We start from the raw sequence: 57671 nt of genomic DNA on the forward strand, positions 1-57671 counted from the left end.
CACGAACCGGTCGATCGAGCGCAGCAGATGGTCCGCCGGCACGTGCCGCTCCAGGCTGAAGCTGTAGAACAGCGCCTCCTGCGCGACCGTCCGCTCGCCCATCATCGGCCCGTCTCCGCTTACTTGCCGAAGATTGAATCAAACCATCAGCGCGACTGCAAGCGAGCCTTTTTCAACACAATCGGGCGTTTTCCCAACCACCCCCGTTATCGGCGCGCACCCTCATCCGCCCGCCCCATCGCGAAGGTATGCGACAGGCCGTGGTATAGCTTCTCGCGGCAGACGAACTGGCTCACCCCGTCGGCGATGAAGGCCGCCGCGAACATCGGCAGCATCAGGCCACGGCTGGCGGTCGTCTCCGACAGGATGATGACGGCGGTCAGCGGCGCGCGGACGACGCCTGCAAAGTAACCGACCATGCCCAGGATCACGACCGCCGAGGCGGGCGAATCGACGAAGATCGACCGGAGTAGATTGCCGATCCCCGCCCCGACCGACAGTGACGGCGCGAAGATGCCGCCGGGAAGGCCCGCCACGGCGGTGGCCAGCGTCGCCAGGAACTTGGCCGGTCCGTACCAGAGCGGCGCATCGACCCCGACGATCATCGCCCGTGCCGCGCCGTAGCCGGTACCCCAGGTCAGCCCGGTACCCACACCCAGCCCCGCGACGACCAGCCCGCACAGCCCGGCGAACAGGACGGGCCGCGCCTTGCTCCACTGGGTCACGCGATTGGTGCCCGTCGCCATCATCAGCATCAGCCGGGCAAAGCCGCCGCCCGCCAACCCGCCGACGATGCCTGCGACCGGCGCGACGATCAGCGCGGTCACGATCGGCATATGCGCACCGATCAGCCCGAAATAGACATAATCGCCCTGCGCCGACTGCGCGACCATGCCCGCGATCGCGATGGCGGCGATGACCAGCAGCGTGACCTTCTGCTCATAGGCCGAGGCCAGTTCCTCGATGGCGAAGAGCAGCCCGGCCAGCGGCGTGTTGAACGCCGCCGCGACCCCCGCCGCGCCGCCCGCGATCAGCACCGCGCCGCGCAAGGGCACGCCCAGGATACGATGGGTCAGCCCCATGATCGCAGCCGCGATCTGCACCGTCGGCCCCTCGCGCCCGACCGACGCGCCACCCAGCACCGCCGCCAGCGTCAGCCCGGCCTTGGCGGCCACGGTGCGGATCGACACCAGCCCGCCGGTAGCACGTTCGGGATCGGCCTGCGCCGCCATCACCTGCGGAATGCCCGAGCCACGCGCGAGCGGCGCGAATCGCCGCGTGAACCAGACCAGGCCTGCGAACAGCAGCGGGGTCACGACCAGCGGCGCCCAATGATAGCGGACGGAGAAATGGTGGAACATCTCGCCCGCCATATCCGACGCCTCGGCAAAGACCGTCGCGGCCAGCCCGATCGCCACCGCGCCGATCAGGATCGCCAGCCTGGTGCGGAACTTGACCGATCCCGGCCCTTGCGCACGGAGCAGCGCGCGGTAGCGCGCAGGCGTCCATTTCCGGAATGCCTGTAGGGGCGGACTCTGATCGGCCATATCCCGCCCCTACACCGTTATCGCACCCGAAAACCAGCCGGACCCGGACCATCGCCGCATAGCCGATCAGGGCAGCGGCACCGTGTCCTTCGCCGGCGCCTTGCCTGCCCCGGTTTTCGCCGACCCTCCCCTGTCCGGCACGACGATCCGCCCGATCATCCGCGCGCCCTTTTCATCGCGCTTCAGTTCGATATCGACGCTTTCCACCGTCTCGTCCCGCCGTCCGAAATTGCGGAACAGATGCGCGGTCAGGATGGTCGCGCCATTGGGGTCGATCCGGTCCGGGGCGTAGACATTGGCCTGCACGGTGTAGGTGCCCGGCGGCGCGGCGCGGATCATATATTCCTCCGGCCCGTAACCGCGCGTCATGTCCTGCGACAGCCGCCCGCCGATCGCGGTGCGATTGTTGCTGTAGATCGCCCGTTCGCGCGTCGGTTCGTCGACCCACAAATCCATGTCCGACGCATCGGTGGTCCAGTCGATGACGACGCGCACATCGACGTCGAGCAGCATGACCAAGCGGGGGTCCATCTCCACCTTCCCGCCCAGCTTATGCAGGCGCGGCAGCAAGGCATTGGCCTCGTTGAGCGCGATCAGGTCGATACCCCCCCACTGGTCCGCCTTGGGACTGGTGGCGATGCCATAGAGCAGGGTGATCGCGCGGGTCAGATCGGCCTTCGCCTGCCCGGGACGTGCGGCGGCCCGGCGCGCGAGCGTCAGCGCGAGCAGGCGGCGCGGCTGCGGCCGATCGGGGTCGAGCACCGCCTGCCGCTCGCGCAACTCCACCGCGCGGTCCCAGTCGCCATACCGCTCCAGCCGATCGGCGACCATGCCCAAAGTCGTGTCGTCGGCGGTGGGCAGGTCCAGCGCCGACAAGACCATCTCGCGCGCCTCCGCCAGCCGGTCCCGCTTGGCGAGCCAGGCGGCGGTGTCGAGATAGAAGATCGGCAAGGCCCCATGCCGCGCCTCCACCTCGCGGAAGCGCTCGGCGAAGTCGGCTGGCTTGCCGTCATATAGCTCCAGATAGGGGCGATCGGGCTGCCAGGCGTCGATCTGCACCGAGGGGACAGTGGGGTTCGCGGACTGACGGCTTCCCGTCACCGAGATGTCGCCGGTCGCCGGGTTGACGCGCGGCGCCGGGGGTGCAGGGGAAGCCACAGGTGCCGACACGACCGGGGGCGGAGTCACGACCGTCGTCGGAGGAGGTGGTGGCGGCGGCGGAGGAGGAGGTGGTGGTGCCATCATCGCGGCAGGCGCAGTGGGTGCGCCCGGCGCGGTCGTCCGGTCGAAGCTACGCGAAGTTGCAATCCGCTTGGGCCGGGCGGTGGGGGCGAACTTCGTCTTCCACCACGCAACCTCGTCCTGCCATTCCAGGAGCAGCGTGTTGAAATGGCGCTGCGCGATACGGGCGTCGTTCGCCTCCATCGCCTTGCGCGCCCGAGCATAGTCGTCGCGCCATTCGGCGGGCAGGGTCGCGGGTGGATCGACCTTGGCGGTCAGGTAATCGCCGACGCTCTCCAGCACGAGGAAGGACAGGCTGGGGCTGGCGATGCCATAGCGGCGGCTGAGCGCCACATAGGCGTCACGCTGCTCGGTCGCCCCCAGCGTCGCCAGCGCGTCTTGCGCCAGAAGCGCGCCGGGGCCGTCAAAGGCGGCAGCTTCGCCATCTATCGCGCGGACCACTTCCTGTCCCGCACCCAGCCGGATCTTTACCGGACCGAAGCCAGGCGCGCGGACCAGCACCGTCCAGCGCCCTTGCGGCGCCGCCAGGGACACGAAGGGCAAGGGTCGGTCGTCGCGGTCGGTGACGGCGATCACCCCCGGCGCGTCCGCCTGCAACTGCGCCAGCGCCGCCGCCGGATCGTCGCCCAGCGAAATCAGCCGCCCGCCATGCCCCCGCGCCAGATGGCCTAGCCAGGCGCGATCATCGCTGCCTGCGCTGCTGACCACATCGAGCGGGCAGTGCGGCGTGATCGCAGCGTCGCGGTCGATCGTTGCGCGCCCATCGGTGAAGATCAGGCAACGATCGGCGGGGCCGCCCTGCGACAGCGGCGCAAAGCTCGTCGCGCCGCGATAGTCGAGCGCGCCCAGCCAAGCGGCGGCCTCATCGGCCGTGGCGGCGATCTTGGTCTGGGCGCCGCTGCTGTTGAAGGCGACCAATTCGACTTTGGCGGGATGCCAGCGATCGATGACCGCGCGGACCAGAGCGATCTCGCGGAGCCTGTCCGCCCCCAGATGTGAGCGCGAACGGTCCCAATAGATGCGCAGATGCGACGGAAGCGCCCGTCCGCCCGTACCGGCCGGCAGTTCGCCGCCGAGTTCCACGTCACGCTCGCCATTATGGTGGGTGCTGGCGATCAGATCGGCGACGCGGCCGGGTGTGATCGCCAGCGCCCCCGAAAGGGGCGTGTTCTTGGCACTCGCCGCGCCCTGCCAGCCATGGCCGTCCGCCGTCATCGCCAATGGCGTCTTGCCCAGCGTTATCATGGGCGGGGCGGCGGTCCCGCTCGCATGGACACGGATCGACCAGTCCGCGACCGCCGCGTCGAAGCCGAGCGGCAGGCGCCAACCTCCCGCGCCGACCGGCGCTACGAAGCGAACCCGGATCGTCCGCCCGCCGCCCGGCCAGATCGGAAAGACGCGGGTTGAAAAGACATTGTCCGCGCTGACCTCGGCCAAACCGGGATCGACCCGCCGGCGAACGCGTGCTTCATAGACCGCCTTGGCGCGCGGGCGATCGACCAGCACGCCGTCGACCATCTGCCCGCCGACATCCAGTGCATAGCCGGTGACGACCGCGCCCTCGGGCAGGGTCAGGCGGAAATCGCCCTCCAACTGCTCGGCCTCGGGATTGGCGAAGGCGGCGGTGGCAGTCGTTTCGACGACGCTGCCACGCTGTTCGACCGACAGGTCCAGCCGCCGGAGCGACAGGTTGCGCTCATGCGCCGCATCGCGGATGCCGCCCGCATGGGCGCTCAGAACGGGATTGGCGGTCTGCGCCAACGCCCCCTGCCCTATGAAGAGGGCCAGCCCCAGCGCCACGAGTCCACGCCACCGTGCCAGCATCTTGCCCCCTCCCGATTGCACGGAGGCTAGCCTGCCGCCCGGCCCCGGACAAGCTAATCCAGCGAATAGTCGGTGATGGCAGGGACGAAGCGGGCATTGTGCAGCTGCCGCAACCGCTCGACCTGCGCCAGCGAGGCGGTCAGGACCGCGGCCAGGGCGAGGCGATCGGCACGGTGAAGCGCGATCAGCTCGGCATCGGGCAGCGCCTGCACCGCGGCCTCGTCGATGGTGTAGAGCCCGGCCAAGTCATGCCGGCCGCCATCTGCCTTCGACAGCGAAAGCGGCAGCGGGCGGATCAGCCTATGCCTCGCCCAGCTATCGGCCATTTCCTGAGCCGCCGCGACATCCGCCACCAGCCGCTCCAGCGCAGGGGCGATGTCGCCTGACAGAGCGGCGGGCCGGTCCTCGTCGAACAATGGCTCTCCCACTCCGCCCAAACTGGGATCGGCCGGATCGATGGCGAGGCCCGCCGCCCCGGTTGGATCGAGACGGAACCCGCCGAGCAGCACCGCGCGCGGCACATAGGTGGCCTGAAACCCACCCCCGAACACGAACAGATTGGCGGGCTCGACCAAGCTCATCAGCGCGACGAGGTCGAACCGCCCGGTCTGGCCGTCCTTGACGAGACACAAGGGCATGTCGGCTGCGGCGACGGCGATTTCCGACAGGCCCAATCGTGTGAAACGGCGCGCGGCTCCGGCGGCATGGCGATTGTAGCGCAGGTCGCGATGCGCGGTCGGGGAGAGCGGAGTGATGCCGGTCATACCCGTTGCAGACCATGTTCGCGGATCGCGTGCAACAGGTCGCGGTGGCGCGGCGCGCGGGTGCGCAGCTCGTCTTTCGCCCGCTGCATCCGGGTGACGAAACGCTGCGCCAGTCCCGCCTCGGGGGCGGACGGGTCGATACGCGGCTGACGGCTGTCGAACCCCATGCCGTGCAGGATGTATTGATAGCTGGGCCAGGAAAAGACCTCGCGCGCATGGTCGAAATCCTGCGGGCCGGGCGAATGGTACCGCCACATTGCCAGCCGCTCCGCAAGGCCATCGGGGATCGAGGATGCCGCGACATTGTCGCGCCAGAAATCCGTGTCGGTCCTCTTGGTCAGCACATAATGCAGCTTCAGAAACTCGATGATCCGCATCCAGTGATGGGTGAAGGTCGCGTTGAACTGCCGCGCCATCACGTCCATCGCCGCCCGGTTGCGCGGCAGGCGGTCGGCGATCGCGTCCATGGACGCCTCGATCAGCATCAGCGCGGAGGCCTCCAGCGGTTCGAGGAACCCGGCGGACAGGCCGACCGCGACGCAGTTGTTCTGCCAGAAGCGCGCGCGATGCCCTGCCTCGATGCTGATGCGGCGCGCGGACAGCCCCTGGGCGGCGGTGCCGACATGGCGGCGCAGCGCCGCCTCGGCTGCATCGTCGCTGATATGCGCGCTGCTATAGACATGCCCCACGCCGCGCCGGCTCCACAGCCCGATGTCCCAGATCCAGCCCGAACCTTGCGCGGTCGACACGGTATGGCAGGTGATCGGCGCGTCCTCGTCGTCATAGGGCACCTGGAGGGCGATCGCCCGGTCCGCGAACAGCACGTCGCCGCAGCGGCGAAACGGCACATCATAGATGCCACCGATCAACCGCGCGGCAAAGCCGGTGCAGTCGACGAACAGGTCGCCGGCCACGCTGCGGCCATCGGCTAGCTCCAGATGCACGATGTCGCCATGATCGGTCATCCGCGGACGCAGCACATCGCCCAGGACATGTTCGATCCCCAGCGTGCCGACACCATGGTCGCGCAGCATCGTCGCGAACTTGCCCGCGTCCAGATGATAGGCGTAATTCGCATGGCCCGCATATTCGGGCATCACGATGGTCTTGGGACCCAACCCCGCATCGCACAGCATCGCCTGGTAATCGACCCAGTCGGCGAAAGCGGCGTCGCCTTCGCCCCGGTGCAGCCAATATGGCGCCAGATCAATCTCGGTCGCGCCCGCAGGGGGATTGAGCGGATGGTAATAGCCGTCCTGTGGCGTCCCGTCGGTCCAACCGACGAAACGCGCGCCCTGTTTGAACGCCGCGTCGCACGACCGGATGAAGTCGGTCTCGGCGATACCGATCTTGGCCAGCGTGTTGCGCATCGTCGGCCAGGTCCCCTCGCCGACCCCGACCGTCGGCACGTTGCGCGATTCGATCAGCGTGACCCGCACGCCGGCCCCGGTGCGCCGCACCTGCGCGGCCAGACGACAAGCCGCGATCCAGCCCGCCGAACCGCCGCCGACCACGACCACGCGCTTCTCTTCCGTGTCGGCCACCCCCGTCTCGACCACCTGATCCTCTCCCGCTCGCTTGCCCCCTTCTATACCGAAAGTTCCGGCGCAGAGGAGAATTTGCCCGCCCTTGTACTTGTCAGACATAGGATATAACAAGGCGTCATAAGTGCCGACCAAGAAGCACGCAGCACAGGTTTCATAGGGGAGAGCTATGTCACAAACGACCAGAAATCCGAAAATTAATGTTCGCTACGCCGCTCAGGGGCTAGCCAGCGCACTTGTCGCACTTATCGCGGCAACGCCTGCACTGGCGCAGAGCCAGACGCCGCCGGCCGACCAGACCGCGACGCTTCCCAGCCAGAGCGAGGCCGATGGCACCTCCGCCGATATCGTCGTCACCGGCATCCGTCGCAGCATCGAATCGGCCGCCGCGATCAAGCGCGACGCGGCCGGGATCCTCGATGCCATTTCGTCCGAAGATCTGGGCAAGTTCCCCGACGCCAATGTCGCGGAGTCGCTGCAACGCATTCCGGGCGTCGCGATCGATCGCAGCAACGGCGAAGGCGCGTCGGTCAGCGTGCGCGGCCTGGGTCCCGCGTTCAACACGGTGCTGTTCAACGGACGCAGCTTTGCCTCGGACAATTACAACCGCGCCTTTTCCTTCGACCTGATCCCGGCCGAACTCATCAGCGGCGCGCAGGTCTATAAGAGCTCGCAGGCCTCGCTTCAGGGCGGCGGCATCGGCGCGACGATCAACGTCCAGACGCCCCGCCCGCTGGCGTTGAAGGAGTTCAAGGGCGTCTTCACCGGCAAGGCGCTGTACGAGGGTAACAGCAAGAAGGTCACACCGCAGCTGTTCGGCCTGCTCAGCGACACCTTCGCCGACGGCAAGCTGGGGCTGCTCGCCTCGATCTCCTACCAGAAACGTATCGCCTCGATCCGCGCGATCAACACCGATGGCTATATTCCGGGCACCTCGGTCGGACCCAATAACGCGCCCCTCTATACCAACGTCTATTCGCCCCGGAACCAGGACGTGAACCAGACGCGCGACGACCGCACCCGCCTGGGCGCCACGCTGGTCGCGCAATATGCGCCGACCGACGAACTGACCTTCACCGTCGACGGCCTGTACAACCGCTTCAAGAGCGACACGACGACGCGCGGGCTGGGCAGCTGGTTCGAACCGACGAGCTTTACCGCGGCAGGTATCGACGCGAACCGCACCGTGACGTCGCTGACCACCAACGGCAATGCCGACTTCATCGCCTCGGGCGGCGTGCGCGAGACGACGACCTATGAGGCCGGGTTCAACGCCGAATGGCGGCCCGCCGACAATGTCCGCATGGTCTTCGACGCCACCTATTCGCAGGCCAAGAATGCGGGCGGCGGCAAGTCCTATTTCACCGTCATCGGCGTGCCGACCCAATATTCCTTCAACGCCGCGCAAGGCGACGGCATCCCGTCGACCTCGGGCTATGCGGGCGGCGTGCTGACCAATCCGGCGCTGGGTCGCACCCATATCGCCGGGCGCAGCGGCAACGACGTGACCGAAAAGGTCCAGGAATATCGCTGGAATACCGAGTGGAAACCGGGCTGGGACATCGTCTCGGCGTTGCGCTTCGGCCTGACCGGCACCTCGCGCGATAAGCGCAACGTTCCCTTCTCGTCCGATCCCAATATCGGCTGCCTCTATTGCGGCTATCCGACGCTGGCCGATCCGTCGCTGCTCTCGCCCTTTACCCTGGGATCGCTGGGGCAAAAGGGCGGCAGCGTCCCGACCACCTTCCTGACCTATGACCCGCAGGCCTATTTCAACTTCCTGACCAGCACGGCCGCGACCACGGCGCTCGACCGCGCGCGGGGCCAGCCGGTGGGAACGACGGCGGCGATCTTCGCCCGCACCAACGGCTATGCCGTGACCGAGCAACCCTCGGCCCAGGTCCGTGAAAAAGTCTTTGCCAGCTATGCCGATGTCGATCTGGAGGGCACGGTCGCCGGGCTCCCCTGGTTCATCAATGTCGGTGGCCGGTACGAATATACCGAACTGGTCTCGGCCGGTCAGCAATTGCAGCTGACCGATCTGTTGCCGGTGCCCGGCGACCCGACGACCTATACCGGCGTCTTCGCCAACAACCGCGCCGCGGTATCGGTCAACCGGCGTTCGTCCTACAGCAATTTCCTGCCCAATCTGAACGCCAAGCTCAACCTGACGCCCAAGCTTCAGGCGCGCTTCGCCGCCTACAAGACGCTGACACGGCCGGCGATCGGTGATCTGGCGCCCAGCCTCGACATCGGCACGCTGCGCCCCGCCACGCTGACCGCCAGCGGTGGCAACCCGGCGCTCAAGCCCTATCGCGCGACCAATTTCGACCTGTCGCTCGAATGGTATCCGACCGCAACCACCACATTGTCGGCGGCGGTGTTCCACAAAAAGGTCGACGACTTCATCGTCCAGAGCTTTGGCGAGGAGCTGTTCACCATCGCCAATGCGGGCAATCTGCCCGTCGGTGGGCTGATCGTCGGGCCGAATACCGCGAAGTTCAGCGTCCGACGCCCGCGCAATGCCCAGTCGCTGACGATCAAGGGGCTGGAGCTCAACCTCGTCCATACGCTCGACTGGCTGCCGGGCGTGCTCAGCGGCTTCGGCGTGCAGGCGAACGCGACCTTCGTGACCACCAACCGCGAATTCGACGTCAGCCAGGTCGGCCAGTCCTTCGCGGCCGAGGGCATCGGCAATTCGCAGAACGCGACCCTGTTCTACGAGAAGTTCGGCGTATCGGCGCGCATCGCCTATAATCGGCGCGAACGCTTCCTTCAGCAATTGGCGGGCGGCCCCGGCAACGAACCCGTGTTCGTGCGCGATTATGGCCAGTTCGACGGCAGCGTGGCGGTCAACGTCACCCCCTTCGCCCAGGTCTTTGTCGAGGGCACCAACCTGTTCAACGCGAAATATTTCGCAACCGGACGGTTCGACAACCAGTTGCTCCGCTACCAGAATTTCGGGCCGCGCTATGATGCGGGCGTCCGTTTCTCGTTCTGATGACGGCAAGCGGTGCGGGAGGGCCTTGGCGTTCCTGCACCGCAACCCATCCAGCCCTGCCAAACGCAAACGATAATTCCCTTTCTTCGAGCCCTTGGATCGGCCACCATCATCGACGAATACCGAATCTCATATAGGAAACTGGAGGGCGGATGGCGGTCGATCTGACGCGGCGAGGCGTATTGGGTGCGGGGGCATTTGCCGTGGCGGCGGGAGGGCTGGGCGCCCTGCCCCTGCGGGCGCAAGCCATGACAGCCGACGACTCCCACCGCCTCTGGTTCGATACGCCCGCGACGCGCTGGGTCGACGGATTGCCGGTCGGCAACGGGCGGCTGGGCGCGATGGTGCGGGGTGGCACCGACCGCGAGATCCTATCACTGAACGAAGACAGTTTGTGGTCGGGCTATCCCGTCGCCGACACCAAACCGGATGCCCAAGGCGAACTGGCAGGCGTGCGGCAGGCTGCGCTGGCGGGCGATTATCACACCGCCGATGAGCGGGCGAAGCACCTGCAAGGCCCCTTTTCCAACAGCTATGCGCCGATCGGCGACCTGGTGATCGCGCTGCCGGGCAATGGCGCGGTGAGCGACTATCGCCGCGAACTCGATCTCGACCAGGCGATGGCCAGCGTCTCCTACACCGTGGGGGCGACCCGCTACCGCCGCGAGGTTTTCGTGTCGCATCCCGCGCAACTGGTCGTGGTCCGGCTGACCGCGCAAGGCGGGGCGATCGACGCCGACCTGTCGCTGGCGACGCTGTTGCGCGGATCGGCGCGGGCGGAGGGCAACCGGCTGATCCTGCACGGCAAGGCGCCGGCCTATGCCGCGCCCAACTATCATTCGGTCGCCGATCCAATCCGCTATGACGAGGCAGCCGGGCGCGGCATGATGTTCGCCGCCGTCGCGGAGGTGACGAACGACGGGGGGCGCATCGCCGTGTCGGGCGACCGGATCACGATTCGCGGCGCGCGGAGCATCGAAGTCCGCCTCAACGCCGCCACCGGCTTTCGCGGCTTCGACCAGTCCCCCGATCTGCCGATCGACGCGATCGAGGCCAAGGCGATGACCGCCCTCTCGGCAGCGCGGGGGACGGGCTATGCGACCTTGCGCGCGGCCCATGTCGCGGACCACCAGAAGCTCTATCGCCGTGCCGCGCTGAAACTCGCGGGCGGCGCGGCCGGTACGACGGCCGAACGCCGCGCGGGCAATGAACGGGCGAGCGATCCAGGGCTGGCCGCGCTGCTGTTCCATTTCGGCCGATACCTGCTGATCGCCAGTTCGCGTGCGGGGACTCAGCCCGCCAATCTCCAGGGCATCTGGAACGCCGAGGTGCGCCCGCCCTGGAGCAGCAACCACACCACCAACATCAATACCGAGATGAACTATTGGCCCGCCGAGGTCGCCAATCTCGCCGACTGCCACACCCCGCTGTTCGACTGGGTCGAGCGGGTGGCGGTACGCGGGGCACGGGTTGCGCAAAGCTATTACGGGATGCCGGGTTGGTGCCTGCATCACAATAGCGACCTCTGGGCGATGGCCAATCCGGTCGGCGAAGGCAGCGCCGCGCCGATCTGGGCCAACTGGCCGATGGGCGGACCTTGGCTGATGCAGCATCTCTGGCAGCATTATGCGTTCAGCGGCGACCTGAATTTCCTGCGCGAACGGGCTTGGCCGCTGATGCGCGGGGCCGCCGAGTTCTGCGCGGCGTGGCTGGTCGCGGGGCCGGACGGACGTCTGACCACCGCGCCGTCCATCTCGCCCGAGAACGAGTTTCTCGCCCCCGACGGCAAGCCTGCGTCCATCAGCGCCGGCTGCACCATGGACCTGGCGCTGATCCGCGAGCTGTTCGCCAACTGCATTGCCGCCAGTGCGCTGCTGAAGACCGATGCGGCTTTCGCAGTCAAGTTGCACGGACTGGTCGAGCGGCTGGAACCCTATCGCATCGGCCGCCATGGCCAGTTGCAGGAATGGTCGCGCGACTTTGTCGAGGCCGAGCCGGGCCACCGCCACATCTCGCATCTCTATCCCCTTTATCCCGGCGACGAGTTTACGCCCCGCCGCACGCCCAAATGGGCCAGGGCGGTGGCGACATCGATGCAGCGGCGCGAGGATAATGGCGGCGCGCAGACCGGATGGAGCCGCGCCTGGGCCACATGCATCTGGGCGCGCATGGGGGATGCGGAGCGCTCCGGCCGATCGATCGACGCCTTTTTCAAGGGCAGCACGCTCGACAATCTGTTCGACACCCATCCGTCGAACAAGGGGCCGATCTTTCAGATCGACGGCAATTTCGGGATCACCGCCGCCATCGCCGAGATGCTGCTGCAAAGCCATGACGGCGCGATCGCTCTGCTGCCCGCCCTCCCCCCGGCCTGGCGCGATGGCAGCGTCCACGGCCTGCGCGCGCGCGGCGGCGTGACCGTCGATCTGCGCTGGGCGGCGGGGCAGCTCGAACAGGCCGAGCTGTTATCGGCGCTGGGCGGCGAGGTGATCGTCCGGCTCCCGGCCGGTCGCCGGGTCCGCGCGGCAAGCCGCAGCGGCCAGGCCGTGGCGATCCGCGCGACGGCGGACGGAATCCGGATCGCCACCCGCACGGGGGACCGGATCAGGCTGACCATCGGGGCCGCCTGACCGCGCCCCCCTATTGGCGGCGGAACTGCCAGCGGTCGAAGTCGAACAGTCCGTCGCCATCGCCGTGGAAGACCAGGAACAGGTCGTGCACGCCGGTCGCGCCGGTGACGGCAGTCGTCTGCGTCACCCAGTCCTGGCCTTCGCCGCCGGTCAGGGCCAGCGTGCCGATCTGCGGCCCGTCGACCCGGTCGAGATGGAGTGCGATCGTCGGACGACCGCGCACCCGCGCCACGCTGGCGGCAAAGCTGGCGGCCCCGCGTCCGAAGTCGACGCCACCGATCTTGATGTAACTGCGATCGGCGACGCGGGTGACATGCACGCCGCCGTCCGCCGCGCTCGCGGTCGTGACGCCCGGCGCCCAGCGATAGGGCCGATCACGGTCGCGACCGATGCGCGAGGTCCAGGCGATCGTCTCCGCCTCCACCCAGCGATAGGGATCGAGCGGGGCGATCTGCGCCACACCCTCGTCATTCCACCAGGACAAGCGCGGAATGGTGCCGTCCGGATTGTAGCGGAACTCGCGCAACGTCACCGAGCGCCGCTCGTGATGGATGGGGGTCAGCGCGAAGTTGAGTTCATAGTGGAAGCCGAACACATAGGAATGACCCTTATAGTCGATGATGCCGGGATGGTTGCCGGTCGACGCGGCATTGGGGTCCATGACCGGTCCCTTGTGCACCCAGGGTCCGGTGGCCCGGTCGCTCATCGCATAGCCGATCCCCTCCGGGCAGCAGCTGGAGGCATAGGCCATGTAGTAATGGGGGCCGCGCTTATAGAACCAGGGGCCTTCCTGATAGTCGATCGGCTTGGCGACCTTGACGATCTCGCCCGAGAAGCTGGTCATGTCGCGGTTCAGCCTGACGTACCACAGGTCGGGATTGCCCCAGTAGAGATAGGCCTGGCCGTCGTCGTCGATCGCGACCGTGGGATCGATCGCACCGAACCGCGCGGGGATCAGCGGCTTGCCGATCGGATCGCGGAACGGCCCCTCCGGCCGATCGGCGACCGCGACCCCGATTACCGTATCGGGCTTCCCCGCCACGCGGACGGGCGCGTAGAGATAGAATTTGCCGTCGCGCGCGATCACCTGCGGTGCCCAGGCGCCATTGTCCTGCTCGGCCCAGGCGAAGGTCTTGAGCGAGGCGGGCGAGCCCCGGTCCGTCCAGTTGACCATGTCGGTCGAGCTGTAGAGCCGCCAGTCCCGCATGTCGAACCCGCCCGCGTCGTCCTCGTCATGGCCGGTATAGAGATAGACGACACCGTCATGGACCAGCGGCGCGGGGTCGGCGGTGAAGCGCGTCTGGATGATCGGATTGTCCGCGCCCGCGCTCATGGGCATCAGGGTCGTGGTCAGTCCGACCACCACGCCCCATATCGATCGCCATTTTCCCAGCATATCCCCCTTACCCCTGAATACCGGGCGGGGCGCATCGTTACGTCCCGCCCGCCGGTCGCTCAGAACCGGAAGCGCACGCCCGCCGACAACAGGCTCGCCTCCCAACGGATGTCACGCGGATAGCGCGGGTCCTTCACATAGCTGTGATAGGGCGTCTGCAGCAAATTGGTCGCATCCACGGTCAGCGTGACATTGCTGTTCAGATTATAGCTGGCCGACAGGTCGAGCCGCCCCACCGCGCCGGAATAGACGGTGGTGAACACGCCCGGCGCACCGAAGCCGTCCACATTGGCGCTGCGGTAATTATAGGCCAGGCGCACGCTCGCTGGCCCCAGTTCGTACAGGCCGATCAGGTTGAAGCTGTACTTCGACACGCCGGGCAAGGTGTTGCGCCCGCCGGTGAAATTGGCGGCCGAGGGCAATACCTGCTCGCCATCGATATACGTGAAGTTCGCCTGTGCTCCCAAGCCGCGCAGCGCGCCGGGCAGGAAGTCGAAGAAGGTGGTGCCGGCCACCTCGATGCCCTTGATCGTGCCCGACCCGGCATTGGACGGGCGATAGACCAGGATGTCGCCGAATGGCTGGACATTGACGATCTGCGGCAGCGAATTGATGAAGCCGTTGATCTTGCGATAGAAACCAGCGACCGACACCGACCCGGTGCGCGAGAAATAATATTCCAGCGACGCGTCGTAATTGTCCGACCGGATCGGTTGCAGGTTCGGATTGCCGCCATTGCCGGTGTAGGAAATGTTACCCCCGACGGTCCCCTGCGACACGGTCAGCGTCGGATTGATCTGGTTGAAACCGGGCCGCGACAACGCCTGGGTCCGCGACAGGCGCAGCTTCAGCCGGTCGGTAAAGTGCAGCTGCGCGCTGATATTGGGCAGGATGTCGGTATATTGGGTCGAGGAGTCGATCGGGACCAGCACGGTGCCGTTCGCGGTCGGCAGCTGGTTGGTGCCGTTCAGCTTGTTGCGGGTCAGGATCACCCGCGCGCCGATCACGCCATCGACGGGAATGCCGATGTTGAAGGCGTAATTGACCTGCGCATAGGCGGTATAGACCTGCTCGCGCGCCTGGAAGGCGTTGAGCGGGTTGAGATTGGGCTGCTCCGGCGCCCAGGCGGCCTGGGTCGCGGCATCCGCGCCCGAGCGGACCAGCGCCTGGCGGATATAGTCGCGCACGCTGTTGAGCTGTTGGTTGAACAGGAAAGCGTTGGGCGCGAACCAGCTGCGGAACTGCTGCACGTCGTCACCCCGGAAGCCCGGTTGGACCATGCCGCCCTGGGATACCGTCGGCACCTTGTCGATCGTGTCCTTCAGGCTGGCGAGCGAGGCATAACGGTCGCCGTAGACCGAGCTGGCGCTGCGATCACCGTAGCGCAGCCCGAACTGGAATTTCGGGAACAGCGATGAATCCGTGTCCAGTACGACATTGCCCTGCCACTGCCACTGGTCGCCCGCCGACCGGCTGCGATTCTCCAGCAAACCGCGCATGTAGAAGCTGTTCGGATTGGTGAAATCGACGCCGCTCGGCACGAAGTTGACGCTGCCCTGATCGTTCAGCTTGACCGCCAGCGACAGCGGCGTGGCCACCTGGGTCTGGAACTGGCCCCAATTCCCGCTGGCGATCGACTTGGTATAGGCCAGGTCGGTGGTGAAGACCGCGTTGCCCGTCTCCCATTTCGCGCCGAGCGCACCCTGGAAAGTGTCGGTGCGGCTGGTGCCGAACTCCTTGGACGGTCCGTTGACCAGCCCCAGATCGACGTCGAACGACTGGAGCGTGGTGCCGTCCTGGGTCAGCACCGCGTTGCGGATCGTCGGCGGGTTGCCGCCATTGGGATTGGACTGAATCGGGATGCCGAAAAAGTCATTGGCGACGCGGTCGCGATAGCCCTGATACAGGCCGTCGAGATAGATCATCAGATTGTCGGCGGGCTTCCACTGGATCGATCCGTTGACCGAGGGACGCTGGCGGTTGCCGCGCCGGTAATAGAGGCCGATATCCTGCGGGAAGGTGAAGTCGCGGCCGACCGAGGCGGGCAGGATCTGCTGGTTGGCGGGGACATTGTCCTGAAAGCCCTGATAGCGGATCGAGTTCAGATAACGGGTCTGGGTGAAGGAGGCGTTGATGAGCGCGCCGATCTCACCGATCCCGGTCTGCCAGCGGTCGCTGACCAGCAGGCTGCCGATCGGATCCGCTTTCCGCGATTCCGTATTATAGACGCCGCGCGCCGCGCCCGCGATCTGGAAGCCCTTGAAGTCGAACGGGCGACGCAGGCCGACGTCGATCAGGCCCGCAATGCCGCCCTCTAGATTCTCGGCGGTCGTCGCCTTATAGACCTCGACCCGCGACAGCGCCTGGGCGGGGAAGTCCTGAATCTGGACCGAGCGGCCATCGGCGGTGAAGATTTCGCGGCCTTGCACGGTCGTCTGGACATTGGGCAGGCCACGGATCAGCACGCCGTTCGCTTCGTCGGCATAGCGCGTCACCTGCACACCGGTGACGCGCGCGATCGCCTCGGCGGCGTTGTTGTCGGGGAATTTGCCGATATCCTCGGCGACCAGCGCATCGACGATCGCGTCGGAATTGCGCTTGATGTTCTGCGCGCTGCTCAGGCTCTGGCGGATGCCGGTGACGACGATATCGGAGGTGCTCGTTGCGCTTGGATCGGCGGGCGCGGGCGTGGTTCCGGCCTGCGCCTGATCCTGGGGCGGCGTCGTGTCCTGCGCCTGGGCGGGCGCAGCCAGCGCGACCGCCATCAACGTCGAAACCGAAGCGAGCAGCGTGCCGATCTTATGCTGTTTCATGGAAACCCCTCCTTTTTTGAAAACGTTTACGGTCGATGGTTGCAAAATGCCTGAAGCAGCCCGTCTTTACGGGTCTGCGCTCAGGGCAAGGGTGTGATGGCGATCCGGTCGATATTGGGTGCGTAGCGCGAGCGGAGCTGGACGCCCGGCCAGGTTTGCGACGCATAGGTGCGGCCGTCCCAGTTGGGCTGCTCCTCCCCTGCGATGCGGATGGTGTTGGCGCCTGCCTTCAGGACCACCGGCACGGTGATTTCCCACCAGTTGTTGGCGTTGAAGCTGTGCGGCGCGCTGACCAGCATCGGCGCGGCCCCGTTGACAGAGATACGCGCGATCCGGGCGAGCGGATCGGGGTTGTAGTGCGTGGCCTTGGCCTGTTCCTCGTTCGAGAAGCGCAGGGTCAGCGCATAGGTCCCGGCGCGCGGCACCGTCACCTTGGGGAAGGTCAGCGTGTTGCCGTTGCCCGGCGCGCCGCCGATGTCGAACACCGCCCGACCGCCGCTCGCCCGCGAGGCCGCACCGATCCGCGCGGTCCCGGCAACCTGGGCATCCTCTGCCTCGTAGAGATAAGGCGCTGGGCCGTTCTCGCGCGCGACCGACAGACCGCTCAGGCGCGGTGAACCGGCCGAAGGGGTCAGCACCACCTTGTTGATCCCGCCCAGCAGGAACGCCCGGCCCGCCGTCGCGTCGCGGCCATTGACCGTCATCCGCACCGAACCGCCCGTCACTCCGGGCGTCAGGCGCGCCACGCCGTCCTGCGAGCCATAGACCCAGAAGGTCGCGCGGCTTCCGCGTGGCAGGGTCATCGCCCCACCGCTAGGCGCAGCTCCCTTCACCACCGCATCCTGCACGTCATAGTGCGTGGCGGTCGCGGCGGGATCAGCGGCGGTCAGGGTGATCCGGTCAACCATCGCATTGCCCTGCGTCCGCCCTTTGCCGTCGAGGCTGCGGGTCGCCAGCGTCAGGACATGGCGGCCACGCGTCAGATGGACGACCGTATCGACATGATCGAGCACGGCGGGCTTATAGCCCAGCGGCAGCAACAGCTCGCCCGCCGCCTTGCCGTCGATCCGCAGGAAGACGTTGGTCGCGCCCTGTGGCTCGACCAGCGGGTCCTTGTTGAAGCTGTTGGCCAGCACGCTCAGGTCGTAGCGGCCGTCGCGCGGCACATCGACCGCGAAGTCCAGCGCGGCGTCGGCTCCGGTCTTGAACCCCTCGACCAGATAGCCGTTCGAGACGTGGAAGCGGTCGACATGGTCGGGCGAACCCTCCGGCCCGCGTACGGCCAGCCCCTGGCCCTGACGGGTCGCCTTCTCCGCTTCGTAATCCTGCCGCCAGCGCGGCGTGACGGCGGCGGGACGCACACCCTGGCCCGGGGATAGGACCAGCTCATAGGCCGCTTCCTCGCGCAGCGCGGGCCAGCCGTCGCGGCCGAAGGTCAGGTTGACCTGGCCTTCCTTCACCGGCACCACGCGGTCGCCGATCACCTCTGGCGGCGCGGAGTCGCCCAACTGCCCGGTCCAACCGATCTGGCGTACCCGAACGCGCACCGTCGGCCCGAAATCGGCGGGGATATGGGTCAGGGCGACGGTCGCATCGCCCGACTTGCCACCGAACAGCAGCCGCATCTGATCGCGCGCCGGGTCAAGCGTCGCCACGCCCTGCAAGGTATAGCTCTGGTCGGGATGCGGCGGGGTGACGGCCAGCGTATGGCCGCTCATCGTGGCATAGGCGTTGAGCAGCCACCATTGCCCGTTGCCACGATTGGCCTGGACGGCGGAGTCGCTGAGATTGCCGTCGATATTCCAATAGGCGATGTCCGCATCGACCTTGGAATCCTCGATCGCCGCGACCCACTGCACCATCTGGCCGGGGACCGAGGTGTGGTAGTTATAGGCATATTCGTTGATGTTGACCGGCAGGTGGCGGCCCTGCCACTTGGTCCCGGCGAACAGCTTATCCTCCCATTCGCGGTATTTGCGCACGCTGGTCCGCACCGCCGCCGGGTTGCTGAGTTCGTGCCAGGTCACCACGTCGGGCATGGTGTCGGCGGCGATGGCGTGGCGCAGGAAGCCCTCGACCTCCGGGTAGAGGATGCTGGTGTTCGGCCCCGCAATCCGCGCGCCGGGCAGTTCCTGGCGGATCATCCGCACCGCGCGGTCCCAGGCGTCGTTGAACGCGGTCGGGTCCTTCTGCCAGCGCACATTGTTGCAGCTCTTCGGCCCCTCGGCGAACATGTTGCCGTCGGGCTCGTTGAAGGGGACGAAGACGATCCGGTCGCGATAACGCGGCGCCATGCCCTTCACCTGCCGCACCTGCGCGCGCAGTTTTTCGATGTAATTCGTCACCGACTGCGCGCAGTCCCCGGTCTTCCAGTCATAGGGGAATTCGCGGTTGATGTCGGTCATGTAGATATAGGTGTCACCGCCCGACGCATCGGTCAGCAGCGTCGACACCTCCAGCGCGTCGGCGCCGGGATGCTGCGGCCCGTCCTGCGCTTTGGTCGACACGGTGCGCAGCCCGATACCCTCGATCAGATTGGGATGCGGCAGCCGCGCATCGTAGAGACCATAGAGCGTGCCCGAGGCGCCGCCATGGAAAGCGCCCGTATCGCTGGCGAGATCGACCGTCATCCGCTCCTGCGCGAGCGCGGGCATCGCGACCGAGCCTAGCAGCGCGGCGAAAAAAAGCGGGACGGATTGGAAAGACTGGGCCATCAGGGGTTCCGGGATAAGAGTCATGCCGTGCGCGCGGCGGTCATGAGCGCGATGGTGTCGCGGTTCAGGATCAGGCGCGAAATCGCAAAGGCCAGCGCCAGGTGCATCAGGCCGGGGATGATGGTCGACAACATGCGGATGCCGGTCAGCGACAGCGGCGTCTGGTTGCCCGCCCCCGCCTTGTACGACACGATGACCAGCACCCCGCTGATAAGCGCGCCCGCTACCGCCCAGGCCAGCTTCACGAAGAACTGGTTGAAGGCAAAGCTCATGCCCGACGAACGCATTCCCAGCTTCCACTCGCCATATTGGTCGGCCAGCTGGATGAGCGTGAAGTGCAGCGGCAGGGTACAGCCCAGCACGATGCAGCACAGCCCGACCAGCACCAGCCACAGCGTCGGATAGTCGCCGGGCACGAAGAAGGCGGCTAAGTGCCCCGCGACCAGGATCAGGTTCACCCAGATGTAGATGCTGCGCACGTCATAGCGCCGGGTAAAGGCCTGCACCACGATCGAGCCGAGGAAACCGCCCGCCGTCGCGGTGCCGAAGAACAGCGCCTGATAGGTCGTGTCGCCTTTCAGCACATAGGTGATGAAATACAGCGCCGCGCCGCCCTTGGTATTGAAGATCGCGATCAGCAACAGCGTCATCAGGAAGGTCCAGCGCAGCTGGTCGTTCTTCAGCGTGTTGGCGATGGCGAGCTTCAGCGGCACCTCGGCGGTGTCGGCGGCGACCACCCGCTCACGCACGAACAGGAAGCAGATCAGGAACATGATGACGGCCGCCGCGCTCAGGATCGCCACCCCGTCGCGATAGCCGCGCGCGATATCCGCGCCACCCAGATGGCGCACCAGGATCGGCAAACCCACCGAGACACAGAAGGACGCGACCGCGACCATCGCGAAGCGCACCGACTGGCACGACACGCCCTCGCGCTCGCTGTCGGTCATCCGGGTGATGAGCGCGCAATAGGGCACGTTGTTGAGCGAATAGGAGAGCGCGAGCAGGAAATAGGTGACCGCGGCATAGGCGACCTTGCCGTCATAGCTGAAATCGGGCGCCTGGAAGGTCAGGAAGCAGCTGAGCCCCACCGGAATCGCGGTCCAGAGCAGATAGGGGCGGAACCGTCCCCAGCGGGTCGAGGTACGGTCGGCCATGATCCCGATCAGCGGATCGGACACCGCGTCGAAGATACGCAGCGACAGGAACAGCACGCCGACGATCCCCGGCGCCAGCCCGAAGACATCGGTATAATAGAAGGTCAGGAAATTGGCGATCAGTCCGGTGACGATCGTCCCGCCCGCATCGCCGAAGCCGTAACAGATTTTCTCGCCGAACGGGATGCGGGCGGCCGGGACGTCGTCCCGCGGCCTTTCTTCCCAATCCTCGGCGTTCGCCGCCGTCGATGTCGCCATGTCCATCTCCCTTATTCCCGGCCCGCCTTTTGACGGTTCCGTTCCATTTGCTGTGCCGCGTTCACTCGCCTTCGAAGGCCTGGGCCACCCCGGCGCCGTCGCGGATGAAGACCGGGATCCGCTCGACCGGGGCGTTGCAGGCCAGGTCGCCGCCGCCCTCGATCCGTTCGCCGGTCCAGGCATCGCACCAGATGCCCTGGGGCAGATAGACGCTGCGCTCGCTCACGCCCGCATCGGTCACGGGGGCGACCAGCAGGTCGGGGCCGAACATATATTGATCGTCCACCGCCCAGCAGCGTGGATCGTCCGGATAGTCGTAGAACATCGGCCGCATCAGCGGATCGCCCTGTTCATGCGCGGCCCGCATCAGCCCCGCGACATAGGGACGCAACCGTTCGCGCAACGCGGCATAGCGGCGCAGAATGGCGAAGACCGACTCGCCGAAGCTCCACAATTCATTCCCCGCCCCCGTATCGCACTGGGCAACGCCGTCGCGGAACGGCTCGGCCGGCGGGGTAATGGGGTCGCGGTGGCCGTGCATCCGCAGGATGGGGGTGAAGACCGCCCATTGGAACCAGCGGATCATCAGTTCGTGAAAAGCCGGATCCTCGACATGACCGCCATGGAAGCCGCCTATATCAGTCGTCCACCAGGGAATGCCCGCCATCCCCATGTTCAGTCCGGCGCTCAACTGATTGCGCATCGCCTCGAACGAGCTGTGGATATCCCCCGACCAGACCAGCGCTCCATAGCGCTGGCTGCCCGCCCAGGCGCAGCGGATCAGGCTGACGATCTCGTTCTCGCCCTCCGCGTGTAGACCTTCGTAAAAGGCCTGGGCGTAATGCAGGGGATAGGCGTTGCCGATCTCCAGCACACTGCCGCCATGATAGCGGTAATTGTCAAAATCATAGGCGCTATATTCCGGCTCGGCCTCGTCCAGCCAGAACAGCGCGACGCCCTTGTCGCGGTAGTTGCGCTTCGCCCGGTCCCACAGAAAGGCACGCGCGCCGGGATGGGTGACATCAATGAAGCGGGTATTGCCCAGAAATTCCTGCTGCACGTCCAGTCCGCGCCGACTGCGCACGAGATAGCCCTTCTCGGCCATCTCCGGATAATTTTCCGAACGATGGTCGACCGTCGGCCAGACCGAGACGAGCAGCTCGGTGCCCATCGCCTTCAGCTCGGCGGTCATCGCAGCCGGATCGGGCCATTCGCGTTCGTCGAACCGCCAGTCGCCCTGCACCGGCCAGTGGAAGAAGTCTGCGACGATCACCGCCAGCGGAATGCCGCGATCACGATAGTCGCGCGCTACCGCCAGCAATTCCTCTTGCATCCGGTAGCGCAGCTTGCTCTGCCATAGCCCCAGGGCATAGTCGGGCATCATCGGCACCGTGCCCGTGACCCGGGCATAGTTGCGCAGGATGTCGGCGGGCGTATCGGCCGCAGTGATCCAGTAATCAATCTCGCGCGCGACCTCCGCGGTCCAGGTCGCGCCATTGGCGGCGAAATGCACCGCGCCCACGGCGGGCATGTTCCACAACAGGCCATAGCCATGGCTGGACACGACGAAGGGCACGCTCGCCTGGGAATTGCGCTGCGCCAGTTCCAGCGTGCATCCCGCCAGATCGAGATGGGGCTGCTGATACTGGCCCATGCCATAGAGCCGCTCGTCCGCCTTGCCCTCGAACCGGACGGTGATGCGCGCAGTCTCGCCGGTCATCGGCCGGAACTCGCGTCCCGCCAGCCCCAGCGCGCTGATCATGCGCACCTCCTCGGTGCCGACGGTCCAGAATTTGCTGATCGTATCGCGCTGCCGCCATTTTTCCTCGAGCAGCAGTTCGCCTTTCGCGTTCAGAAAGCGGACGCGGCCTTGCAGATCGACCTCGGCCGTGATGCGGCCATGGGTGATTCGCGCGGTCGCGCCGTCGCGGGTGACGATCGGCGCGACCTCCGCGACAGCGCCGTCGTCCAGGAGCGCCCCGGGCCGTCCTCCGCGATCGGGAAAGGGCGATGCGCGCAGGCGCAAGCCGTCCGGCCCATGCGCCTCGATCCGCAACCAGTCCCCATTATAGGTCCACGCGATTGCACGGCTTTCCAGAATAAGCGTGTCCAAAACTGCCCGATCCTCTCAACGCCATTCTGCGACGGCCGTAAACGTTTACGGTTTTCGCGCCCTTCGGTGCGTGTGTCAATGAGCTTGTGTGCAGGAACCGGCATGGGGGACTTGTGCGAAACGTGTTGCGACGCGATCACAGACGCATGGACATAAGGGAACTTGCCCGCCACCTGGGGTTGTCGATCGGCACGGTGTCGCGTGCGCTCAACGATCGCAAGGACGTTAGTCCGGTGACCCGCCAGCGGGTGGTCGAGGCGGCGGCCAAACATGGTTATATCCCCAATCAGTCGGGGCGCACGCTGCGCAGCGGCCGAACGGGCACGGTCGGTTTCATGCTGACGCTGGAACATGACAGCGCGATTCATGGCGATCCCTTTTTCATGGCATTGCTCGAAGGATTGCAGAACGGTCTGAGCGAGCGCGACCTGGACCTGGTCGTCTTGCTGGCGCGCAAGGGCGAGGACGCGCTGACCTTCTTGCGGCGGCACGTCTCACGCGGGACGGTCGATGGCTGGGTGCTGTCGGGGACGCAATATGACGATCCGCGCATCCCCTTCCTGCTCGATCGCAACATCCCGTTCGTCGCGCTGGGGCGGAGCGCGATCGACCGCGATTACGCCTGGATCGATTTGGATTTCGAAGGCGTCATGGCCGATGCGATGACCTTGCTGACCAAAGCGGGGCATCGCCGCATCGGACTGGTCGCGCCGCCCGCGACGATCAACAACAGCCACATCGTCGTCGAGCGCTATCGCTATGCGCTGACACGGGCGGGAATTCCCTTCGACGCCGCGCTTATCCATCACGGCGAAACCGACGAGAGCGACGGCGAGGCGACGGCGAGCGAACTGATGGCGCTGGCCGATCGACCGACCGCGCTGCTGCTGATGGGCGAAACCGCGCCGGTGGGCGCCTATCGCGCGCTCCGTCGCCTAGGGCTGGAGCCGGGCCGCGACGTCGCGGTGATCGGCCTGCGCGACAACCCCGCCTGTCGTGCGCTGTCGCCGGACCTGACCTGCTTCTCGCTCGAACTGGGCGACCTGGGACTCGCGCTGGCGCGCGGACTGGTCGCGATGCTGCCCGGCCATTCACCCGCTGCGGGGCCATCGGTCCAGACGCTCTGGAGCATGTCGCTGCGCCTCGGGCAGAGCCATCTGACACAAGATCGAGGCTCAGCGGTCGTCCCGAGCATGTGAGGGCAATGGCGGGACTGCTCACCAACAGACGGAGCGAACGACCAGGGCGCCGACAGGATCGGCAGCACCGCCGTTCGAGCGCGCCTTTATTGGCCGGTGTAAAATGAGGCCCGGCAAACCGCCACGCTTGGCCAATCGCGCGGTGGCTCACCTAAACTTCATGCCACGGCCGAGAAGAACGGTCGTCCCTTGAGCTTTTCATGACTGCCGGCCAGGTCCGTGACTATATCGGTGGCCGCTCTGCTGGATGATCTGCCCAAGGCGCAATGGCTGCTCGGCGAACGCGGCTGCGACGCCGCTTGATTCAGAGATGCCCTCCAGGCCCAGGGCATCCCGTCACAACGAGCCGGTCAGATACGACAAGCGCCGCTATCGGCGATGCCCGACCGCTTTCTTCTGCCTGCGATCACCGAGCCCTGACCTTATGACGCGTCGAAACAGCCTAGGCCTGCGGCAACAACCTCGTAGACACTCTTGGCGTAGAGTTTCTCGACATCGCTCCCCTTCCAATAATCGCCAAAGACATAGAAGTGGGCGACCCGACGGGACACGAAGTTTTCACATGCGCCAGCCAGAATAAAATAGAAGTGCATCGGGTCTATTTCCCGAAAACTTCCCTCGGCCACGCCTTGGCGCAGCAGCGTCTTGTGGAAATCGGCGACGGGCTTTACGAAAATGTCGCTGACATAACGCGCGCGCTGCTCGTCGCCTGACACGATCAGCATGTTGATCAGGCTATTGATATACGGCGCCTGGACATAGGCGGCGACAAGGCCCTCGACGTGCAGCTTGAGCTTGCGCGGAGCGGGCGCATCGAGTTTTTCGAGTTTTGCCAGCTGTTCAACCGCGCGCTGGGTACCGCGCTCGACAATCGCCAGCAATAGCCCATCCCTGCCGCCGAAGTGGTATTGAATGAGCGTCGGGCTGACGCCCGCACGCGCCGCAACCTCGATCAGCGAGAAATCAAGCGTGTCGCGCTCGCTCATCAGGTCACCCGCGGCGTTCAGCAACTTGTCGCGCGTTGCCTCTTTCTGAGCCTGACGGGCGTTTATGCGCAAAGTGGGCGCCAAGCGTGTCCTCATTCATATGCTGCGGGAGCGTCGATCCGTCGGAAAGTCGCCCCCGCGCGCCTTCACCTAGCACTTCTCAGCATATTTCGACGCTTCGATCCAGCGGCCGTGGAAGCCCGGCGGCACGCGTCGTGGCAGCTTGACCCGCGCGACTGGCCCCTGGGCGAAGTGCTGCGCATCGGTGACCCACAATTCTGACGTGCCGCGTTCGCTGTCGGTCACGAAATTCAGGATATAGCCCTCATCCTCGTCGGTCGCCCCCATTTTCGGGGCGAAGCATGGTTCGTAGCCGTAGCAGGCTTCGGGGAACAGGACGTCTTGGCGGCTGTAATCGTCCAGATCATATCTCGCTATGCCCTTCGCCCGCAGCGTGGGCGCATCGCCGTCGACCAGTGCCAGATAACCGACGTGCTGACGACGCGCCATATACCGGTCGTTGACCCGCGGGAATTCCGCCAGGGCATCATCGACGTCGCGTTCCGTCACTGCGCCGGTCGCGGTATTGATCCGCCATTCGTGCAGATAGCTGTCGAAGCGATGCTCGCCATCCACCAGCGGACGGTCACCACGGTGCTTGCCTTCGGCATCGACATCGGTCGCTTCGTGCGTGCGTACGCCCAGCAGAACGAAATCGTCGCCGTCGTCATAGGCACACATCACATGCCACATATAACATGGCTCGGCCTCGAACCAGCGCACCGGCGCATCGAGGTCAGCCCGCGACAGCAACCCGATCCGCGACGGCATCGGCGTCATCTTGAAGCCGAGCGCCGGCGCGTCCTCGCGCAGATCCACCGCCAAGGGAAAATCAAAAACGCAGACGTATTTGCCGCTGATCGCCATGTCGTGCTGCACGCGCGGCCCGGGCAGGTCGATATCGACCGTGCGGGCGATCCGGCCGTCGTCGGTGGCGACGCCCACGGACAGATAGGGCCGCTTGGTGCCCCAGGAGATGAAGTACATCTCGCCGGTGTTGGGATCGAGCTTGGCATGCGAGGTCATGCCGCGATCGAGCGTGCCGGCATAGTCGAATGTGCCAACCGTCTCGAGCGAGGGGAGTGAAATCTCATAGGGAACCCCACCTTCCCACCACAGCGCCAGCAGCCGGCCACCATGCCAGATGAGGTCAGTATTGGCGGTGTTCTTGTGGCGCTTGCCAAGGCCCGGCAGGGCGAGGCTGCCGACATAGGTCGCGCGCCCTGCCGCGCGATCCTCCTTCAGTCCCGCCGTTTCGATAAAGCGGTTGCGATAGGTCGCGCGGCCGTTGCGGATCTCGACGCTGTGCACCATGCCGTCGCCATCGAACCAGCTGTGCCCGGCCCCCGGATCGAACGCCGGATTGGGCATATTCTGTACGAAGATCCCGTCGAGATCGGTCGGCAACCGGCCGTCGACCGGCAGGTCCGCCGCGACGCGTTCGTCGGGCACGGGGGCATAGAGGCCGGAAAGATATTCGCGGCCTGTCGCCACTTCGGTTTCACGGATGATCGTTGCCATGATGACGTCTTCTCCCATCATATCGATGAAGTGGAATGTCGCGGCGCCTATTTTTGCGCCGGCATGAGGATGCTGCGACCCGTGGTCGCCTGATTGTGCGCGTGCGCCAGATGGTGCATCGCAAAGACCGCGTCGGTCGCGCTGCGCTTGCCTTGCAGATCGTCGACGACGTTCATCGCCTGCTTGGCTAGCGATACGGCGAAGCGGCTCCTGGCCTTGATCATATCGGCGATCCGCCTCGCCTCGCCGAGTAACTCGTCGCGCGCCACGATCCGGTTGACCATGCCTAGCGCATACGCCCGCTGCGCCGTCATGCGTTCGCCCAATAGCAGGAACTCGCGTGCGACCCGCGGCGGCAGTTCGAAGGCGTGGGCGAAGTATTCGACGCCGGGAACGCCCAAGCTGACCGTGTTGTCCATGAAATAGGCGTCGTCGGACGCCACGATCAGGTCGCAGACCCACGCCAGCATCAGACCGGCTGAAATGCAGGCGCCCTGGACCAGTGCGATGGTCGGTTTTGGCAGGGCGCGCCAGCGCCGGCACAGGCCAAGATACACCTCCTGCTCGGCGACATATTGCCGTTCCACGCCGGTCAGCGCGCCATGATCGTACCAGGTCGTGCGCGGCGCCACGTCGCGCGTCCAGGTGCGCAGGTCGCCGCTGGCGGTGTCGTGCCCGGCGGAAAAGTGCTTGCCCGCGCCGCGCAGCGCAATCGCCACGACGTCGGGATCGTCGACCGCGCGGCGGAAACAGTCGTCTAGCGCATACAGCAGATCGAACGACTGTGCGTTGGCGGCGGCGGGACGATTGAGCGTCACCAGCGCCAGGCCATCCTCAACCGCATAGGTCACCAATAGGTCGTCGGCTGAGCGGGGCGAGGCGGGATCAGTATCCATGCGCGTGTTCCCTTCGATCACCGACCAACATAGGCGGGTGCCTGCCGCACAAGAAACGCCGGGATGGCGGTACGCGCGTCCTCGGTGTCAGCCAGACGCACCATCGCGTCCTGCTCCTCGGCCAGATGCTCGGAATAGCCACGGCCAAGGCCGGTCAGCATCAGGCGGCGGATTTCGCCGAAAGCGCGGGTCGGGCCGCGGGCGAGCTCAAGCGCGATCGCCTCCCCACGCGCCGACAAATCGTCCGCATCGACCACCTCGGACACGAGCCCGGCCGACAGAGCAGCCGCCGCATCCCAGGATTGCCCGAGCAGCGAGAATGTCTGGAATGCCCGCACGCCGATCAGACGGGGGAGCAGCCACGTCAAGCCGCCGTCGGAGGAAAAGCCGACCTTTGGATAGGCATAGGCGAACGTCGCCCCGCGGCTGGCAATCGCGATATCGCTGAGCCCGACCAACGCCAGGCCAGCACCCGCGGCGGCCCCCTGCACCAAAGTCACCACCGGGATCGACAGGCGGGCCATCGCCGCGCACGCGCCATGGAAGTCGTCAACCAGCGCGTCGATTGCGGGCGCCAGCGGTGACAGTTGGGCAAATTCGGCCAGGTCGCCCCCAACGCAGAACGCGCGCCCCTGGGACACCAGCAGCAGGCACCGCAGGCTATCGTTCTGCTCGACCGTTTCGAACGCCTCCCGCAATGCCTTGCCGGTCCGCGCGCCCAGCGCATTGCCTGCGGCGGGGCGCGCCAGCGTGAGACGCGCGATAGGCCCATCCATACTGAGATGAATAACGGGAGATTCCGACTCGTTCATGATCCGCTCCTATCGTTATGCCGACACAATCTCATTGACTGATCGATCAGTCAATGAGATTGTACCGGAGAATGTTGGTGGAGGAGAATTCGATGTCGAGTGGTGGATGCCTTTGCGGGAGCGTTCGCTACGCGTTCGAAGGCCGGCCGAAGTTCACCGGCGTGTGTCATTGTGCGCATTGCCAGAAACAGTCGGGCAGCGCGTTTTCGGTCAACTTGGGCGTGAGCGAGGCCAAGCTGACCGTCATGGGCGAGGTCGCCGAATATCAGGACACGGCGGAGAGTGGCGCGACATTGTTCCGCCGCTTTTGCGCGCGATGTGGATCGCCCCTGTTCTCGGTCAGTTCGTCGGCACCCGGCCTCGTGTACATCAAGGCGGGCACACTGGACGACACGTCGACGGTTCAGCCCGGCATGCATGTGTGGACGGCATCGAAGCAGGCGTGGGTCGGCATCGAGGCGGACGCCCTGCAATTCCAGCAGCAGCCGAGCGCAGGATGACGATGCAGAACCCGGCAGTGGCCATGCCGGTCCCGCCCCCGCTTGACCCGCCCCCGCTGGACCCGCCCCCGCCAGGTCCGGCGTCCGACTGCCCTGTGACGCGGTATCTCGGCCGGTCGCCGGTCGAGGCGGCAATGGGCTTCAGCGTCACGCATTGCGACCATATCACGCGTCTGGAGCAGCCTTGGCGACCGCACCTGTGCGAACCCGGATCGCGACGGCTGGATTGTGGCGCGCTGATCATCGCGGCCGACCACGCGATGGGGCATCATATTAGCCGCAGCACGCCCACGCCCGGAGCCGCGACGACGCTCAACCTGCGCCTCGACTGGCATGCCGATCTTTCACCATACGCTGGATTGAGCGTGGTGCCGCGGGTCGTCCTGCTGCACGCCGGTGTCGCGACCGCCACCGCCGACATTCGCGCGCTGGATGACGGCGGACTGGTGGCGACCGCCACCGGCGCGTTTCTGGTCGGGCGGTTTCCGGGCAACCGCACCAGCGCGGATGTCGGTGCGCCGCTGGACCTTCCACCGGTGCGATCCACTGCAGACCTGCCCGATTTCGCCGCCTTTCTGGGCTGCGTCACCGAAGAGGAGCGCCTGCATCTGCCGCCCTCGCCCGATTTCGTCGGCATGCGCCACGTCGGTGCGTTTCATGGCGGGATCAGCGGCGCGCTGGCCGAATATGCCACCCGGCCGCTGATCGACGCCTGGCGGGGCGATAGCCCGCTGCGTCGGGTCAGCTTCGAGATACGCTATCTCAAACCGTGCTTCGTCTCCGATGCCCTGACCTGCCGCGCCGCCATCCTGCGCCAAGGCCGAACGATGTGCGTGGCGGCGACCGATCTGTGGCAGAGGGGCGCGCCCGACGCGCCGAACGTCACTGCGGTCAGCACATGCGTCCGGGCGGATACATAACGGCCCCGCCCAGATGTCCCGCCTGACGATCGCGCCCGGCATGTCACGGCGCCGCGCCAGCCCGGACGCGGCATAGAGCGATGCGGCCCCTGCCCCCCTTCTCCAACGGCCGAACAGGAGCCCCGATAACGGCCCCAAACATCGAACCTGGCCGCCCAAACGGTGCGATGCGAACGGCAAGGATGATGGCGATCGCAGCGTCGATGCTGCTGGCGGTGTCGCCTGGCGTGGCGCTGGCGCAGGACGCCACCAGTATCGTCGCGTTCGATCCCGTGTCTGGCCTGCCGGTATTGCCTGACCTGGCCTATCGCGCCGACACGGCGTCTATCGCGCTGATCGTCCTGCTGGCCGGGGGCCTCGGCCTCCTCGGCTTCGCGGTTCGCGAGGCGATCCGCTACAAACACATCCTCCCGGTCACGATCGTACTCGGCAGCGTGATGCTGGTCGTGCCGGAAGTCTATGTCGACGTGCTCGGCGGCATTTACTGGCCTTGGGCGCCTGGTCACGTCGCCTTCACCATCATGGGGCGACCGATGACGTGGTTCACCGTCACCGTATGGTTCTCGGCCGGGTCGATCGGCTGCCTTGGCAGCTATGCCCTGTTCCTGCGCAACGTCAGCACGAAGGTTTTGTGGATCGCGCTCGGGGTGAACGCGCTGCTCAATGTGGCGATGGAGGAAGTGCTGCTGAACATCCCCGGCCTGTACATGTACTACGGCCGCCAGCCGCTGGTCCTGCTCACCAAGCTGCCCTTCTGGTGGGTGGGGGTGAATGGTGGCGGCATGTTCGCGGCGTCCGCGCTGCTGTATCGCTATCGCGCGCACCTGCGCGGCGTACGCGCGCTGGCACCGTTCGCGGTCATCCCGACCGTCTACCTTGCCATGTTCGGCTTCGTCGCGATGCCGGCGACGATCGTCGTCAACGGCCGCTTTTCCTGGGCGGTCACCCAGACCGGCGGCCTCGTGACGCTGGTGCTATGCACGGTGGGCGCGATGTTGGTGATGCACCTCGTTCTGCAACGCAATCCTTTCGACCCGAGCGGGCACAGCCCCGCGCCGACCGGAACAACGTCGCGACCGTAACGGTCAAAGAATAGCCTGCTATTTGGGGTCCGGCTTGGCAATCAGCCAAGCCCGCAGCGCGGCGATATGGTCGGCGTTGATACCGGACTGCGCGAAATAGGGTTCGACCCCACCACAGCGCGCCGCGATCGCACCGAACGTGGCCTGCAGATACGCACGCTCGACTCCCAGCAGCGCGTCGAGCGCATCGTCCGCCACGGCATAGCCGTATCGCGCTTCGACCCGCGCGGCGATTGCCCGCTTCATCTCCGCAAAGCCGGAGGCATGGCGCGACGCGAGATAATCCGCCTCGATGTCCGCCATGTCCGCCCCGACCATGCGCAGGATCAGCGCACACAGGATACCCGTCCTGTCCTTTCCCGCGCTGCAGTGGATCAGCGTGACGCCGGGCGTCGCGGCAATGCGCTCCACTGCCGCAGCGAACAGCGACCGGTACAGTGGATCGAACGGCAATTCGGCATACAGGGTGTGGTAGAAGTCGTCGACGCTGTCCACGGTCAGCGATCCCGCGCGCAGCAGTTCGAGATGCGGCGATTCGCGCGTGCGGTCGCCGTCATGCGACAGGATGCGATCCGCCATTTCCGCTGGCCAGTCGGACAGGTCGGTCGCGCGTTCGCCAGCGTAGCGCAGATCGACGACCGTCGCGAACGCCTTTCCCAGAACCAGCGAGCGCGCGGCCGGCGTGAGGCCACCGAAATGGCCCGACCGGTATAACCGGTCGCCGCGCATCCGGCCGCCGTCGACCGCCATGTCGCCGACGGACCGGAAATTGATCAGACCATCCGTCATCGTCGCACCATGCTCCGGGTAGGTTGAGTTCCCTGGCCGGGTTGAGCTCATAACCCGGCTGGACTCAGCGCCGGACCGCGCTCAGGCGGCCGCGGCGGGCTGCGGCTTGCGGCGGACCAGCGTCTGCGGATAGGTGTATTCGAGCACGCCGGCGACGCCCCCCTCCACGCCGATCCCCGAACTCTTCTGACCACCAAAGGGCGCGAAGGGCGACAGATACTGATCGTGGTTGATGAACACCGTGCCTGTGTTCAGCCGACGCGCGACCGCAATCGCGGCGTCCTCGTCGGACGACCAGACCGATCCCGCCAGCCCATATTCGCAGTCGTTGGCGCGCGCGATCACCTCGTCGACCGAGTCGTAGCGCAGCAGCGGCAAAACCGGCCCGAACTGCTCCTCCGCCACGACGCGCGCATTCTCGGGCGGGTTGTCGATCAACGTGATCGGCACGAAATAGCCCGGACCCTCGATATCCTCGCCACCGACGATGAACGTCAGGCCTCGCTCGCGCGCATCGGCGATGATGCTCTTGACGCGTTCGTACTGCGGCCTGTTGTTGATCGGGCCGAGCCGCGTGCCCTTCACCGCACCGTTCCCGACCGTCATCCGGCGGGCGTAGTCGGCCATCGCGTCACGGATCGGTTCGTAAACGTCGGTGTGGATATACAGGCGCTTGGTCGCGATACAAATCTGGCCGTTGTTGCCGAATGCCGACCAGAACAGCTTTTCGGCGACGGTATCGACATCGACATCCGGCAGAACGATCGCGGCGTCGTTGCCGCCCAGCTCCAGCGTCAGCCGCTTCAGCGAGGACGCGGCATTTTCCATTAGCTTCTTGCCGATCGCGGTTGAGCCGGTGAAGCTGATCTTGTCGACGCCGGGATGCGCGGTCAGCCACGGACCGACCTCGTCTGCGCCCGATACGACGTTCAGCACGCCTGGCGGCAGCAGGTCGCGAGTCAACTCGCCCAGCTTCAGCGCGGTCAGCGGCGTGAACGGCGAGGGTTTCAGCACCATCGTATTGCCCGCAAGCAAGGCGGGTCCGATCTTGAAGCCCGACAACAGCATCGGAAAATTCCATGGCACGATCGCCGCAACGACGCCGATCGGCACGTAATGCGTCTCGACGATCCGTTCCGGACCGTCCTCGGCGACCTCCACGGGGATATCGATCGTGCTCTGCGCCTTGAGCAGCTGGCCCAGGCTGCCCACCTCGATCCGCGCTTCGAACAGCGGCTTGCCCTGCTCGCTGGTCAGCAACTGCGCGAGCGGTTCCAGATTGTCGAGCACGGTCTGGCCCAGCTCACGGACCAGTCGGCGGCGCGTCTCGATCGGCGTTGCCGCCCACGAGCCGAACGCCGCCCGCGCGCTCTGGACGGCCTGGTCCACCTCGTCACGGCTGCATGCCGGCGCCTGTGCGATCAGTTCCTCGGTGGCCGGGTTCAGCACGTCAATCGTGGCGCCGCCCGCGACGGCGCGGCCGTCGATGGTCATGGTATAGGTGGTATTCGTCATGTCGTGCTCCTGCATGTCGCAACGTCGAAGGCTTCAGGCACCGACCCAGATCGGTGCTCGTTTCTCGATGAAGGCGCGCGGTCCTTCGGCGAAATCCTGGGTGCGATAATTGCGGTCGGCGGCCGCGCGGCTGAGCGCGAACAGCTCCGCCTCGGTCAGATCGTCTGCGCGCCGAGCGACGGCCAAGCTTTCCGCCACCGCCAGCGGCGCATTGGCCGCGACACGCTCTGCAACCGCAACCGCTTTGTAAAAGGCTTCGCCGGATGGAGTCAGGTGGTTGACCAACCCCGCGGCATGCGCGCGCGTTGCCGTCACCGCCTCGCCCGTCGCGATCATCTCCAGCGCCAACCCGCGTGGCACGCGCCGTGGCAGCCGGGCCAGCCCGCCCGCCGCAGCAATCAGCGCCCGCTGCACCTCGGGCAGACCAAAGGTCGCGTTGGTGGAGGCCACGATCATGTCGCACGCCAGTGCGATTTCCAGACCGCCCGCCAGCGCCGGCGCCTCGACGCAGGCGATCCAGAACTTGGTGCGCGGCGCCTGCACGAAGCCGGCGAAGCCACCGCGTTCGGTATAGAGCTGATCGCGCTGGCCCGCAGCGATGGCCTTGAGGTCGGCGCCCGCGCAAAAGGCGCGCGTTCCCGCCGCACTCAAAACAACCGCGACGACGCTATCATCCGCCTCCAGCGCCGCGACCGCCGCTTCCAGTTCGATCGCGAGGCGCGGCGATACGGCATTCGCCTGCGCCGGCCGGTTGAGTGTGACGCGTGCGACATGCGCGCCTTCGCGCGACACGAGGATTTCCCCGTCCGGTCCTGTCGCCCGATCCGTCATGCGAACCGCCATGTCGGGATGCCGTCGCCCCCGGTCGACACGCGGCCGGGTCGGCCGATCGGGTAATCTGCGTCATCCTCCAGCATGGCGATCTCCTGCTCGTCCACCCGCGCGAGCGTGCGGGCCTTGCCCTGATCCGTCCGCGCGACGACCACGCCGCGCCGTGCGCCTTTACGGTCGTGCACTACGGTGAACGTTTCCAGCGTGGCGGCTCCGTCGGGACGATCGTCGAACCGCGGCACCGCGCCATAGCGTGTGGCGACATCGGCCATCACCGATCCCTCGTCCCCGACCCACGGCACCTCCGCAGGCCGGCTCGACAGCACCAGCGTCGCATGCTTGGTCATGAACCCGCCCTGCCCATAGAGCAGCCCGATGCCCGGCATATCCTGTAGCGCGCGCACCATCGCCGCTGCGGCATGGGTCATGTAATTGTTGAGCGGCGCGCCGAAGAAAGTGAGCCCGCCGGTCACCGTGCACGGATACAGGTCGTCCAGCGCGAGGCGCCGACGCGACGCCTTGGGCACGACCGGGAAGCAGGAATACAGCTCGACGTGATCGAACCCGTGCGGCGCGATTGTGAGCGCGGCGTCGAGCACCGCATCGCGGGCGACACATCCGGCATAACTGTCACGCAACAGATAATCGTCGGGCTCCTTGGCGTGATGCCCACCTTGGACGAAGGCGAGCCGACCATCGTCCAGGCCGAGTTCGCGCGCGGTCGCCAGCGACATCACGACCAGCGCGCCGCCCATATTCACGCCGATATTGGCGACCATCCGTTTGCGATAGGGCCAGGCGATGATCCGGTTATCGGGTCCCGCCGTCGCGATCTCATCCGCCGAATACGACCGGCCGTCCCACGAATGAGGATTGCGCGCCGCGACCGTAGACATGCGCGCCCACAATGCCGCACTCTCACGCAGTGCCGTATCGGGTCGCTGACACCATCCGTGTGCGGTCGCGTTGTCGTACAGGGGGTAGACGGTTACGGGGAGATGCGCGCCGATCGCCTTGGCCAGCGGGTGGGCGGTGTCCTGCCCGCGTATTGACGGCGCCGCGATCGCGGGCGGCGGGGTCCAGTCCAGCGCGACATCGCGGGCCGCCGCCCGCCCCGCCGAAAGGTGCGCCTCGCCCCCGCAGATGACGGCGATGTCGGATTCGCCACGCGCGATCCGCGCTGCGGCCGCGTGTACGAAGCGGACCGGCGTCTCGCCGCCCACTGCGCCATAATGGCGACGCGCCGGCCATATCCCCAACCGGATGCACAATTGGTCCGCCGGCGCGGCATAGGGCCAGCTGATCAGGTTGACGACGTCGATCGAATCGACACGCCCCAGCACCTCGCCATGCAACCCGTTCACCGCGCGGCGCAGCGCGGCCTCCATCAGGGCCAGCGGCTCCAACGCGTCCGTCAAATCGGTCGGTCGGTCGACCGCCTCGCCGATCGCGGCGATCACCGGCGTGCGGGCGGGATCGATCATGCGGCCGACCGCGCGACGGGCGTCGCTTGCGGCATGTCCCGTTCCGTCATGTTCAAGCTCGCCAGAACCTCGTCGGTATGCTCGCCGAGCAACGGGGCGTGCCCCGGATCGGGCATCGCCACCCCGAAACGCACCGGCGGCTGCATTGCATGATAGCCGCCTTCACTGGGATGCGCGGTCCGGCGGAAGAAGCCGGTGGCGGAGAGGTGCGGATCGTCCTTGATAGTGGCGATGTCGCGCACCGGCATCGCCGGGATCGACGCCGCGACGAACAGCTCCTGCAACGTGGCGGTGGAATGCGCAGGCGTCAGTTCGGCCAGCCTATGGTACAGGACGTCGGCATTCTCGACGCGCAACGCCGGCGTGGCGACCCGCGGATCGTCCAGAAAGGCGGCATCGCCGAGTAAGGTCAGTACCTTCACCCAATTCTCGTCACCATAGGGCACGATGCTGAGATAGCCATCGCTGGTACGGAACGGCTGGCGGAAAGGCTCGAGCTGGCGGCGATAACCGACCGGACCGCACGCGGGTTCGAACGTGCCGCCAGCTAGGTGCTCCTCCAGCAGGAACTGGGTGAACGTCTCGAACATCGGGACTTCGACGAACTGCCCCTCCTGCGTGCGCAGGCGGTGGATGAAGGCGGCGAGCACCGCATAGGCCGCGTACAGGCCCGCGACCTTGTCGACGATCGTACTGGGCGTATAGCGCGGGACGGGATTGCCATCGACCTTGCCGGGCAAGCTCGCCAGCCCCGACGCAGCCTGGATCACGTCGTCATAGGCGGGCAGGTCGGCATAGGGGCCGCCGCTGCCGTAGCCAGTGCAATGGACGTAGATCAGGTCCCGCTTGACCGCGGTCAGGGCGTCATAACCGAAGCCGAGCCGCTCGATCGCCTTGCCACGGACATTGTGGATGAAGACGTCGCTGCCGGCGATCAGCCGCCGCATCGCCTCTGCGTCGCGATCCTGCTTCAGGTCGAGCACCACCGACTTCTTGCCGCGGTTCAGCGTCATGTGCGCTGCGCCCATGCCATAGGTCCTGGCATAAGCACCCGATCGACGCATCAGGTCGCCTTGCGGGGTTTCGACCTTGATCACCGTCGCGCCCATGTCGGCAAGGATCTGCGTACAGAACGGGCCGAAGATAATCGACGTCATGTCGATGACCTTGAGACCTTCCAGCATTCGCGGCACGCCGGTCGACATGGTGTTGAACTCCATGGGGGACACTCGGCGCGGTGTACGATGGGGACGGGCCGCCCGTCCAAGTCGCAACCCGCATCCGATCAGACGAAAATCGTCTAGGTGCCGCGGACCAACAGTCGGCGGATGGCCGAACGCTCGTCGTCGGCGCGCGCCACCAGCCACAGCGTCGTGGGTTCGGGGCCGATCAGCGGGCGCAGCCCGGGCTGGGGCGGTTGCCGCGCCACCCCGAAGAACGAGGGGATCGTTGCTTGCCCGCCGACGGTCGGCTTGAGCGGACGGCCGTCGAAACCGGTCGCGACGAGTTCGACGATGCCTTGCAACGGCGCGAACGTCTGGTCGTACAACTGGGGGTTCACCCCGCGCGGAAAGACGGCGATCGCCCGTCCGGACAAGTCGCCAGGCGCGATCGGCGCGCTGCCGAACAGCGGATCGCCGGCCACGAATTGCAAATAGCGTTGCAGCGTATCGACCGCCACCATCGCCAGCCCGGTGGAATCGAAGGGCGCGGTCGCGAAGGCGGCATCAATGTCGCCATGGCGCACCCGATCGATCAGATGCGGCGACCAGCCCACCTCCATCTCAACCGACAGCGACGGCAGATGCGCGGACAGCATCGTCAGCATGTCGCCGACCGCAGCGATCCGGCCGCTATAGGGCGGTGCGCCCACCCGCAGCCGGTTTACCACGGCGCCGCGGATCATCGCCACCTCGTTCAGCAGCGCCTTTTCCGTCGCCACCAGCCGTCGCGCATGGTCGAACATCCGCACGCCAGCGTCGGTCAGCTCCAGGCGTCGCCCGATGCGCCGGAACAGCGCGAATCCCAGGCGGTCCTCCAGCCCCTTCATCCGCTGCGACAGCCACGGCTGCGCGATGCCGAGCCGCGCGGCGGCGGCGGTAACGGTGCCTTCCTCCGCTACGACCGCGAAGTGCAGCAGCTCGCGCAGGTCAAGCCGCACGGTTGATCCCCGCGCGCCCTGCTCCGGCCTGCGTCCCGCGCCGCACGGCCTCAGTCCGTGATCGAGGCCACATGGCGTGCCTCGGCCAGCGCCTCGCGCAGCGCGGCGCGGCGCACTTTGCCGGCGGCATTGCGCGGCAGCAGATCGGTAACGTGGAGCACGCGCGGCAATTTGTAGCGGGCCAGCCGTCCGTCAAGCCATTCGTGAATCGCCGCCAGCGTCAGCGTCGCACCCGATCGCGGTACGACACAGGCCGTCACCACCTGCCCCCAATGAGGATGGTCGAGCCCGATGACCGCGACATCGGCGATGTCGTCATGCAACGCCAGCAGCCGCTCGACCTCGACCGGATAGATGTTCTCGCCGCCAGAGATGATGAGGTCGCCCAGCCGATCGAGCAGGAACAGATGGCCGGTATCATCCTGATAGCCGATGTCGCCGGTGTGCATCCAGCCATCGGCGGTATAGGCATCAGTGGTGGCGGCGGGATTGTGCCAATAGCCGGCGAACGTCGTCGGCGAGCGCAGCTGGACCTCGCCCTTGAACCCGGCAGGCAGGACGCGGCCGCTCGGATCCGCAATGCGGACCTCGGTGCCCGGGATGGCCCGGCCCACGGAGGCGCGCAGCACTTCGGGATCGTCGCATCGCTGTTCCAGCACGCAAATGTTGCCGCCCGCTTCAGTCATGCCGTAGCAATGGACGAAGCGGCAACGCAGGTGGCGGTCGGCGAGCGCCTGCAGGTCCGGCGTGATCGGGCTGCCGCCGTACATCAGCGTTTCCAGACAGCGAAGGTCGGCGGTCGCCACCGCAGGCAGTTCCAAAACGATCCGCAGCGCGGCGGGCACCAGGAAGATGCGGGTGACGCGATGCGCGCCGATCGCATGCAGGATTCCCGGCGCATCGAAGGCAGGCAGCAGGACGATGGTGGCACCGACAGCCAGCGCCTCCAGCGCGATACCGCAGCCCGAGACGTGGAACATCGGCATTGCGACCAGCACGACATCCTGCGCCCGCGTACCGATCCACCAGCGCGCCGGATCGGCACCCAACCGCGCGACATGGATTGAATAGCGTTCGTTGGTGATGACCACGCCCTTGGGGAAACCAGTGGTGCCTGATGTGTACAATTGGACAAAACCGGCGGCCGGGTCGTAGGGGGGCAGGCTTGCCGCCCCCTGCCCCGCTGCCGCCTGCGCCGCGGCCCAGCCTGTCAGCGTCGCCAGACCGTCTGACAGGATCACGCCGGCTGGCCCCGTTCCGGCACCCGTACCGCCGGGGACATGATGCGGCGCGAACTCCGGTTCGACGAACAGCCATTGCGCCTCGCTGTCGGCGAGCACGAAAGCGATTTCCTGCGCCGACAACCGCCAGTTCACCGGCACCAGGCAAGTGCCCGTGCGCATCGCGGCGAGCAGGAGCACCAAACAGGAATCGCTGTTCCGGCCGAGGTAGGCGATGCGTGTTCCCGGCGTCGTAACGCGAGCGATCGCGCAGGCAACCTGATCGGCCAGCCGGTCGAGATCGCCGTAGCTAAGTATCCTGCCTCCGAAATGGACCGCAGCGCGCGCGGAATCGCACCGCGCCACCGCGACCACCGCAGCGTCGACCGCGTTCGCTGCATTCGCAGCTCGCCACGGAGCTTCGTCCGCCGGGTGCATCACGCGAAGAACCTGTCGAGCGCGCGATGGTCGTCGATCGTCGCGCGGCACCTGGCCAGCTTGTTCAGGAACATCTGCGTGCCGCGGTCGGTGCTGAGCACGGCGTTCATCCCGATGACGACGTTCTGCAACCCGATGAACGTGCCGAACAGGAAGTCGTCGACGCATTGGTCGTACGAATAGTCCCGCACTCCTAGTTCACATAACCGCGCGTGATAGGCGCCCAGCGCTTCGTCCTGTACCGCGCGGCGCGTCTCGGTGGGCACGCTACACCCCAGGAACAGACCGGTGTCCCGCCCGGGATGCGCGGTGGCGAACGTCTGCCAGTCGAGCACGACACTGTGCCCGCCGTCGAACAGCATGTTGTCGAGGCGATAGTCGCTGTGCGTCAGCGCAGCGGGGCGGCCGGCGGCGCAGCTCCAGTCGGGATAATGCGGCGCGAAACGTTCGATCACCGTCATGTCTTCGGCGGTGAACAGCGCCTGGTGCCGCTCCTTCAGCCGCGCGACGGCGCGCGCCATATTGCCCGCCAGCACGGGCTTGAGCTCGGCGGATATTGGCTTCAGCCAGCCATCGCGCAGCAGGTCGCTGTTCCACAGCGGCGCGTGCAGCCCGGCAAGGCCGGCCATGCATTCGATCGCCTGCGCGCGCGTGCAGCCCGTGAACTCGTCACCGGCGACGCTGTCGGGGAAATCCTCCAGCAGCAGCGAGAATTCGTCCTCCTCGTCGCTCAGCCAGGTGGCATAGGCGCGCGGTGTGCGGATCGGCAGGTCGCTGGCGAATTGCGCGTAGAAGCGCACCTCGGCACCGTAGAAGCCGGGTCGTCCCGCAATGCCGAAGCCGCGCTTGCCCAGTTGCCGGCTCGCGGGGCTGTCGCCGGTGCATTTGAAAACGACGCTGCGCGGGGTCCCCGGTGCGGGATCCACATGGCGAAGCGCAAGGCGATAGGTGTTGCCCATCAGCCCCGACCCCAGCGGCGTCGCATCGAAGCCGGTCAGGGTCACATCGTGCCCAGCCGCGTTCAGCCGCCGTTCGATCCAGCCGGCGTCCACCGCCGCGATCGAGTGCGGCGTGTTGTCGCGGTCGATATGACGGTGGACGCCATCCAGAGCGCGGGTCAGCAGCGTTTCGTGCGCCATGGGATCAGCGCCAATTGGCATCTTGCAACCCCAGATCCGGCCATGCGCCGGTGATTTCGGTGTTGAGAATGCCCCAACCCGTGCCCCCGGTGACCGGATCAGACACCCGGATCAGGATGTCGCGCAGCTGGTGTACCGCCTCGCACGCTGCGGGATCGCCGGTATCGGGCAGCATGTCCCCTTCCACATGCAGCGCACCGCGCGCCTCGCCGTGATAATGGCCGCCATAGCCATTGTAGAGCCCCATGCCGAGGCACACCCGCGACTGACCGGCGATCTCGATATGGATCGGCCGCTCGCTGCCGTCGCGCAGGACGAGGAGCATATGCCCGCCCAGCGGCTCGCGCGTTGCGGGGTCGTAGCGCAGGTCGAAGCGGGTTTCGCGCACGTGCTGCACCCCGCCTGAAGGGCCGGGCGCGAAGATCTTGCTTTCATTGACGATCTGCGATCCGCGCGCGCTATGGGTCTCCCAGCAGAACATGTGCAGGCGATACGGCTGGCCGTCCGGCAGCGTCAGCACGCACGGCGACCAGATCAGTCGATATTGCAGCCCGACGGGCATCCGGCCGCGGTCCGGCGTTTCCGGCGATGCGGGACCGGTATTCTGCTTGATCCCCCAACTGTGGTCGCGAAAGCCGAACCCGCCTGGCGCCTCGATCGCAATCCTCCGGCCTTCGACCTCGACCCAGCCGGTCGCCTCGGTGCACAGGACGTAGCGCATGTCCTCCTGCACCGTGCGATAGCCGCGCGTCACGACGGAGCGATCCTCCTGCCACGGCCGGTCGATCACCCGCTGGGTGATGTCGAAGCTGATCGGCTGATGCTCGGTCGGCTCCAGGATCGCACGGGTGGCTTTGAGCGGCTCCACCACCTCGAGGCGGAACGGGCCGACCGCCATGTCCATCGGCCGCGGCGCCAGCCGGCGGCTGAACCGCACGTTGCGCTGCGTGCGCCCGATCGCAATGCCCGCGAACCCGTCCATCACGTTACGGTTGACGTATTTGCCAAGGCCCCAATGCAGCGCAAACCCGTCGTCCTTCGCGATGACGCAGCCATAGGCGCGCTCGGTCCAGGCGGGGTCGGATGTCGCGACATTGGCGAACGTCTCGGTCGTCTGGTGGCAGAAGAGCTCGTCCGCCTCAGTCAGTTGCCCTACGGATTTTTCCAATCGGCCTCTCCTTTTCAGCGACGATAGCGCGGCGCGCCCGTACCAAACCCGCCTAAAGGCGGGGGATCAGCCTCTTCGTACCGAATTAACCCGCTGACCTACGGAGAGGAATGATCGATGCACAATCAGGTCCCGCCCCCGGGCGATTACAATGCGCTGACGCTCAACGTGCCGCTCTGCGAGGCGGTCGAACGTGCCGGTGCGGGATGGGCGATGGATCGCATGGCCGCGCTCGGCGCGATCGTCGGCAGCCGCGAGGCGCGTCACCATGCCGTACGCACTGACAGCCATCCGCCGGTCTTGCACCGCTATGATGCCGCCGGCGAACGGATCAACCAGATCGAGCGCGATCCGTCGTGGCACTGGCTGGTAGACCGCACGCTTGATTTCGATCTTCACGGCCTGACCGTGCGGCACGGCCTCTCCAATACCCATGCGGCGCGCGCGGCGATGATCCTGCTGTGGGGCGAGGTCAGCCTGCCGACGATCTGCCCGGTGTCGGCCAATTACGCGATGGTTCCCGCTTTATCGGTCGAGCCGGCGATCCAGCGGCAATGGCTGGAGGCGCTGACCACCACCGATCGCGGCAAGCTGGCATTCGCCGGCGCGTCGATGACCGAAAGGCAGGGTGGATCGGACATCCGCCAGACCGCGACCGTCGCGACGCCACAAGCCGACGGATCGTACGTGCTCGATGGCGACAAATGGTTCGTGACCTGTCCGTGGGCCGACCTGTTCCTGGTCCTCGCGCGAGCGCCTGGCGGCCTCACCTGCTTCCTCGCTGATGCCCGCCAAGGCGGCTTTTTTACGGAGCGGCTCAAGGACAAGCTCGGCTGGCACGGGCTCGGCGTCGGCGAGGTGCAGCTGCGCGGCGTTGCAGCGCAACGGGTCGGCGAGGAAGGGCGCGGGGTCGGCGCGATCATGCGAATGATCACCTATACCCGGCTCGACGTGCTGCTGGAAAACTGTGCATCGATTCGCACCGGCACGCTGCGCGCGATCCATTACGCGCGCCACCGCACGACGTTCGGTCGCCGGCTGGTTGATCAGCCGCTGATGACCAACGTGCTGACCGATCTGGCGCTGGAATCGGAGGCGGCGACCGCGGCGGGGATGCGGGTCGCGCAAAGCTATGACGTGCCGGACTCGCAATACGGCCGCATCGCGCTAACTCTGATGAAATACTGGGTTTCCAAGCGCGCGGCGCCGCACGCGGCCGAAGCGCTCGAGTGCCTGGGCGGCAACGGCTATGTCGAGGCGTCCGGCATGCCGCGGCTGTTGCGCGATTCCGTCGTCGGATCGGTGTGGGAAGGGTCCGGCAACATAGCCGCGCTCGACGTGCTGCGCGCGATCCGGTCCGGCGGCAGCGCCTTCGACGCCTTCCGTGACGAATGCTGCAAGGCGCGCGGCGGCAACAGGTCACTCGACAGCGAACTGGATGACGTGTTCGACGATGCGGTGGCCTGGGCCGCTTCGGAAGATGCGGAATGGACCGCGCGGCTGATGGTCGAACGACTGGCATTGGTGTTGCAGGCCAGCCTGCTGATGCAGACCGCGCCGAACGCGGTCGCCGACGCCTTCTGCCATGCGCGCTTGGCCAACCGCGGCGCGACCTATGGACGTGTGCCGCTGTCCAGCTTCGCAACCGAAATCCTGGATCGCGCGCTACCCGCCTGACGCAGGTTACGCCCCCGCCATACGCGCGATGGCGGCGGTGCGCGACTTGACGTCCAGTTTCTGGAAGACGTTGCGCAGATGCCATTTCACGGTAACCTCGGACACGCCCATCCGCCCGCCGATCTCGTGATTGGACAGCCCGCCGGCGACCAGCGCCATGATGTCGCGCTCCTTGCGCGTCAGGCCGGCGATCGGCGGAATGGCAGCTGGCGATCCGGGCATTCGGCCGCGCGCGACGGGCAACGGCCCTGCGGCGCCGCTGATCAGCGCAGTGACCAGCCCGGCCTGCGCGGCGGTAAAGCCCGGCCGCGTCACCTGTTCGTGCAGCATCTCGGCGATCGGCAGCAGCATTGCGCGCTCGTCGCGGATCAGCTGGTGCAGCTGCACGCCTCCGATCCCCGCCTCGCACTGCCAGAACAGCCGGCAGGCCGCGTCGCGATTGCCGTCCGCGATGGCGGCACCGACGCGGATCAGCATCGCCTCCGTCCAGCGGCGGGCGCGGCCTGCGATCTGCGTGCGTTGCACGATCGGCTGCGCGATCGCAAGCGCCTCGCGCGGGTTGCCCAGCGCCAGTAACAGCCGGGCACTGGTAAAGCGCAGATCCTCGTCGAAGCGCCGGCCGAACTGCACCTTGCCGCTGACGGTGCGGATCTGCTCCAATTCGTCCCGCAGCATCGGCAACCGGCTGCGATCGCCGGCCTGCAGCGTCAGTTGGATCGCCGCCACTCGCAGCATGTAGCGGCTGCGATCGCCCGACCGGCGGCCGGCGATCCGGGCGGCCCGGTCAAGCAGGCCGAGCGCGCCGTCGAGTCCATCCATGCCCAGCACGCATCGCCCCGCAGTCGACCAACCGAGCACCATCGTGTCCGATGTCGCGTGGCGCGACGACAGGTCGATGCTGCCGCTGACGAGTTCGGTCGCTGCGGCGGTATGGCCGAGCAGTCGTTCGCAGGCCGCCAGCATGATGCTGACGGTATGGCGCACCAGCCCGCGCACCGCCGGCTCCTGCAGGGTCGACAGGAGCGTCCGCTTCGCCGCATCCAGGTTGCCGCGCTCGAGGTGCAGGAACACCCAGTACATCGCGCTCCACGCGCCTAGAAAGGGCGAACGCGCCGCGACGCTGGCGCTCGTCGCCCGCTCCAGCGCCTGCTGCATGTCGGCCAGCCGAAGATCGGCCAGATGCGAGGCAGCAAGCGCGTTCGCGATGGTCGCCCGTTGCAGCGCCGACCCATGGTCGCCCTCCAGCCAGTAATCCGCGCCGGTGCGCACCGCGCGCAGATCGTCGCGGCCGAAATCGGCCAAGAAGTCCTCGAACTTCACGTGATCCGCGCGAATGCCCTTTGCGCCGCTCTGTTCGCGCAAAAAGGTCCCGCGGATCAGGTCATGCGCGGGGCCGCTCTGCGGCACGTTGGCCAACCCGTTGTACAGGCTGTCGCCATCGTCCTGCACCAGCAGTACGTCGCCGAAGCGTGCAAAGATCTCGTCCGACTTCGCGTCGAGCAGGTCCGCGGCCTGGTCGGGCGCGCCCGCCAGGATGTAGCTTTGCGCCGCCCTCGGCCAGTCGGTGCGGTCGCGAAAGACGTCGCCCGCCCGGGAAAATGCCGCCCTCTGGTCGGCGGGGCAATCACGCCGCCCGCGCGCGATCAGATATTCGACGAACAGCGGGTTGGGTCGTGGTGGCGGGCCGCCGGGCTTTTGCGTGCCCAGAAATGGGCAGGCGCGGATCGCCTCCTGCAGCGTCGCCGGTCCAGCATCCCCATGGATCGCCCCGACCAGCGCATCGTCGAGCGGCCATATCGGCGCGGTCAATGTGATGAACCGCTGCAGCTCGGGACGCAGCGGCGCCATCACCTGTTCGCCAAAATAGCTGACAAACTCGCGCGCATCGCCATGCATCCAGCGCGCTGCGGCCTCCAACCCGTGACCATCGCGCAGCACGTTGCGGATCAGCTGCCAGGCGCCGATCCAGCCTTCCGAGCGCCGCATCAGCATACGAAAAGCCGGCGACATCATTTCCGCCATGTCGAGTCGCAGCATCGCTGCCGCCTCGACATGAGTGAGGTTCAGATCGGCCATGCCATATTCGGCCATCCGTCCGCGCATCCGCAGCCCGCTGAGCGGGGAGTCCAGCATCCGGCTGCACGACAAGATCAGACGCGGCGATCGGGCGAGCACGTCATGCTCGGCGCGTAGCAGCATCCGCTCCAGCACCGGCAGCGGCAGCAAATCGGCATCGTGCACCACAATCAGCGCCGGCTCGCCCTCCGCCCCGCCCAAGGCCCCGCCCCATGTATCGTCCGCGACGAGCGCCTCGATCTCCGCCGCCCGCGCCGCCCCCCCACGTACCATCCGCACTTGCCGTACCGTTGCGGCACGGGCGGCGATGTCGTCGAGCACCCACGTCTTGCCAGAGGCGACCGGCGCGAACAGCAGCACCAGCGGCACGCGTGCGCTGTCGCGCAGCATGCGGTCCGCAACGGAGCGTAAACCGGGTCCTAGCTCCATGGATTCCCATCCCGCCTAAAGGAGGGGTTTTTAATGCCGATCCGGCCGTAAGGCAATCCAAGCGGCAATGCACGACCGCACGGAAAAGGTAGAGACGCGGGATGGGGATATATCGTTCGCCTTGGCTTGACGAAGAGCTTGATCAGTGGCGCGAGTCGGTGCGTAGCTTCTGCGAAGACACGCTGGCCCCGAACGAGGGTCGCTTCAACGCGCAGGGCTTCGTCGATCGCGACGTCTGGCGGCAGGCGGGCGAGATCGGCATTTTGGGCGCCGATATTCCGGCCGATCTAGGCGGCGTCGGCGGGCATTTTGGATTTAGCGCGATTGCGGCAGAGGAAATGGCGCGGGTCGGCGCCAATTCGTTCCGCGTCGCGGTGGCCATCCACGTGATCGCCGCGCATTACCTTGCGCATTACGGATCGGACGAGCAGCGGCGGCAGTGGCTGCCGGGGCTGTGCGACGGGTCGAAGCTGGCCGGCGTGGCAATGAGCGAACCGGGTGGGGGATCGGACCTGCAGGGCATGAAGACGCGGGCGGTGCTGTCCGACGGACAATATGCCGTGTCCGGGTCGAAGATCTTCATCACCAACGGATCACAGGCCGACCTGCTGGTCGTCGCGGCGAAGACCAATCCGGAGGCGCGTGCGCGCGGCATTTCGATGATGCTGCTCGACACCAGCCTGCCCGGCTTCAGCGTCGGGCGGCGGCTGGAAAAGGTCGGCCTTCATGCGTCCGACACATGCGAGCTGTTCTTCGACAATTGCCTCGTGCAGGCGGATGCGCTGCTCGGCAAGGAAGAAGGGCTGGGCTTCATCCAAATGATGGAGCAGCTCGCGTACGAACGGGTCATTGCGGCGGTCGGCTGCGTCGCCAACATGGAACAGGCCTATGTCCTCGCGCGGGACTATGCGGCGGAGCGGCGCGCATTCGGCAAGGCGCTGACCGAGATGCAGCACGTGCGCTTCGAGCTCGCCGACATCAAGACCGACGTCCTGGCCGCACGCACTTTCCTGGATCACATCATCACCCAGATGATCTCGGGCAGCGTCGATGCCGAACTCGCCTCGATGGGCAAATACTGGACCAGCGAAAAGCTGGGGCAGGTCGCCGATCGCTGCGTTCAGATCTTCGGCGGCTATGGCTACATGACAGAATATCCTGTCGCCCGGCTGTACGCCGACGCCCGCGTCGAGCGGATCTACGGCGGCACAACCGAAATCATGAAGGAGATCATCAGCCGGACGCTCTGAGCGTCTGGCCCGACCATTCGGCTCGGCCCAGAATGACTGCCGGTCGGGCGGCAACACACGACCGGCCGGCACCCGCCGACCGCAAAACAAAAAAAATATGGAGGGGATTATCATGCAAGTCTTTCGGACCGTTCGCGCACGTTATGTCCTGATGTCGACCGTTGCCGCGCTCGCGACTATGGGGGCCAGCGCCGCTTATGCGCAGGACACCGCGCCGCCCGCCGCATCGGCGACACCCGACCAAGCCACCGCTGCCCCGACGACCACGTCTGCGTCGCCCCAGGATGCCACGCCGGCCGCAGACGTCGCCACGGGCGACATCGTGGTCACCGCGAACCGCCGTGCCCAGTCGCTCAGCACGGTTGGCATGTCGGTCTCGTCGCTCGACGGGAGTATGCTGTTGGAGCGGGGCGTGGTGAGCGCGTCCGATCTGCAGAAGACGGTGCCCGGCTTCTCGGCCGCCGACACCGGCCTCAACGTGCCTGTCTATTCTATTCGCGGCGTCGGCTTCAACGATTCCAGCCTCGCGTCCAACTCCACCGTGGCCATATCGGTGGACGAGGTTCCGCTGCCCTATAGCGCGATGACGCAAGGGGCGGTGCTCGATCTGCAGCGTATCGAGGTGCTGAAGGGGCCGCAGGGCACGCTGTACGGGCAGAATGCAACGGGCGGGGCGATCAACTATATCGCCAACGCGCCGACCGACACCTTCGCCATGGGGGGACAGGTCGGCTTCGGGCGGTTCAACACCGGCACCGGCGAAATGTACGTCAGCGGCCCGTTATCCAACACGGTGAAGGCGCGCGTCGCCGTCAACGGCACGCTGGGCGGCGATTGGCAGAGAAGCTTCACGCGCGACGCAGGCTTGGGACAGGCGGCCAAAGGATCGGGGCGCATCCTGCTCAACTGGACACCGACCGACCGGCTGACGCTGGATTTCAATGCGAACGGGTGGATCGATCGGTCGGACACCCAGGCCAGCCAGCTGGTTGCCTTCCGCGCACAGACGCCGTCGAGCATCCCGCTGCTGCCCGACGTCTTCTCGTCACCGCTGACGCCCGACAATGCCCGCGCGGCCGACTGGAACCCGCTGCGCGACTATGCGCGCGACGACAATTTCTACCAGCTTTCCCTGAAGGCGAACTATGACATGGGCGGCAATGTCGATCTGACGTCGATCACCGCCTATTCGCATTACGATACCCACGCCTTCAACGATCGCGACGGCATGGTTCCGATCAATTACGAATACACCACCGACGGCAACATCAAGTCGATCTATCAGGAACTGCGTCTTTCAGGTCGACAGCCCGGCCTGAATTGGAGCGTCGGCGGCAATTACCGCAAGGATACGGTGTTCGACCAGCAGGACAACGACCTGACCCGCGCGACCAATTCCTATGCCGCGGGTACGAAGTTCAACATCGCGCGTGTGTTCAGCGATCAGGACATCAAGACCTGGGCCGTGTTCGGCGATGGCGAACTGGACATCGTGCGCTCGCTGTCGATCGTCGCGGGCGTGCGTTATACCCGCGACACCCGCGATTTCGCCGGCGCGTCGTGCGACAATGGTGCGGGCGACACGTCGGCGCTCTACACGATCCTGTCTCGCGTCTTCCGCGCCCGCGCCGGGTTGGCGCCGCTGCCGGCGATCGCACCGGGCCAGTGCGTCACGCTGTCCACCGGAACCTTCGTGCCCGGCATCGTCCGCAACCGCCTGAGCGAGGACAATGTCGCCTTCCGCGCAGGGATCAATTTCAAGCCGGTCGAAGGCTCGCTGCTCTACGCCAGCTTCTCGCGCGGGTATAAGGCGGGGTCCTTCCCCACGCTCGGCGCAGCCTTCGCGATCGGCTATGATGCGGCGACGCAGGAGCGGGTCGATGCGATCGAGGCGGGCTTCAAGACGGCGCTGTTCGATCGGCGCATCCGGTTGAACGGCGCGGTGTTCCATTACGATTATCGCGACAAGCAGCTGCGCGGCCGAATTCTCGATCCCGTCGTCGGCAACCTGTCCCGGCTGGTCAACATCCCCAGATCGACCATACGCGGCTTCGAGCTGGAGGCGACGGCACGCCCCGTCAACGGCCTGACGCTGAACGGCGCCGTGTCGTATCTGAAGACCGAGGTGAAGGAATTCATTGGCATCAACCTGTTGTCGCAGACGGAAAACTTCGCAGGCCAGACGCTGCCGTACACGCCGCCCTGGTCGGTCAACGCCGGTACCCAGTATGAATGGGGCGTCAGCGCACGGCTGAAGGCCTTCATCGGCGCCGACTACACCTATCGTAGCCGCACCTCGGGATTCCTGGGCCGTGACCCGGACGTCGACATCAAGGCCTATTCGACCGTCGATGCGCGCATCGGCATCGCCGATGCCGGCGACCGCTGGAAGCTGACCGCGTGGAGTAATAACCTGACCAATACCTATTACTGGACCTCGGCCATGCGCACTGGCGACACGATGAATCGCTATGCAGCCCGGCCAGTGACCTATGGCCTGCTCTTCGGCTTCACATACTGACCTGCTGGAAGGAACGTTCATGACCGGCATGCAACCCTGGCTGAACACCGTGGACGCGGCCTATTGGACGCTGCCCGACGATCACAGCCATGGCCTGGACCTGTTCTTCGCTGCGCTGGCGAAGAACAAGGACGGCGTCGCGGTGCGCTATCTGGCGGAAACGCTCAGCTACGGCGACCTCGACCGGATGAGTTCCGGCCTGGCGAGCGATCTGGTCGCGCGGGGCTTCCGCCCCGGCGACCGCCTTGCGGCCTATATGCAGAACGTGCCCGAATATCCCATCGCATTGCTCGCGGCGTGGAAGGCAGGCGGGGTGTTCGTGCCGGTAAACCCGATGTACCGGCTGCGCGAGCTATCGATTATCCTGGCCGATGCGCGCCCTGCCGCCATCCTTCTGGAACCGGCGCTCTATGACGACGTGCTGCGTGTGGTGTCCGCCGATCTGCGGCCGTCCATCATCTATCTTACGTCGAGCGATGCGCCCGCCTTCGCAGCAGTACCGACGCCCGCGGTAGACGATCATGGGTTCAAGGATGATGCGGGCGCCACGCCGATCGCGTCAGTCACCGCCCGCCCGCCGACGCTGGATAGCGTCACCCGCACGCAGCCAGGCGATCCCGCCTTCCTCGTCTATACGTCAGGGACGACAGGCGTGCCGAAAGCAGCCGTCATCTCGCACGCCGCGGTCGGCCGCGGATCGGCCTATGCCGCGCGGGCCTATGAACTGTATCCTGGAGACACCATCCTCGCGCTCGCACCGCTGTTCCACATGATCGGGCTGATGAGCACGATGATGACCAGCTTCTACCTGGCGGGCACGATGGTGCTGACCTATCGGTTCGAACCGAACGCGATCCTCGCCGCCATTCGCGACACGAAGCCGGCGTTCACCGCCGCGGCACCAACCGCCTATATCGCGCTGATCGAGGCGAACCAGGACGCCGACCTGTTCCACAGCTTCCGGTCGCTTGCAATAGGCGGGGCACCCGTCCCGCCTACGATCATCACCCGGATCAAGGCGCATTTCGGCGTCGTCGCTCAGAACGGCTATGGCATGACCGAAACGGGCGGCGCGGTCATCATCGCCCCCACCGGATTGCGCGACGAGACGCCGATCGACCCCAATAGCGGGGCGCTGGCGATCGGCCTGCCTCTGCCCGGCGTCCACGCCTGGATCGCCGACGAGGACCGCCGGCCGCTGCCCCCTGGCGCGATCGGCGAAATCGTCATCGACACGCCCACCAACATGATCGCCTATTGGAACAAGCCCGACGCCACCGCAGAGACGTTCGTGGACGGCGGGCTGCTGACCGGCGACGTCGGCTTCATGGACGAGCGTGGCTGGTTCTACCTGGTCGATCGCAAAAAGGACATGATCGTCGCTGCGGGGTTCAAGGTGTGGCCGCGCGAAGTGGAAGATGTGCTCTACATGCACCCAGAGGTAAGGGAGGTCGCCGTGGTCGGCGTTCCCGATCCCTATCGCGGCGAAACGATTCGCGCGGTAATCGTCGCCCGCTCGGCCGATCTGTCGGCGGAGGAGGTACGCCAGCACTGCCGCACGCATCTCGCGGCCTACAAGATCCCACGCGACATCCTTTTCGTGACGGCGCTGCAAAAGACCGTGTCGGGCAAGATCATGCGTACCGCCGCACGCGACCTGCCGTCCGTCGATGACGCGCTCGGGCAGTCGGCGGCATGAACCCGTTCGACGTCTCCGGCCGGCGCATCCTCGTCACCGGCGCCTCCAGCGGGTTCGGCCGGCATTTCGCGACGATGCTGGCGGGACACGGCGCGACCATCATCGCTGCGGCCCGCCGGGTCGACGCGCTCGACAGTCTCGTGGCCGACATCGCAGCGTGCGGCGGGCAGGCGCAAGCGATGCGGCTGGACGTGACCGACGCCGCCTCGATCCGCGCCGCCCTCGATGGGGCGGGCGCGATCGACGTCCTGATCAACAATGCCGGCATCACCAACAGCAAGCCGGTGCTCGACCAAAGCGAGGCGGACGTTGACGCGATCCTCGATACCAATCTGAAAGGCGCGATACACGTCGCCATCGAGGCGGCGCGGCGGATGCGCGATGCGGGCACCCCCGGCGCGATCGTCAACATCGCCTCGATCCTGGGGGTGCGCCAGGGCGGCCACGTCACCCCTTATGCCGTGTCGAAGGCCGGCGTGATCCAGATGACCCGGCAACTCGCGCTCGAACTGGCGCGCTACGGAATTCGAGTGAACGCGATCGCGCCGGGCTATTTTGAGACCGAGCTCAACAGCGCTTTCTTCGACAGCCCGGCGGGCGCGGCCTTGGTGAAGCGCATCCCGCAGCGGCGGCTCGGCCGGCTGACCGACCTCGACGGCCCGCTGCTGCTACTCGTGTCGGATGCATCGGCCCACATGACCGGATCGGTCGTGACCGTCGACGGCGGGCATCTCGTCGGCTCGCTATAGGATAACGTGATGGTCCAGAAGGTTTATGACAGCGCTGGCGCGGCGCTCGACGGCATGGTGCGCGACGGCATGACGATCGTGGCGGGCGGGTTCGGGCTGTGCGGCATTCCCGAAACGCTGATCGACGCCCTCGTGCGCAGCGGCGTGCGTGATCTGACCATCGTGTCCAACAATGCAGGCGTCGATGATTTCGGCCTCGGCCGGCTGCTGCGCACGCGCCAGGTTCGCAAGATGATCTCGTCTTATGTCGGCGAAAACAGGGAGTTCGAGCGTCAGTATCTCGCTGGCGACCTGGAGATCGAGTTTTCGCCCCAGGGCACTCTTGCCGAACGCATGCGCGCGGGCGGCGCGGGCATCCCCGCCTTCTTCACCCGCACCGGCGTCGGCACGCAGATCGCGATCGGCAAGCCGACTGCCGACTTCGATGGGGATCTCTATGTAATGGAACGCGGAATCGTCGCCGACCTGGCGATCGTCAAGGCGTGGAAGGCCGATCCGTACGGCAATCTCGTCTATCGAAAATCGGCGCGCAACTTCAATCCGATGGCCGCAACCTGCGGCCGCGTGACGATCGCCGAAGTCGAGCAGCTGGTCGATCCCGGCGCAATCGACCCCGACCACGTCCACACCCCCGGCGTATTCGTCCAGCGATTGATCCGCGCCACCTGCAACGAAAAGCGGATCGAGCAACGCACCACAAGGAGCGCGCACGCGGCATGAGCTGGACACGCGATCAAATGGCCGCCCGCGCCGCGCAAGAGCTGCGCGACGGCTATTACGTCAACCTGGGGATCGGCATTCCGACGCTGGTCGCCAACCACGTCGCCCCCGACATCGACATCACGCTGCAATCCGAAAACGGCATCCTGGGCTTGGGTGCGTTTCCGACTGAAGCCGAGGTGGACCCGGACATCATCAATGCCGGCAAGCAAACGGTCACCGAACTCGACCGGACCAGCTATGTCTCGTCCGCCGACAGCTTCGGGATGATCCGCGGCGGCCATATCCAGCTGTCGGTGCTGGGCGCGATGGAGGTCGCGGAGAATGGCGATCTTGCCAACTGGATGGTGCCGGGCAAGATGGTGAAAGGCCCCGGTGGAGCGATGGATCTGGTCGCAGGCGTGCGGCGAATCATCGTGCTGATGGACCATCTCGACAAGGCGGGCAGCCCCAAGTTTCGCCGCGCCTGCACGCTGCCGCTGACCGGTACTAATGTCGTGGACATGGTCATCACCAACCTGGCCGTGTTCGAACGGCCGGACCGCGCGTCGCCCTTCCGCCTGATCGAACGCGCGCCCGGCGTGACGCTCGACCGGGTGCGCGATGCGACCGAAGCCCATTTCGAGGTATCGCCCGCATGATCCCTTTCGTTTCCGACCGCGCCACCGCGATCGCCGACCGTGTCGAGGCGTTCGTGCGCGATATCGTGATCCCGTTCGAACAGGACGTGCGGTTTGAGGTTCACGGCCATGGCCCCCCCGCCGAACTGGTCGCTGAGCTGCGTGCGCGCGCGCGCGAGGCCGGCGTGCTCACCCCGCACATCCTCGCCGACGGCACGCATTTGTCGCAGCGCGAGACGGCGGTGGTGCTGATCGCGTCAGGATTGTCCCCGCTCGGTCCGGTCGCGGTCAACACGATGGCACCGGACGAGGGCAACATGTTCCTGCTCGGGCATGTCGCCAATGACGAGCAGAAACGCCGCTTCCTCGCCCCGTTGGTGGACGGCAGCGCGCGCTCCGCCTTCTTCATGACCGAGCCGGCGGTTGAGGGCGGCGCCGGGTCCGATCCTTCGATGATGCAGACGCGCTGCGTGCGCGACGGCGACGATTGGGTGATCGACGGGCACAAGACCTTCATCACCGGTGCGCTGGGCGCGCGCGTCGGCATCGTCATGGCGCGGACCCCCGAAGAGGGGGCGGGCCAGGCCTGCCTGTTCCTCGTCGACCTGCCCGATCCGGCGATCCGCATCGAGCGCGTGCTCGACACGATCGACAGCTCGATGCCCGGCGGCCATTCGCTCATCGCCATCGATGGTCTGCGCGTGCCGGCATCGCAAATGCTGGGCGAGGTCGGCGACGGATTCCGGCTTGCACAGGTCCGCCTCAGCCCCGCGCGCCTGTCGCACTGCATGCGCTGGCTCGGCGCGGCGATCCGCGCCCAGGAGATCGCGACCGAGTACGCCTGCCGCCGCCGCGCCTTCGGCACGCTGCTGATCGACCATGAGGGCGTCGGCTTCATGCTGGCGGAGAACCGCATCGACCTGCAACAGTCCGCGCTGATGATCGACTGGTGTGCGGGCGTGCTCGACAGCGGCTCGCTCGGCACCACCGAAAGCTCGATGGCGAAGGTCGCGGTGTCGGAAGCGGTCAGCCGCATCGCCGACAAATGCGTGCAGGTGATGGGCGGGACCGGCGTGTCGGGCGATACGGTCGTGGAGCAGGTCTATCGCGAGGTGCGCGCCTTCCGCATCTACGACGGGCCGACCGAGGTGCACAAATGGTCGCTCGCCAAGAAAATCAAACGCGAACGCCTGTCCAGGAACCATCCATGAGCGCGGATGACAATGTGGGCGTGACCGCGGTCCGCGCCGGCTTCGCGATCGACGAGGATGCGCTCGGCCGGTGGATGTCGGCCCATGTCTCGGATTTTGCCGGGCCGATCGTGGTCGAGCAGTTCCGCGGCGGGCAGTCCAACCCGACCTATCGCATCACAACCGGCAACGGCCGATATGTCCTGCGCCGCAAGCCGCCCGGCCCGATCTTGAAGGGCGCACATGCGATCGAGCGTGAGGCGCAGGTCTTGCAGGCGTTGGCCGGAACCGGGGTCCCCGTGCCGCAGGTGCATGGCTTGTGCGCCGACCCGGCGGTGATTGGATCGCCCTTCTACGTCATGTCCTTGGTCGAGGGACGCATTTTCTGGGACGCAACCATCCCCGGCGTCGCCGCGGACGAGCGTGCCGCGCTGTTCGACGCGATGAACCAGACGCTCGCACAGTTGCACATGGTCGACATCGATGCCGCCGGGCTGACCGATTTTGGACGACCCGGCAATTATTTCGAACGGCAGGTGCGCCGCTGGTCGCAGCAATATGCCGAGGATATCGACGCCGGACGCGACGCCGACATGGACCGGGTGATCGACTGGCTGCAGAAAAACATCCCCGACGATGACGGACGCGTCGCGCTGACCCATGGCGACTTCCGCATCGACAACATGATCTTTCACCCCAGCGAACCGCGCGTGCTAGCGGTACTCGACTGGGAATTGTCGACGCTGGGGCATCCGGGTGCCGATTTCGCCTATCACGCGATGATGTACCACATGCCGCCCGACATCGTCGCGGGGCTGGGCGGCCACAACCTTGCCGGAACCGGCATCCCGAGCGAGCAGGACTATGTCGCGGCCTATTGCCGGCGCAGCGGGCTCGACGGCCTGCCCGACTATCCCTTCTACCGCGCCTTTGTCGTGTTCCGACTCGCAGCAATCTTCCACGGCATCAAGGGGCGCGTAATCCGGGGCACCGCCGCCTCCGCGCAAGCGCAGGAACGCGCGCGCGCCCTGCCCCGGCTGACCGCGCTGGCATGGCAACAGGTTCGCGCGGCCGCTGGCGACGGCGTCTGACCCCTTCTCGAACACAGGACACGACATGGAACCCATCTACATCCTATCCGGCGTACGCACCGCGATCGGCGACTTCGGCGGAAGCCTGAAGGACTTTTCACCCGCCGATCTCGGCGCGCTCGTCATCGCCGAGGCGGTGCGGCGTGCCGGCATTGACAGCGCGGACGTCGATCATGTCGTGATCGGCAACGTCATCCCTACCGTGCCCAAGGATGCCTATGTCGCGCGGATCGCGGCGGTGCGCGCCGGTATCCCGGTCGCGGCCCCCGCGCTGACGCTCAACCGGCTGTGCGGATCGGGGCTGCAGGCGATCATCTCTGCCGCGCAGATGATCGCGCTCGGCGATGCCGATCTGGCGGTCGCCGGAGGCGCGGAAGTGATGAGCCGCGCGCCGCATGTCGTCCCCGCGCTGCGCTGGGGACAGAAGATGGGGCCGGCCACGATGATCGACGCGATGGTCGAGGTGCTGAGCGATCCGTTCGAAGACATCCACATGGGCGTCACCGCCGAGAATGTCGCGACCCGCTTCGGTGTCGATCGCGCGGCGCAGGACGCGCTGGCGGTCGAAAGCCACCGCCGCGCCGCACAGGCGCAGCAGGAAGGCCGTTTCGACAGCCAGATCGTCCCCATCGAGGTGCGCGAGAAGGGCGGGACGCGCACCTTCGATCGTGACGAGCACGTCCGCGGCAACACTACGCCTACCGATCTTGCCGGGCTGAAGACGGTGTTCAAGAAGGACGGCACCGTCACCGCGGGCAATGCCAGCGGTATCAACGATGCCGCCGCCGCACTCGTCCTGGCGTCTGCCGCGGCGGTCGCCGACTGGGGTCTGACGCCGCTCGCGCGCATTGTCGGCTGGGGCTTTGCCGGTGTCGACCCGGCCATCATGGGCATCGGTCCGGTTCATGCCGTTCCCGCGGCGCTGGCGAAGGCGGGCCTATCGCTCGACCAGATCGACGTCATCGAATCCAACGAGGCGTTCGCGGCGCAGGCGTGCGCAGTGGCGACCGCACTCGGCTTTGATCCCGCCCGTACCAACCCCAATGGCTCGGGCATCAGTCTGGGCCATCCGATCGGCGCGACCGGGGCGATCCTGACCGTCAAGGCCATTTACGAGCTACAGCGGACCGGCGGCCGCTACGCGCTCATCACCATGTGCATCGGTGGTGGCCAGGGCATCGCGCTCGTGGTGGAACTCGTGGCGCCCGCCACGGCGGCATGATCGGTCACGCGGCGCGGTGCTTGGCCACGGTACCCCGCCGCGTCAGGCCGGGCGTGCGTCCAGCACCGCCTGCGCGCCCGTTATGAAGACGTCGATGCTGAACGCGATCTGTTCGTCGCCATAGGTGTCGTACCCATGGTTCAGGATGCGCACCAGATTGGCGAACTTGCTGGCATCCAATCGCTCCAGCGCCTCGCGCAACGCCCGCGGGCGCGGGCGTTCGTCTGCGCCTTCCGCCTGCATGACGTCGCGCGCGTGCCCCAGACATAGCGTCGACAGCATCGTAACCAGCCGGACCGCGGCTTCGTCGGCGAACCCTGCCTCGAAGAAGCGCGCGAACAGGCTTTCGGACGCCTCGAGCGACCATGTCGTCAATGGTTCCTCGAACCACAGATGCTCCGACAAGGTACCCAGCGACAGCGCGCTCTCGACGAAGCGCCTGGCATAGATGCGTGACGCCGCGCGCCAATCCTCGGCCGCGCGGACCGCGTCCGGCGAGAATTGATCCGCGAACGCCTTGTGCGCGAGAATGGTGAGCAGCGCTTGCCGGTCCTTCACGTAATAGTTCAGCGCTTTCCGATCGACGTTCAGCGCGGCGGCAAGGCGCTGCATCGTCAGCGTCTCGCTGTCGAGCGCCTGCGCGGCGCGGACGATCTGATCGAGGTCGAGGCCCGCCCGTTGGCCGCGTGCGCGGGCATTGTGG

40 protein-coding genes and 1 pseudogene (1 of these 41 running past the window's edge) are annotated in these 57671 nt (G+C 66.4%); 17 read left to right on the plus strand and 24 right to left on the minus strand.

Features of this window, described 5'->3' with window-relative positions; translation table 11 throughout:
• Positions 1 to 206: 206 nt before the first annotated feature.
• The 4 genes from GGR45_RS15865 to GGR45_RS15880 all read right to left on the minus strand — a co-directional run bounded on the left by GGR45_RS15865 (position 207) and on the right by GGR45_RS15880 (position 7023).
• Positions 207 to 1547: a chloride channel protein gene (locus GGR45_RS15865; RefSeq protein ID WP_175310635.1), complete on the minus strand. Its 1341-nt coding sequence runs from the start codon at positions 1545 to 1547 to the stop codon at positions 207 to 209.
• 66 nt (positions 1548 to 1613) lie between these two features.
• Positions 1614 to 4613 (minus strand): VIT domain-containing protein, encoded by a 3000-nt coding sequence (locus tag GGR45_RS15870; protein ID WP_175310634.1) that lies wholly within the window; start codon positions 4611 to 4613, stop codon positions 1614 to 1616.
• A 53-nt stretch (positions 4614 to 4666) separates the two neighbouring features.
• Positions 4667 to 5377 (minus strand): SapC family protein, encoded by a 711-nt coding sequence (locus GGR45_RS15875; protein WP_175310633.1) that lies wholly within the window; start codon positions 5375 to 5377, stop codon positions 4667 to 4669.
• Positions 5374 to 7023, minus strand: a complete 1650-nt coding sequence (locus GGR45_RS15880) for a tryptophan halogenase family protein (RefSeq protein ID WP_175310632.1) — start codon at positions 7021 to 7023, stop codon at positions 5374 to 5376. Before GGR45_RS15880 ends, GGR45_RS15875 begins: the two co-directional genes overlap by 4 nt.
• A 67-nt stretch (positions 7024 to 7090) precedes the next feature.
• Between GGR45_RS15880 and GGR45_RS15885 the strand changes: the two genes are divergently transcribed.
• Both GGR45_RS15885 and GGR45_RS15890 read left to right on the plus strand, forming a co-directional pair.
• Entirely contained in the window at positions 7091 to 9922 is a 2832-nt protein-coding gene (locus GGR45_RS15885; protein ID WP_175310631.1) for a TonB-dependent receptor, read from the plus strand.
• Between the two features lie 152 nt (positions 9923 to 10074).
• Positions 10075 to 12552 (plus strand): glycoside hydrolase family 95 protein, encoded by a 2478-nt coding sequence (locus GGR45_RS15890; RefSeq protein WP_175310630.1) that lies wholly within the window; start codon positions 10075 to 10077, stop codon positions 12550 to 12552.
• A gap of 10 nt (positions 12553 to 12562) precedes the next feature.
• Here GGR45_RS15890 and GGR45_RS15895 read toward each other — a convergent pair whose 3' ends face one another.
• The 5 genes from GGR45_RS15895 to GGR45_RS15915 form a co-directional block, all read right to left on the minus strand.
• A complete protein-coding gene (locus GGR45_RS15895) occupies positions 12563 to 13948 on the minus strand; it encodes a glycoside hydrolase family 43 protein (protein WP_246358265.1) in 1386 nt (461 codons plus the stop codon).
• Positions 13949 to 14007: 59 nt separating this feature from the next.
• Positions 14008 to 16761 (minus strand): TonB-dependent receptor, encoded by a 2754-nt coding sequence (locus GGR45_RS15900; protein ID WP_175310629.1) that lies wholly within the window; start codon positions 16759 to 16761, stop codon positions 14008 to 14010.
• Positions 16762 to 16841: 80 nt separating this feature from the next.
• Positions 16842 to 19475, minus strand: coding sequence for a carbohydrate-binding protein (locus GGR45_RS15905; RefSeq protein WP_217497870.1), 2634 nt, complete (start codon positions 19473 to 19475; stop codon positions 16842 to 16844).
• 20 nt (positions 19476 to 19495) lie between these two features.
• Positions 19496 to 20890, minus strand: a complete 1395-nt coding sequence (locus GGR45_RS15910; RefSeq protein ID WP_175310628.1) for an MFS transporter — start codon at positions 20888 to 20890, stop codon at positions 19496 to 19498.
• Between the two features lie 61 nt (positions 20891 to 20951).
• The gene (locus tag GGR45_RS15915) at positions 20952 to 23003 is read right to left on the minus strand and encodes a glycoside hydrolase family 31 protein (protein ID WP_175310627.1); all 2052 of its coding nucleotides are present in this window, start codon (positions 23001 to 23003) and stop codon (positions 20952 to 20954) included.
• Positions 23004 to 23149: 146 nt separating this feature from the next.
• Between GGR45_RS15915 and GGR45_RS15920 the strand changes: the two genes are divergently transcribed.
• Complete coding sequence (locus GGR45_RS15920; protein WP_175310626.1) at positions 23150 to 24202, plus strand: substrate-binding domain-containing protein; 1053 nt, start codon at positions 23150 to 23152, stop codon at positions 24200 to 24202.
• A 126-nt stretch (positions 24203 to 24328) separates the two neighbouring features.
• Positions 24329 to 24581, plus strand: a pseudogene (locus GGR45_RS20045) (IS5 family transposase); the annotation flags it as partial.
• A 43-nt stretch (positions 24582 to 24624) separates the two neighbouring features.
• Here the strand turns inward: GGR45_RS20045 and GGR45_RS15925 are convergent.
• From GGR45_RS15925 to GGR45_RS15940, 4 genes are all read right to left on the minus strand, one after another.
• Entirely contained in the window at positions 24625 to 25272 is a 648-nt protein-coding gene (locus GGR45_RS15925; RefSeq protein WP_175310625.1) for a TetR/AcrR family transcriptional regulator, read from the minus strand.
• A gap of 66 nt (positions 25273 to 25338) precedes the next feature.
• Complete coding sequence (locus GGR45_RS15930; protein ID WP_175310624.1) at positions 25339 to 26769, minus strand: carotenoid oxygenase family protein; 1431 nt, start codon at positions 26767 to 26769, stop codon at positions 25339 to 25341.
• 47 nt (positions 26770 to 26816) lie between these two features.
• Positions 26817 to 27665 (minus strand): enoyl-CoA hydratase, encoded by an 849-nt coding sequence (locus tag GGR45_RS15935; protein WP_175310623.1) that lies wholly within the window; start codon positions 27663 to 27665, stop codon positions 26817 to 26819.
• Between the two features lie 17 nt (positions 27666 to 27682).
• Positions 27683 to 28477: an enoyl-CoA hydratase/isomerase family protein gene (locus GGR45_RS15940; RefSeq protein WP_175310622.1), complete on the minus strand. Its 795-nt coding sequence runs from the start codon at positions 28475 to 28477 to the stop codon at positions 27683 to 27685.
• Positions 28478 to 28554: 77 nt separating this feature from the next.
• Between GGR45_RS15940 and GGR45_RS15945 the strand changes: the two genes are divergently transcribed.
• The 3 genes from GGR45_RS15945 (at position 28555) to GGR45_RS15955 (ending at position 30979) form a co-directional block, all read left to right on the plus strand.
• Positions 28555 to 28977, plus strand: coding sequence for a GFA family protein (locus GGR45_RS15945; RefSeq protein WP_343051208.1), 423 nt, complete (start codon positions 28555 to 28557; stop codon positions 28975 to 28977).
• Between the two features lie 95 nt (positions 28978 to 29072).
• Positions 29073 to 29897 (plus strand): PaaI family thioesterase, encoded by an 825-nt coding sequence (locus tag GGR45_RS19940; protein WP_175310621.1) that lies wholly within the window; start codon positions 29073 to 29075, stop codon positions 29895 to 29897.
• Between the two features lie 185 nt (positions 29898 to 30082).
• Positions 30083 to 30979, plus strand: coding sequence for a hypothetical protein (locus tag GGR45_RS15955; protein WP_175310620.1), 897 nt, complete (start codon positions 30083 to 30085; stop codon positions 30977 to 30979).
• Between the two features lie 18 nt (positions 30980 to 30997).
• Here GGR45_RS15955 and GGR45_RS15960 read toward each other — a convergent pair whose 3' ends face one another.
• The 9 genes from GGR45_RS15960 to GGR45_RS16000 form a co-directional block, all read right to left on the minus strand.
• A complete protein-coding gene (locus GGR45_RS15960) occupies positions 30998 to 31768 on the minus strand; it encodes a tyrosine-protein phosphatase (protein ID WP_175310619.1) in 771 nt (256 codons plus the stop codon).
• Positions 31769 to 31849: 81 nt separating this feature from the next.
• Positions 31850 to 33283, minus strand: a complete 1434-nt coding sequence (locus GGR45_RS15965; RefSeq protein ID WP_175310618.1) for an aldehyde dehydrogenase family protein — start codon at positions 33281 to 33283, stop codon at positions 31850 to 31852.
• A gap of 33 nt (positions 33284 to 33316) precedes the next feature.
• A complete protein-coding gene (locus GGR45_RS15970) occupies positions 33317 to 34114 on the minus strand; it encodes an enoyl-CoA hydratase-related protein (RefSeq protein WP_175310617.1) in 798 nt (265 codons plus the stop codon).
• Positions 34111 to 35598: an acetyl-CoA acetyltransferase gene (locus tag GGR45_RS15975; protein WP_175310616.1), complete on the minus strand. Its 1488-nt coding sequence runs from the start codon at positions 35596 to 35598 to the stop codon at positions 34111 to 34113. The genes GGR45_RS15970 and GGR45_RS15975 overlap by 4 nt, the downstream gene beginning before the upstream one ends.
• A complete protein-coding gene (locus tag GGR45_RS15980) occupies positions 35595 to 36818 on the minus strand; it encodes a CaiB/BaiF CoA transferase family protein (RefSeq protein ID WP_246358266.1) in 1224 nt (407 codons plus the stop codon). The genes GGR45_RS15975 and GGR45_RS15980 overlap by 4 nt, the downstream gene beginning before the upstream one ends.
• 80 nt (positions 36819 to 36898) lie before the next feature.
• Positions 36899 to 37759: a LysR family transcriptional regulator gene (locus GGR45_RS15985; RefSeq protein ID WP_175310615.1), complete on the minus strand. Its 861-nt coding sequence runs from the start codon at positions 37757 to 37759 to the stop codon at positions 36899 to 36901.
• Between the two features lie 50 nt (positions 37760 to 37809).
• A complete protein-coding gene (locus tag GGR45_RS15990) occupies positions 37810 to 39417 on the minus strand; it encodes an AMP-binding protein (RefSeq protein WP_246358271.1) in 1608 nt (535 codons plus the stop codon).
• Positions 39417 to 40577, minus strand: coding sequence for a phosphotransferase family protein (locus GGR45_RS15995; RefSeq protein WP_175310613.1), 1161 nt, complete (start codon positions 40575 to 40577; stop codon positions 39417 to 39419). The genes GGR45_RS15990 and GGR45_RS15995 overlap by 1 nt, the downstream gene beginning before the upstream one ends.
• Positions 40561 to 41724, minus strand: a complete 1164-nt coding sequence (locus GGR45_RS16000) for an Rv3169 family protein (RefSeq protein ID WP_175310612.1) — start codon at positions 41722 to 41724, stop codon at positions 40561 to 40563. Before GGR45_RS16000 ends, GGR45_RS15995 begins: the two co-directional genes overlap by 17 nt.
• Before the next feature lie 117 nt (positions 41725 to 41841).
• Between GGR45_RS16000 and GGR45_RS16005 the strand changes: the two genes are divergently transcribed.
• On the plus strand, positions 41842 to 43401 hold the full coding sequence (locus tag GGR45_RS16005) for an acyl-CoA dehydrogenase family protein (RefSeq protein ID WP_175310611.1): 1560 nt from the start codon (positions 41842 to 41844) through the stop codon (positions 43399 to 43401).
• Positions 43402 to 43407: 6 nt separating this feature from the next.
• On the opposite strand, the gene GGR45_RS16010 is transcribed toward GGR45_RS16005, so the two are convergent.
• A complete protein-coding gene (locus GGR45_RS16010; RefSeq protein ID WP_175310610.1) occupies positions 43408 to 45867 on the minus strand; it encodes a LuxR C-terminal-related transcriptional regulator in 2460 nt (819 codons plus the stop codon).
• Between the two features lie 140 nt (positions 45868 to 46007).
• On the opposite strand from GGR45_RS16010, the gene GGR45_RS16015 reads away from it, so the two are divergent.
• The 9 genes from GGR45_RS16015 (at position 46008) to bktB (ending at position 56968) form a co-directional block, all read left to right on the plus strand.
• A complete protein-coding gene (locus GGR45_RS16015) occupies positions 46008 to 47156 on the plus strand; it encodes an acyl-CoA dehydrogenase family protein (RefSeq protein WP_175310609.1) in 1149 nt (382 codons plus the stop codon).
• 112 nt (positions 47157 to 47268) lie between these two features.
• Positions 47269 to 49677, plus strand: coding sequence for a TonB-dependent receptor (locus tag GGR45_RS16020; RefSeq protein WP_175310608.1), 2409 nt, complete (start codon positions 47269 to 47271; stop codon positions 49675 to 49677).
• A gap of 19 nt (positions 49678 to 49696) precedes the next feature.
• Positions 49697 to 51376, plus strand: coding sequence for a class I adenylate-forming enzyme family protein (locus tag GGR45_RS16025; protein ID WP_175310607.1), 1680 nt, complete (start codon positions 49697 to 49699; stop codon positions 51374 to 51376).
• Complete coding sequence (locus tag GGR45_RS16030) at positions 51373 to 52125, plus strand: SDR family NAD(P)-dependent oxidoreductase (protein WP_175310606.1); 753 nt, start codon at positions 51373 to 51375, stop codon at positions 52123 to 52125. Before GGR45_RS16025 ends, GGR45_RS16030 begins: the two co-directional genes overlap by 4 nt.
• A gap of 9 nt (positions 52126 to 52134) precedes the next feature.
• Positions 52135 to 52845, plus strand: coding sequence for a CoA transferase subunit A (locus GGR45_RS16035; protein ID WP_175310605.1), 711 nt, complete (start codon positions 52135 to 52137; stop codon positions 52843 to 52845).
• Positions 52842 to 53486 (plus strand): 3-oxoacid CoA-transferase subunit B, encoded by a 645-nt coding sequence (locus GGR45_RS16040; protein WP_175310604.1) that lies wholly within the window; start codon positions 52842 to 52844, stop codon positions 53484 to 53486. Before GGR45_RS16035 ends, GGR45_RS16040 begins: the two co-directional genes overlap by 4 nt.
• The gene (locus tag GGR45_RS16045; RefSeq protein ID WP_175310603.1) at positions 53483 to 54676 is read left to right on the plus strand and encodes an acyl-CoA dehydrogenase family protein; all 1194 of its coding nucleotides are present in this window, start codon (positions 53483 to 53485) and stop codon (positions 54674 to 54676) included. Before GGR45_RS16040 ends, GGR45_RS16045 begins: the two co-directional genes overlap by 4 nt.
• Complete coding sequence (locus GGR45_RS16050; RefSeq protein WP_175310602.1) at positions 54673 to 55746, plus strand: phosphotransferase; 1074 nt, start codon at positions 54673 to 54675, stop codon at positions 55744 to 55746. The genes GGR45_RS16045 and GGR45_RS16050 overlap by 4 nt, the downstream gene beginning before the upstream one ends.
• Positions 55747 to 55771: 25 nt before the next feature.
• Positions 55772 to 56968 (plus strand): beta-ketothiolase BktB, encoded by a 1197-nt coding sequence (gene bktB / locus GGR45_RS16055; protein ID WP_175310601.1) that lies wholly within the window; start codon positions 55772 to 55774, stop codon positions 56966 to 56968.
• A 42-nt stretch (positions 56969 to 57010) separates the two neighbouring features.
• Here the strand turns inward: bktB and GGR45_RS16060 are convergent, their stop codons facing one another.
• On the minus strand, positions 57011 to 57671 hold the 3' portion of the coding sequence (locus GGR45_RS16060; RefSeq protein WP_217497867.1) for a TetR/AcrR family transcriptional regulator C-terminal domain-containing protein. Its footprint extends 11 nt past the window's final position; only the last 661 of its 672 coding nucleotides appear in the window; its start codon lies beyond the right edge, outside the window; it ends in the stop codon at positions 57011 to 57013.

This window comes from Sphingomonas zeae, assembly GCF_014197135.1.
Lineage (GTDB): Bacteria > Pseudomonadota > Alphaproteobacteria > Sphingomonadales > Sphingomonadaceae > Sphingomonas > Sphingomonas zeae.

Excerpts from the sequence above, each read along its gene's own strand:
- GGR45_RS15900 (WP_175310629.1), bottom strand. The coding sequence starts at position 16,761 with ATGAAACAGCATAAGATCGGCACGCTGCTCGCTTCGGTTTCGACGTTG.
- GGR45_RS16010 (WP_175310610.1), bottom strand. The coding sequence starts at position 45,867 with ATGCTGCGCGACAGCGCACGCGTGCCGCTGGTGCTGCTGTTCGCGCCG.
- GGR45_RS16005 (WP_175310611.1), top strand. The coding sequence starts at position 41,842 with ATGCACAATCAGGTCCCGCCCCCGGGCGATTACAATGCGCTGACGCTC.
- GGR45_RS16045 (WP_175310603.1), top strand. The coding sequence starts at position 53,483 with ATGATCCCTTTCGTTTCCGACCGCGCCACCGCGATCGCCGACCGTGTC.
- GGR45_RS15885 (WP_175310631.1), top strand. The coding sequence starts at position 7,091 with ATGTCACAAACGACCAGAAATCCGAAAATTAATGTTCGCTACGCCGCT.
- GGR45_RS15995 (WP_175310613.1), bottom strand. The coding sequence starts at position 40,577 with ATGCCAATTGGCGCTGATCCCATGGCGCACGAAACGCTGCTGACCCGC.
- GGR45_RS15975 (WP_175310616.1), bottom strand. The coding sequence starts at position 35,598 with ATGATCGATCCCGCCCGCACGCCGGTGATCGCCGCGATCGGCGAGGCG.
- GGR45_RS15955 (WP_175310620.1), top strand. The coding sequence starts at position 30,083 with ATGGCGATCGCAGCGTCGATGCTGCTGGCGGTGTCGCCTGGCGTGGCG.
- GGR45_RS16040 (WP_175310604.1), top strand. The coding sequence starts at position 52,842 with ATGAGCTGGACACGCGATCAAATGGCCGCCCGCGCCGCGCAAGAGCTG.
- GGR45_RS15990 (WP_246358271.1), bottom strand. The coding sequence starts at position 39,417 with ATGCACCCGGCGGACGAAGCTCCGTGGCGAGCTGCGAATGCAGCGAAC.
- GGR45_RS15980 (WP_246358266.1), bottom strand. The coding sequence starts at position 36,818 with ATGGAGTTCAACACCATGTCGACCGGCGTGCCGCGAATGCTGGAAGGT.
- GGR45_RS15895 (WP_246358265.1), bottom strand. The coding sequence starts at position 13,948 with ATGCTGGGAAAATGGCGATCGATATGGGGCGTGGTGGTCGGACTGACC.
- GGR45_RS16030 (WP_175310606.1), top strand. The coding sequence starts at position 51,373 with ATGAACCCGTTCGACGTCTCCGGCCGGCGCATCCTCGTCACCGGCGCC.
- GGR45_RS15865 (WP_175310635.1), bottom strand. The coding sequence starts at position 1,547 with ATGGCCGATCAGAGTCCGCCCCTACAGGCATTCCGGAAATGGACGCCT.
- GGR45_RS15935 (WP_175310623.1), bottom strand. The coding sequence starts at position 27,665 with ATGGATACTGATCCCGCCTCGCCCCGCTCAGCCGACGACCTATTGGTG.
- GGR45_RS16020 (WP_175310608.1), top strand. The coding sequence starts at position 47,269 with ATGCAAGTCTTTCGGACCGTTCGCGCACGTTATGTCCTGATGTCGACC.
- GGR45_RS15890 (WP_175310630.1), top strand. The coding sequence starts at position 10,075 with ATGGCGGTCGATCTGACGCGGCGAGGCGTATTGGGTGCGGGGGCATTT.
- GGR45_RS16025 (WP_175310607.1), top strand. The coding sequence starts at position 49,697 with ATGACCGGCATGCAACCCTGGCTGAACACCGTGGACGCGGCCTATTGG.
- GGR45_RS15965 (WP_175310618.1), bottom strand. The coding sequence starts at position 33,283 with ATGACGAATACCACCTATACCATGACCATCGACGGCCGCGCCGTCGCG.
- GGR45_RS16015 (WP_175310609.1), top strand. The coding sequence starts at position 46,008 with ATGGGGATATATCGTTCGCCTTGGCTTGACGAAGAGCTTGATCAGTGG.
- GGR45_RS15880 (WP_175310632.1), bottom strand. The coding sequence starts at position 7,023 with ATGTCTGACAAGTACAAGGGCGGGCAAATTCTCCTCTGCGCCGGAACT.
- GGR45_RS15970 (WP_175310617.1), bottom strand. The coding sequence starts at position 34,114 with ATGACGGATCGGGCGACAGGACCGGACGGGGAAATCCTCGTGTCGCGC.
- GGR45_RS15905 (WP_217497870.1), bottom strand. The coding sequence starts at position 19,475 with ATGGCCCAGTCTTTCCAATCCGTCCCGCTTTTTTTCGCCGCGCTGCTA.
- GGR45_RS15910 (WP_175310628.1), bottom strand. The coding sequence starts at position 20,890 with ATGGCGACATCGACGGCGGCGAACGCCGAGGATTGGGAAGAAAGGCCG.
- GGR45_RS15930 (WP_175310624.1), bottom strand. The coding sequence starts at position 26,769 with ATGGCAACGATCATCCGTGAAACCGAAGTGGCGACAGGCCGCGAATAT.
- GGR45_RS15940 (WP_175310622.1), bottom strand. The coding sequence starts at position 28,477 with ATGAACGAGTCGGAATCTCCCGTTATTCATCTCAGTATGGATGGGCCT.
- GGR45_RS16050 (WP_175310602.1), top strand. The coding sequence starts at position 54,673 with ATGAGCGCGGATGACAATGTGGGCGTGACCGCGGTCCGCGCCGGCTTC.
- GGR45_RS15875 (WP_175310633.1), bottom strand. The coding sequence starts at position 5,377 with ATGACCGGCATCACTCCGCTCTCCCCGACCGCGCATCGCGACCTGCGC.
- GGR45_RS15920 (WP_175310626.1), top strand. The coding sequence starts at position 23,150 with ATGGACATAAGGGAACTTGCCCGCCACCTGGGGTTGTCGATCGGCACG.
- GGR45_RS16035 (WP_175310605.1), top strand. The coding sequence starts at position 52,135 with ATGGTCCAGAAGGTTTATGACAGCGCTGGCGCGGCGCTCGACGGCATG.
- GGR45_RS15870 (WP_175310634.1), bottom strand. The coding sequence starts at position 4,613 with ATGCTGGCACGGTGGCGTGGACTCGTGGCGCTGGGGCTGGCCCTCTTC.
- GGR45_RS15960 (WP_175310619.1), bottom strand. The coding sequence starts at position 31,768 with ATGACGGATGGTCTGATCAATTTCCGGTCCGTCGGCGACATGGCGGTC.
- bktB (WP_175310601.1), top strand. The coding sequence starts at position 55,772 with ATGGAACCCATCTACATCCTATCCGGCGTACGCACCGCGATCGGCGAC.